Here is a 56,619-nt window from a genome sequence, read left to right as displayed (position 1 = left end):
GCGGCCGGTGTCCGGGTCGATCTCGGAGATGGTCGCAGCCACAGATGCGAACGGACCGGACAGGATGGTGACGGACTCGCCGACCTCATAGTCGATGGCGACGGCCTTCTTCTCCGCCTGCGGCGCCGCTGCGACAGCCAGCTCACCGTCGGCATTTGCAGCTTCTTCAGCGGCGTCCGCGGTGATGGTCTCCTTCGGCATGAGGAACTTAGCGACCTCGCGAATCTTGACCTTGGACGGCTGGCCCTCGCTACCGACGAAGGAAGTAACACCCGGGGTGTCGCGGACGACGGACCAGGACGGGTCATCCAGGCTCATACGAACCAGAACGTAGCCCGGCAGCAGCTTGCGCTTAACGATCTTCTTCTTGCCGTCGTCCTTGCGCTCTTCGACTTCCTCAACCGGAACGATGACCTCGTGGATCTGCTCATCGACACCCATGGTCTGGGCGCGCATTTCCAGGTTGGTCTTCACCTTGTTCTCGTAGCCGGAGTAGCACTGGATGATGTACCAGTCGCCCGGACGACGCTTGAGCTCACGCTGGAACTCGCGCAGGCGCTTACGGTACTCGGCATCTGCGTCAGCAGCTGCCTGTGCCTCAGCGTCAGCGGCAGTCTCCTCTGCCGGCGCTGCTTCTGCTGCAGCAGTGTCAGCTGCGGCTGCGTCGGCTGCGGCTGCACCCTCAGCCGGAGCTTCTACCTGAGCCGGTGCGCCCTGCGCATCCTGCTCAGTTGCGGCAGCATCCGCGGACTGGGCGTCGGAGAAAATATTCTGACCATCATTCATGTCGTGCTAACCCCTCTTGTATCTACATCAACGGTTCGCGACATTGGCATCTTCGCCTAAAGAGTCTTAAGAGCCAATATGCCATCCGCAATCACTTCGCACAGCCAGACACCAGCTGCGCTAACGAATAATCCCGCCGTCCGGAACTCGGAGGCGGGATGAAAAGCATCACTGCGAAACAGTATAACCGATTACTTGCCCAACACCGATCGGACACCCAGACCGGCCAGCGTGTCCACACCCCACACGAGAGCGATCATGGCAATCAGGAACAGAATCACGATGATGCTGTAGGTGACCATCTGGCGGCCGGTCGGCCAAATCACCTTGCGCAGCTCGTCAACAACCTGCTTGATGAAAACCAAAGGGTTACGAGTCGAAAGCTCGTTGGTCTCCTTCTCACGCGCAGGCTTCTTCGCCACGGTGGTCTGCGCGCCCGTCGCCTGGCGCTTACCGGACGGGCGAGCCGCCGCCTGGAAAGTCTGGTTTTCCTCAGACACGATGCTCCTTCGCTACTTCGTGCATATGAGACCTAAAGATACTGCACAGTGAAACTCAAACGTGAATTCTTCAAGGGCAGACTCCGGGAATGTTCTCCGGATCCAAGCCCCCACTGTGCAGAGCAAGTCTGGTTCAGTGCGTAAATTCTAGCCGATAATCCACACTATCGAAGAAATGCCCTTCGTGGGAACCGCAGGCTTCGAGATTCGATTCTGACAACCCCAAAGAGCCACGGGCTGCTCGCTCGGGGATGCGAACTTGGGGCTGCAAATGTGAAACTGTATGGGGTTATGACACTTTCAAGCCATTTTTCGGGCTGTTTTTGTCATAAACGCAGTCAGTAACTCGCATTGCCCCACCGCCACCGAACATAAACGAAAAACCCGCCACCCAGACGCATTTTCATACGCCCTGGATGACGGGTACTTGCAGGGGCGACAGGACTCGAACCTGCAACCTGCGGTTTTGGAGACCGCTGCTCTACCAATTGAGCCACGCCCCTTCACCACCAGCGAAAGAACTTTTCAGTCCTTAGCTGACAATGTCCCACCTTACTGCATTGCTGCATAATCAAGGCGGGGTTCGACGAACATCACTGTCCGTAGTAGCGATGGGGGGGATCGAACCCCCGACCTCACGATTATGAGTCGTGCGCTCTCACCATCTGAGCTACATCGCCCCTATTCTCTACCGGACATAAGTCCGTATAAAAGAACAGAGCCCCCTGACAGAATCGAACTGTCGACCTTTTCCTTACCATGGAAACGCTCTGCCGACTGAGCTAAGGGGGCATCAGCATCCGTTAAACCCAGCACGTAACTCTGTGGCCAATTGTTGACCGCTTCGTTTCGCTCTGTGCTCTCCGTGAAGCCTTGCAAAGATTAACCCGAAATCACCACTAAGCACAAATCAGCAGGTAGGCAGTGGTATTTCTTGTCACGTTTGCAGACATTTGGCGCGCACTTATGGATAATCTATTCACTTATCGATGAGCCCCAGCGGAACCATAAGTGAATAGCTCATCGATGAGTGGCTGACCTCTAACTCGAGCCTCTAACTCGAGCCCCTGCCCCGCTTAATCCAGAGCCCCTCACTCGAGCCCCTGCCCCGCATCCCCACCAACGGCCCCTACAAACAAAAAATCACCGCGAGAAAATTCTCGCGGTGATTTCACTGTGCCAGATGATGGATTCGAACCAACGAAGGCAATGCCGACGGATTTACAATCCGCTCCCTTTGGCCGCTCGGGCAATCTGGCGTGCACTCTTAAACGGTGCGAATGGAATGCTACCCACTACTCTGTCATTTACACAAATCGGCAGGTCGAGAGGATATTTTCCTACCCGGATTCACCCCTCAGCAGAGCTCAACCCAGAGCAGAGCTCACCTCAGAGCAGTGCTCGCCCCTAGGCCCATCTCGCCGATGGAGCTCAATCCACTACCCCACGCGCTCCACGGTGTAGCGAGCAACGTGACGCAGGGCCTCCTTGGCCGCGCAGTCAGGAAGGTCAGCGATGACGCGGTCGGACTCATCCAGCAGTTCATTGACCTTCTCCATCGCGCGAGCCACACCGTTGGTCTGAGCCAGGAGCTCGAGGGCCTCGTCGACAAGCGCGTCGTCGGAGACTGGGCCGACGAGAATCTGACGGAGGCGGTCAGCGGCTGGGGTGTCCTCCTGCAGCGCGTAGAGAACCGGCAGCGTGAAGACGCCCTCGCGCAAGTCAGTGCCCGGAGTCTTGCCGGACTGATCGGTATTGGAGGAGATGTCGATGATGTCGTCGACAATCTGGAAAACGATACCGATTAGTTCGCCATAGCGGCGCAGTGCGTTGGAAATCTCGGCGGACGCACCGGCGTGATAGGCGCCGAGATAACCGGCCGATGCGATGAGCACACCGGTCTTTTCGGCAATGACCTTCAGGTAGCGCTCGATGCGCTCTTCTATCGGCAGGTCCAAGTCGTTGAGGCACTCGCGCATCTGGCCTGTGACCAACACGCCGAAGGTCTCAGCGAAGTGAGCCACGCTCTCGGAGCCGAGCTCTGCCAGCAGGCGGGACGCAGCAGCGAAGAGGTAGTCACCGGCCAGAATGGCGACGGTGTTGTCCCAGCGCGAGTTTGCGGAGGGCACGCCGCGGCGCTTATCCGCTTCATCCATGACGTCGTCGTGGTAGAGCGTCGCCAGATGCGTCAGCTCCAACACCGTCGCGGCGGTGATGACCTTATCGCTCTCCGGGTTCTCCCCGAACTGCGCGGCCAGCATGGTAAACATCGGGCGGAAGCGCTTACCACCAGCGTGAGCTAGGTGGGAAACCCGTTCGACTAGGAAGTCCTCGCCGCGCCCCAGCTCGGTAATCAGGAGGTCCTCGCTCTTGCGCATTCCCTCGGTGATTGTTGCTTCCAGCGCCTCATCAACGAAGTGAGAACTAGTGGCGGTGTGCTCACCAGTGCCCTGAGCACTTCCGGAACTAAGCCCGGAGTAGTCTCCAGTACGCATTCGAGACCTGCCTAACTGACGATAAAAGATAAGAAACTGCTAAATAAACTACCTTACGAGCATAGTGGCTAGCAGACCAGTTCCCATATTTGTTTCAACGTCGTTATACGCTGGGGCAATGACCTCAAGCCCGATTTCGCGAGTTTCCCCCACGTTCGACGGCACCGTCGCTCTACCCAGCAGCACTGACGTGCTCATTGTTGGCGCAGGCCCCACCGGCTCCGCAGCTGCAATTCACGCCGCCCGCGCCGGTTTTTCGGTCACTGTGGTCGACTCCCAGCGCTTCCCGCGCGACAAAACTTGTGGCGACGGGCTCACTCCTCGTGCCATCGCTGAGCTACGTCGTCTAGGGCTTGACGACGAGCTCCTGCGCCGCAACCGCAACCGCGGACTCAAGCTGCACGGCTTCGGCGGCTCCATCACCGCACCTTGGCCAGATGATGCCTCCGGCACTTTTCCCGCTGTCGGATCCGCGATGTCGCGAGTTGAGCTCGACACTTTCTTGCTCAATGCCGCCGCTGATGCCGGTGCGCAGGTCTTTGATGGAGTCGCAGCGCGGAAGGTGGTTCTCGGAGCGCTGAACACTGGCGGCACGCGGGGTCATGGCGTGCGCGCGGTGGAGCTTTCCGACCACGAGGGCAAGCCACACACCATCTCGGCCCGCTGGTTGCTCGTGGCCGATGGGGTCCGCAGTACCGTCGGCAAGCAGCTGGGGCGTGCGTGGCATCGAGACAACGTCTTTGGCGTGGCCGCACGGTCGTATGTCAGCTTCGACAGCGCAGACGTAGCGGATGACTGGATTCACTCGCACCTGGAACTGCGCGACTCCGAAGGGCATACGCACCCGGGCTATGGCTGGATTTTCCCGCTGGGCGAGGGCCGGGCGAATGTGGGGTGTGGGGCGCTGGCGACGTCGGCACGCCCGGCGCGCACGAATGTGAAGAAGTTGCTGCGTGAGTACCACGGACAGGTGCGCGATCAGTGGCAGATGAGCGAGCCGGAGCACGTGACGTCGGCGCTGCTGCCGATGGGCGGTGCTGTATCGAATGTGGCGGGGCCGAACTGGGCGTTGCTCGGTGATGCTGCGTGCTTAGTCAACCCGCTCAACGGTGAGGGCATTGACTACGGCATGGAGTCGGCGCGACTGGCAGTGGAGCTGATTAGTTCGATTGGTGCGGGCCGCGATGGGCTGACGCACTCCTGGCCCGCCCTACTTCGCGAGCACTACGGCACCGGCTTCTCGCTGGCTCGCAAGTTGGCGCTGACGCTGACGTACCCGAGCTTCCTTCCCACGGTCGGCCCGCTGACCATCGGCGCCCCGTGGGGAAGCCAGCTCATGGGTGTTGCCGCACGCCTGATGGGAAACCTGGTCACGGAACACGACCGCGACGTAGTGGCGCGACTCTGGCGCGCTTCGGGGAGGACAGCGCTGGCCTCCGATAAGTGGTTCGGGCGCCAGCCCTGGCAGTAGGAATCGCTTTACGACGGGCCCTGCGACCCAGCCCGATTGCGAGCTAGCGAGCTACTCCACGGGCTTGGTTGCCGAGTGCAGCGCTGCGATACCGAAGGTGAGATTCTGCCAACCGGCATCCTCCCAGCCAGAGGCATTGATGTCGCGGGCAAGCTGCGGCTGGTTTGGCCAGGCGCGAATCGACTCCGCCAAGTACACGTAGGCCTCCGGGTTCGAGGAGACAACCTTGGCAATCTGCGGCAGTGCCCGCATCAGGTATTCCTTGTAGAAGGTGCTGAACACCGGCACCACAGGGGTGGAGAACTCACAGACTGTTAGCTGGCCTCCGGGCTTGGTCACGCGAGCTAGCTCAGCGAGGCCCGCCTTGTAGTCCACGATGTTGCGCAGACCGAAGCTGATGGTCACCGCGTCGAAGGTGTTGTCCGGGAATGGCAGCTTCATGCCGTCACCGCAGACCTTGGGAACATCGCGGTGTGCACCGGCCTTGAGCATGCCTCGGGAGAAATCACAGGCAACGACGTATGCGCCAGACTTTGCCAACTCCACTGATGAAACAGCCGTACCGGCGGCCAGGTCGAGGACTTTCTGGCCAGGCTGCAGGTTCAGGCGCTTTGCCGTGCGCACGCGCCAGTAGTGGTCAATGCCACCGGTGAGCACGGTATTAGTGATGTCGTAATTCTTCCCCACGCCGTCGAACATCGAGGCGACTTCGCTGGGATTTTTCGTTAAATCAGCCCTAGACACGATGTCCAGATTACGCGACCGACTTCTGACGCGTAGCAGCACCTGCACGGGAGGCATCAATCGCATCTGCTGCGACCTTGCTTGACGTCTCGGCCGCGGAAACCCCAGAAACCTCCTCGTAGTGGCGAACCAGGTCTGCACACAGTGCTTCCCAGGTGCGTTCGGTCACGGTGTCGCGGCAGCGGTTGCGCAGCTGCTTGCGTGCCAGCTCATCGTCGACGAGCAGTAGCTTGTCGACCGCCTCAGACAGATCGCGGGTGAAAGTCTTGGGTTCCAGCAGGTAGCCGTTGACGTCGTTGGTAATCAGGTCGCGCGGGCCGCCTGCGTTCGGAGCGATGGCCGGCACACCGGAGGCGTGGGCTTCCTGTACCGCCTGGCAGAAGGTTTCAAAGTCACCGGTGTGGACGAACACGTCCAGACTGGCGAATGCCGCTGCCAACTTATCGCCGGTGAGCTGTCCGGTAAAGACGGCATTCGGCATCTGCTTCTGCAGCTTCTGCAGCTCCGGGCCATTGCCGACAATGACCACCTGGATATCATCGCGGCCGTTCAGCGCTGCCAGCCGCTCCACAGACTTCTCCGCCGCGAGCCTGCCGACATAACCAACAATCGGCTTGCCCTCCGGGCTCCACTGCTTCCTGAGCTCTTCACTACGCTTTGTCGGAGTAAAGCGAACCGCATCAACACCGCGGCCCCAGCGGTAGACATCACGAATCTTGTGATCCTGCAGGTCCTCAATAGTCGGCGACGACGGCGCCAGCGTTCGGGCGCAGGAGTTGTGAATCACGCGCGTCCACAACCATGCGGCCGTGGAGAGCCCCGCCAACTTGTAGTTCTTGGCAAAACCCGCAACGTCCGTCTGATAGATGGCCACAGCCGGGATGCCCAGTGCCTTGGCAGTCAGCGCGCCCGCACCACCGAGCACAAATGGCGAAGCCAAGTGGACAACATCCGGCTTAAACTGCGTCAGCGCCGACGCTACCCGACGGTTCGGCACACCAATCGGTAGCGAATCAATCAACGGCACCATCACAGTGGGCACACGCTCAATGCGGTAGTCGCAGTAGAACTCTGCCTCTTCCTGCCAGTCCCGAGCACCCGGCGCAATCACCAGCGCCTCGTGTCCTTCACGGCGTAAGTGTTCCAACACCCGCAGCACGGAGTTTGTCACTCCATTGATGTTGGGCAAGAAGCTTTCAGCAATGATGGCAACGCGCATGGTGCTAGTTTTCCATCTCGTCGGAAAGCGAAAGTGACCCTCTGTTTACCTTTTGGGGATCTCTTTGTAAACGACGGGTTGCGCGCAACGACAACCACCACAACGGCGCGACGACGAGAAATGTAACCACAGCGATACTGGTCGCCGGGAGAAGTGACAGCGTCCATGTGCGCCCGGCGACGCGGACGACATTGGGATCAGTGCGGTCGTATTCGACGCGGACGCGCTGCCCCTCTTCCAGACCAACGGGATAGAGCAAACCGGTTGGTGGCGACTGAAAATCGCCATTCTCGTCGACGAAATCAACCGTGGTGCGAAGGAGCTCGACCGAGCGCACATTGGCTACGGACTGCCCCATGTTCGACTCGATATTGCGGTCATTAATGAAGCAGCCAACCACCATGGCCAGACACGACAACAGCAGGCAGATGATTACAAAAAGCAGTACCTGACGAAGGAGGCGCGGCCAATTGGCCAGGGCAGTTTTCCACTGCATGGCGGTCGCGACCTCCTATTTTTCTGTCCCTGATTGTTTCCAGCTCTGATTGGATGCTGCCGGCCGGCTAGTGCTTGTCCAGCACCCCAATCTCCGCATTGTATGCCAGCTTGTGGTGCAACTGCCGACGCGTCGCACGTGTGGTCGCCACCTCGATGACGCGGATGCCGTCGACATCGGTATCCGGGTGCAGCTGCGCGAGCAGATCTGGGAGGCGGTCGACACGCACGTGCTCGACTCCGTAAGCCTGGCAGATGCCCTCAAAGTCCACGTCCTGCGGCGTGCCGAAGATGCGCTCAAAGCTTCCCCGCAGAGCCGGGCTGCCCGCCTCCAGCGTCTCGAAAATACCGCCACCTGCATCATTGGCCACCACGATGGTGAGGTTTTCCGGCCTCGGCTCCAGCGGACCAATCGCCAACGCTGCGGAGTCGTGCTGGAACGTCAGGTCACCCATAAGTGCAATCGTCCGCGGCGGGCGGATCTCGTCGGCATGCTCGCGGTCGGACGCCAGCGCAATACCGATTGCCGTCGCCACCGTGCCGTCGATGCCCGCGGCACCTCGTCCCGCATACGTGTTCACACCCGGGAAAGGCAGGCCCGTGTACGACGCATCGCGCACCGGGTTCGACGCGCCCAGCACCACATTGTCACCCGTGCGCAGGCTGTCCGTCAGAGCCGCCGCCACATGAAATCCGGTCAGCGGTTCCTCCGCTTCAATCGACTCGGTAAGCGTCTCTCGCACGGACTTCACCGCCAACTCGCTGGCGGCCTCACAGATTTTCGTCCACTGCGGGTCCTGCTCCCCCACAGTCTGCACATGCCTAACGACGGCCCTTGCGTTCGCCGTCACATCCGGGAACTCCACCCCAAAACCGTGGTTTTCCGCTTCGGAGACAACGGTCAGCTCGATATCCGGATTGGCCAGCAGCTTAGAGATACCTCGGTGCAGCGTCGGCCTGCCGACCAACACAATCTGCTCCGGCGGAATCTGCGCGAAAGTGCCCGCCGCGAGCGGGTGCACCGGGTGCGCCGGCGCATATGCATTCGGCTCAGCGATGGTTGGCAAATCCTCCAGCGCCGGCAGGTGCGGGGCATTCGAACCCGCAATCACGAGTGTGCGGCGGCTGATGTCAATTGTGGCTGTGCTAGCCGCGTTGGCCGGGCCGGTTGCGGTGGCCGAGTTGGCTGCGATGGCGGCCGCGGCGACGTTGTTGCTGTTGGTAGGCGCAATCGTGGTCCAGGGGCCGCCATCGGCGCGGCCCTCGGGGATGTCGGCGACGGAGTCGTCGTCAGGCACGAGCGGTTCGACAAAACGGACGTTTAGGTGGCCGGCGCCGGATGCCATGGCGGCGACAACGCGATCAATGCGAGCGCGGATCTGCGCGGCGGTGGCCTTCATGACCGGGGCGGTGCCGTCCAGATCGAACTCGACGACGGAGGCATCAGCGAACAGGCGGTCCTGGACGATGGTCTGGTTCGCGCCAGTGCCTCGATAATGCGCGGGGCGGTCGGCGGTCAGTGCCAGCAGCGGAATGCCCGACGCGGTGGCTTCCACCATGGCGGGCACGAGGTTCGCCACTGCTGTGCCGGACGTTGTAATTACCGGGGTCACCTTGCGGGTGCGCGAGGCCAGGCCGAGGGCGAGGAAGGCCGCGGAGCGTTCATCGATGCGCACGTGTAGGCGAACCTTCGCCGCGTCAGCGGCCTGGACCAGAGCGCGGGCGAGTGGGGCGGACCGGGAACCCGGGCACACCACGGCATCGACCATGCCGAGACGCAGCAGCTCATCGACGATGAGGCCCGCTACCACTGCGGATGGGGCTTGTGTGGACTGGACGGCGTGAGTGGTTTCGGTCGCGCCGGTGTCCGGGTCTTGAGGGGTGTCCTGGTTATTGTTCACACTCAATAGGCTACTTGCCGGAAGTTACTGACTAGGTTTATGTCAGTTTGGAAGCCGTTTTTCGGGCTCAAAGTGTCATAAACCTAGTCACTTTCTTGGCGTTATAGATGGGCATACGCCGCGCGGAGGCGGTCAAACCACCAATCGCGGCGGGGGCCCGGCGCGGCGAGCTCGGTCAGGCGGGAAGGGTCGGGCGCGGGGTTGGTGACGGGCAGTCGGCCATCGATAAGTGGCCGGGGCTCGATGACGTCCTCGATAAACAGCGAGGACGTGGCCAAACCCGCCGCGTTCGGCTCCGGCTGCAGCTCGGTAGTAGGCAGGGCCGCCGCCGTGAACAAGCCGGCAGCCATGCCAATGCCGGTGTCCAACGCGCTGGCGACGGTCACCTTCATCGCCAGCTCCTCGGCCAACCGAAGCAAGCGGCGTGGCCCACCAAGTGGCGCGACCTTCATTACGCCCACGTCAGCCGCCTGTTCGCGCGCAACCAAATACGGATCCTCAGCCTTGCGGATTGACTCATCGGCCGCAACCGGGCAAAAGTCCCCCACTGCGTCGCGGACCTGCCGCAGCTCGGCGACAGTCGCAACGGGCTGTTCCATATACTCCAGCGGGTCCAACTCATGAGCGGCGCGGATGGCCTGCTCCACCGACCAGCCACGGTTCGCATCCACCCGCACCACAGGTTCATAGCCATAGGCTTCGGCCACCGCGGTGCGGACGGCGGCTACGCGCTCGATGTCGTCGTTAAGCGATTGGCCGCTCTCTGCGACCTTGACCTTGAACGTGCGGCACCCGGGGTAACGCCCCACGACCTCCGGCACCTGCTCGGGTGTGATGGCGGGGATGGTGGCGTTGACCTCGACAAACTCGCGCTTCGGGGTGGGCAGGCCAACGTATGCGCATTCGATGGCCGAGCGCAGCCACGCGGCAGCTTCGGGTGCCTCGTACTCCAGGAAGGGAGCGAACTCTCCCCAGGTGGCGGGGCCGTCGATGAGGAGCGCCTCGCGAGTGGTGACGCCACGGAATTTCACTGCCATGGGCAGAGCCACGACGTGGGCGCGGTCGAGGATGTCGTCGATTGGCGGAAGCTGGATGTTGGGCGCAGCGGACACACACATACCCCTCATGCTAGAGACCTTTATGCTGGAAGCCATGACTGATACCGCGAAGTACTCGACCGATAACCCCTTCCGCCCCGAGCAGTGGAAGACGGTTGATGGTTTTGAGGATTTGACCGACATCACCTACCACCGCCACGTCGGCGAGGGCCGCGAAAACGGCATTGTGCGTATTGCGTTTGATCGCCCGGAGGTTCGTAACGCATTCCGCCCGCATACCGTCGATGAGCTCTACCGCGCGCTCGACCACGCGCGTCGCACCCCGGATGTCGGCGTTGTGCTGCTGACCGGTAACGGCCCGAGCACCAAGGACGGTGGCTGGGCATTCTGTTCGGGTGGTGACCAGCGCATTCGCGGTCGTTCCGGCTACCAGTACGCCACATCCCACGAGCATGACGACGCTACCGCGGACGCATCCACCATCGATACCGCGCGTGCCAAGGTCGAGGGTGGCCGCCTGCACATCCTGGAGGTGCAGCGCCTGATTCGCACTATGCCGAAGGTTGTCATTGCCGTGGTCAATGGTTGGGCCGCAGGTGGCGGACACTCCCTGCACGTGGTGTGTGACCTGACACTGGCATCCCGCCAGGAGGCCCGCTTTAAGCAGACCGACGCTGACGTGGGATCTTTCGATGCCGGCTATGGCTCGGCCTACCTGGCGAAGCAGGTTGGTCAGAAGTTTGCCCGCGAGATTTTCTTCCTCGGCCGTTCCTACGACGCTGAGACCATGCACCGCATGGGCGCTGTCAACGAGGTCGCCGACCACGCTGAGCTGGAAGATGTCGCGGTGGAGTGGGGCCGCATGATCAACGGTAAGTCCCCAACGGCGCAGCGCATGCTGAAGTTCGCTTTCAACCTGACCGATGACGGACTGATGGGCCAGCAGGTCTTCGCGGGCGAGGCTACTCGCCTGGCGTACATGACCGACGAGGCCGTCGAGGGCAAGGAAGCGTTCCTGGAAAAGCGTGACCCGAACTGGGACGAGTTCCCGTTCTACTACTAGGGGCAGTTAGGGGGGGGCGCCGGCTGGGGCGCTCGTCGGGCCCTGCACTTTAGCGCTCATTCGTGGCTGTAGAACAGCCGAGAGCGTGCGCTACAGTCACGGGTCTGCGCTAGAGTGCCTCCGACGCTTCGACCGCCAGCCCGCCATTGCGAGTCGGGAGCACCGCACCTTCTACCTGATAAACCTCTCGCAGCATAGCTTCATTAATGACCTCTGCCGGAGGCCCTGCACTGCTGACCCGACCATCGGCTAGAACAACCACATGTTCGCAAAAGCGCGCCGCTTGCCCCAGGTCATGAAGTGTCATCACTACCGCGCAGGGCAATTCCCGCGCACACTTGCGTACCTGCCCGAGAAGCATCAATTGGTTACGCAGGTCGAGTGCGCTGGTGGGCTCGTCGAGAAGCAATACCCGAGGTCGTCGCACAACCGCCTGCGCAAAACTCACCAACTGCCGCTGTCCCCCAGACAACTCAGACATCAGCCGCGATGACAACGCAACCAACCCAAGTCGTTCAATGGTGGCCTGCACTTCTGCCCGCACTGTGGATCCGACACGCAGTGCGGAAAACCCAGAAAACGACTGTTGCCGGGCAAGCAGGACGCTTTCGTACACGGTCAATGAGCTCAGCGGCGGAGGGTCCTGTGGCAAATATAGAGATCTTTCAGCACGTACCTGCCCCGAGCAGTTTTCAAGGCCCGCCAAACACCTCAGCAGTGTCGATTTGCCAGCTCCGTTGGGACCGACCAACGCAGTCACGCTTCCCATCGGAAGAGGCCCAACGTCGACATTGTGCAGGACATGATGGCCGTCGTAAGCAAAAGACACTCCTCGCGCGCTAAGAGCGGACGATTCTGGAGGGGTTTCGCCGAGGGGTTTACCGTCAGGTTTACTGGGGCTGTCGTGATGACCATGTACAGCGTCGTTCCCGACAAAGCGACTTGCCTTTAGCCAACCCACATTTTCCTCCTCTGGCCAGCGATAATCGCGACAAATACGGGCACTCCTACAATTGCGGTAATAATGCCTACGGGAAGAATTACACCCGGTTGAATCACCTTCGACACTGCCGATGCCGCAACCAGAAGCAGCGCCCCTACCAAAGTCGAAGCAGTAAGAAAATAACGTTGATCTTCGCCTACCAATAAGCGCGCAACGTGTGGGCCGACGAGACCGATAAATCCAATCGTACCGGCCATCGACACAGCGGTTGCCGCCATAAAGGACACCACGATAAGGGTCAGCGCACGCAGTCGATCAACGTCTACGCCAAGGGCTTTTGCGCGGTCATCGCCCATCCGGAATGCAGTCAGCGACCAGGCATTGAGGTAAAAGAAGAGTAGCCCCATCACGAATATCACCGCGAGCAACGCAATCTGCGTCCAGTTCGAGCGGGTGAGACTGCCCATCGTCCAGAACACAACCTGTTCCAACTGCGTCTCCGAGGCCAGGTATTGCATCAGGGCCAGTAGAGCGTCGAAAAAGAATACAATCGCGATACCGAGGAGAATCATCCCCTCGACTCCTGGGCCACGAAATCGGGAAAAGAGCAGAATCGCAGCGCAGGCCAGCATCGCGAACACCCACGCAGTCCCGGCCATCCCCAGCACCGCACCGATTCCCTCAGAAGCGAAGCCGGTGACCACAGCCAGGGCAGCACCGAATCCGGCCGCCGCTGACACGCCCAGGGTGTACGGCTCGGCCAGGGGATTTCCCAGAATTGTCTGCATTTGTGAGCCCGCCGCTGCCAGCGTCGCTCCGACGAGCACTGCAGTCACGGTCATCGGAAGCCGAATGTCGAAAACAATCTGGTGGTCAATGGGTCGCGCACCAACCGGATGGGTCAATGTATGCAAAACTTCGCTGGCAGGCATGCTACCGCCACCGAGTAGAAAGTCAGCAAGCGATGTCAAAGCCAACACCACAGTAATCAGAGCGATTATCACCCACTTCTTCCGTGCTGCGCGCTGATACCAGTGAAAAGTTGACTGCACCATTACTCTATCAGGGCTGACTTCCTGCTCCCCGCGAACGGCGTCTCCGCTCCCCTGCGTTGTTGCCAGGTTTCCGTGCGAAACTTGCATGTTCGACATCACTCCAGCCCAGTCCAGAAGGTGCCCGAGGCCTCGATTGGCAGGAACTTATCGTGCAGGTCCTGTACCTCTCGTTCAGTGTCAATGTCGCCGAACAAGTCCGGGTGCATGGCCTTTGCAAACATCTCGACTGCCAGGAAGTTATATGGCGAATCGTAAAAATGATGCCATGCGACGAAAGTACGCTTACTTTTCACCGCGTCGACTTCACGCACAGCGGGTTGCTTACCGACGACATCGTGAAGGGCCTTTTGCGCCTCTTCCTTCGATTCCGAGTAACCCAGCGGTACGTAATTTCCTTCCTTGACCGGAGTCTTACCCTGATCCCAGTCTGCGCCTGTGGCAATGATGACTTCAGGATTCTTCCCGGCCAATGCCTCTGGCGATACCTGCCCTTGCTTCGCATCAATCATTTCGTCGCCAAGGTTTAGTCCACCGGCAAAATTGACAATCTGCGCCAGGTTGGACTTGGCGAAGGTTGAGCAGCAGTCAAAGTAACCGGGTGCTCGCCACAGGAATGTCGGTGTCGGTGCTGGTTTCTTCTCGGCAAGGCGGTCAGCGACCTTGTTGACCTTCTTCTCGTAGTAGTTGATAAAGTCTTCCGCCTGCTTTTCACGCCCCAGCAGTTGTCCCATCATTCGAATACTGGGCTCGGTGTTTTTCACTGGGTCAATGAAGTAGTCGACAGTCACCGTCGGCACGCCTGCCTTTTCTAATCCATCAACGATTCCAGCATCTTTAGCCGCGTCGAAGACACCCGCATTTACTACGAAGACATCGGGTCGGGACTCCAGAGCCTGTTCCAGCGACATAGTGTTGTTGTAAATCTCGCCTGTGGTCGGGATGTCCTTGATTTTGGGGAACTTCTCAACGTAGCGGTCGTAAGTGGCTTTGTCGTTTTCCTTCAGGTCCTCTGGCCAGGCAACGATCTTGTCAGTTGGATTGTCTGGGTTCAGAAGCGCCGTCGTGTAAAGCATCTTCTGCCCGCCCATCAGGATTCGCTCGACATTCTGCGGGACTTTAACTTCGCGTCCTAGCGCATCGACGACGGTACGCTTCTCACTGCTAGCGGATGCGTCTCCATTTCCATCTGAGCAAGCGGCGAGAAGGACGAGCGACATGCATAGGAGTACCGCGAAAAGCACCCTTGCGGGGAAGTCACGCAGTAGCACGCTTGGAGTAAGAGGAGAACTAACCTTCATTTTCTTCTTTCCGGAGCAGGCGGTCAGTCGACCGCATATTCAGCTCCTCGGATCCCCTTCGGTAGAGGGAAAACGTCATCTTTACGTGGATGGTTCAGACTATTTCTGGATGGGTGTTACGAAGCTTCGGCCGTCACACGGAACTAGTGGGTTGCAGGTGACGCTGCAGAGCGCGGTAAAGCAGAGCAGCGGTCGTGGAAAAGCCAAGGATGAGCCCAACCCAAACGCCATATCCTTCCCAACGAAGGCCAAGGCCAAGAATCAGGAGAGCTGGAACCCCCACCGCCCAGTAGCCCCAAAGGGTCGCACTGAGACCCGACTTCGTGTCGCGCAGCCCACGAAGGAGCCCCACCAGCACGTTCTGGGAGCCTTTAGCGAACTGCTGAAGCACGGCAAGGCACAACAAGATTGTCGCTATATGGCGTACATCGGGATTGGCACTAACGTTGGAATCAGTAAGGAACAGTCCAACGACGTACTTGCCCAGTAGCAACCAGAGCAAACCGACGACGGCAAGATAAATACCCACTGCGTGCAAAACCCGACGTGATACCTGTTTGACTGCCTCGGCACCATCCGCTAATGCACGGCTGACCAGTATAGATCCTCCGTGCGAGAAGCCGATACATACTTGGTAGACGATATAAGCGAGTTGGTTAACAACGGTGTGCGCTGCCAGCATGACTGGGCTAACCAGGCCCATCGCTAGACCTGCGATAGTAGTAATCGCAGCTTCAGAGCCGTAGGTAAGCGAAACTGGAATCCCAAGCCGAATAATGCGCCTCATGCATGCTGCGTCGCCGGGCCTCGGAATGACCGCGAAGAATTTCCGTAGCTGACGGTCTCTTTGCAGCAAGCCAGCAAAGGACAGCAGGGTAAAAACCTGGACGCAGGTGGTCGACAGACCGATGCCCACCAGTCCCCATGCAGTTCCCCATTCATTGACACTTGTTAGCCGGAGGAATCCAGCGTTGAGAGCAGCGTTGACAACGATGGAGATGAGCGTAACCACCAGCAGAGAGCCCGGCCGACGCATGCCGACTGCAAACTGCCGCAGGACATTGAGCCAAATCATCGGGATAAGGCCTGGTGCAAGCGCGACCGTCATCGAGAACGCTAGCTCGGCAACAGTGTCGTCGATGGGCAAGATGAGTGCAAGCGCACCAAATGAAATCACGATGAGGCCACCAATGATTGCAGTTGCGGTACCGACGGCCATGCAACTGCGTACCGCTTGGCGGATTCGCTCAGCCGCAACTTCCTCGCCTGTCTTTTCCCACTCCGACGCGGCCTCGGCTACTAGGTTGCCTCCGGCGGTGACCATACCGACACACATGGTGCGAATCTGGTTGTAGAACTGCATTGCGAGTCCGCCGCCGGCAATTGCCACTACACCGAGGGTCTGCAGCATCAGCACATCGGTCGTGGTTAGCGCAACCCCCGCTAGCTGAACGCCCGCGATGGGTAGCGCAAGCGAATAGACATCACGGTAGGACACGGTTTGCTGGCCAATTGCACGAGCTGGATTTATCACCCGGCCACCTCGAAGGAACTAGCAATGGCACGAGAATCACCATAGGCTCTGAGCATTCGCGAAACTTGACGCTCCATAACTTCTGAATACAAATGATTTTTCTGAAGCCAATCAGTATCAAAAATTGTGTCGAGATATTTCTCACCAGCATCACAAACAATGACGACCATTGTTGTTCCTGCCTGAAACTCGTGTAGATGACGCAAACCTTCGTAGATTGCAGCACCTGCTGTGCCTCCAACCATGAGCCCATGTTCCCTAGCCAACACTCGGGCCACAGCGAATGCCTTGACATCGCTAACTTTGACTCCATGGTCGATGAGGTCGTAGCGGGAGTTCGCGAGGCTCCAACTTTTTGGCAGTCCATTAGCGCGTATGGCATGCCGCTTTCATCGTCGTAGAGACTAATGGTGGTGTAGTACTTATCTGGGTTGTCGCTTCCGTGGCGATAAGAGGTCTTGTATCCAACGAGATCACGGTTGGCATCAAAACCGAGCATCGAAAAAGCAATCGAGTCCCGGCTCTCAACCGGTAAGTCAATCATCATTTTTGTCGGGCACTGCGAGGAACCTTCCGCGAATGCCAAGTATCCATCTTCTACTGCACGGATAACCAGCGAAGGTTCGAGTTCGATATCTTCCAAGTCCGATCGGGTCAAAAGTCGAAGCTTTGGAGTTTTTGAATCAATCAATAGAAGTCCTTCAAGCAAGTAACGATTGATAGCCAACCATTCAACCAACAAAAGGAGAGCCTACACTACCTGTCATAGGTATGGCTACCCTAATTCCTAAATTCTATCGGCAATCACAGGCAGTGAAGGTTCAATGACTCCAAGCTGGGCGCTAAGCAATATCGCTACTCTAAGGCGACGACGCCGTCGCACACGGCGGCGAGAAGCCTGTGTTCATGGCTAATCATGAGAACACCGCCGCCAGATACGGCGAAATCCCGGATGACCTCGACGATTGCCGCGGAGTTGGCGGCGTCGAGCATGGCGGTCATCTCGTCGCAGATGAGGTAGCGTGGACCGGCGGCCAGGGTGCGAGCGACTGCGGCACGCTGGAGCTGCCCGTCTGAGACCTGGCTAGGGAAGCGATCGAGAAGGTCCGGAGTCAGCCCAACGTTTCGGATGAGCTCGTCGATGTCCACACTTTTCCCGGTTCGCTGACCATCCCGCCGCCCTTGCCGCCCCTGTCGTGCGGCTGAGCGAATGGTGCGCCCCAAAGTCATCCGCGGGTCGCAGGACCTTCGGGGAGACTGAAACACCATCCCAATCTGGCCACGAACCCGCTGCCCGGCGCGGCTGCGCACAGCGCCGACCGGCACCCCGTCGCAGAAGCACTGCCCTAAATCGGGCACTTCCAGGCCTGCGAGGATACGGCCGAGCGTGGACTTGCCAGCCCCCGAAGGCCCACGAAGCCCGACGATCTGCCCTGGATCAACCCTGATGGAAACGTCCGATAAAACGACTCTCGCAGAGCCGTCCTTGGCGCCGAATGACTTCGACACGTTCTCGGCGACCAGCGCTTTGCCACTCGCCTGCGCGTCACAGCTCACCGAAGCCTGCTCACTCACCAACGCCTTACTCACCACAGCCTCCTCGTTCATTTCCCCGCCTCCTCGAGCCTGCGCGCGTAGCAATAGTCCTCGTCCAGGTTCGTCAAGCTCGGCACCACGCCGGGCATCGGCCGCATGCCGTTTTCGGGCAGCGCTGCGAGCAGATCGCGCATGTATTCGCTGGCTGGGGCCTCAATCACCTGTTTTGCCGATCCCGTCTCCTCAAGGCGCGATGCGTACATCACTGCAACTCGGTCGGCGATGCCGCTATCGCGCAGCTCGGAAATGTCGTGCGTAATTAGCATGACTCCCACACCACTGTCGGCGATTTGGCGAAGCATGCGCAGCAGGGCCATGGTCAGGTCGGGGTCGAGGGAGGCCGTCGGCTCGTCAGCAATCACCAGAGCAGGGTCGCCAGCCAGGGCGAATGCCACTGCTGCGCGCTGCGCCATACCCCCGGAAAGTTCGTGGGGATACAGCGCCGCGACCTCCGCATCCAGGCTGACTCGCCGCAGCATCTCCTCCACCGTGTGGTTGCGCCCCAGAACGGAAATTGTTTCTTTTAGCTGTGCCCCGACCGTGCGCACCGGTGTCAAAAACGTCGCCGCCGACTGCGGTACTAGCGCGATTTGCCGCCCCGCCAGCTCCTCGTCAGTGCGAGCAAGGCCCGCGCCGGTACGTCGCCGCGCCAGAATTTCGATGGGCTCGGCGTTCCTCTCCGCTTCTGCACCACTGTCAGCTGCCCCTTCGCGCGGATAGAAACGCACCTGCCCCTCTACTCTCGCGTGCGGCGGCAGCATGCCAACCACCGCCGAGGCAATAATCGACTTTCCGCAGCCCGACTCACCCACAACCGCGACGACCTCTCCCCTACCCACAGTCAGGGACACGCCCGTCGCGGCATGCACCACGTCACCACCGCGCAGGGGAATCCGCACTGTCAGTCTCTCAATGTCCAGCAGCTTCTCTCGCTTGCCGACGCCCTCCCGAGCACTCACACCAGCACCTCCTGTCCGGTCACCCGCTCCTTCAAATGCGTGCCGACGGCCGCAATACACAACGTTGTGGCGACGAGGAAAAACGAGGGAAACACCAAAATCCACCAATGGCCGAGAAGCAGGGCGCCCTCGGCGTCGGCAAGCAGAGTCCCGAGAGACGGCTTGTGCGGCGGCAGGCCCACCCCAAGGAAAGACAGCGTCGACTCGTGCCAGATTGCGTGCGGGATCAGCAAGATAAGGCCGACCAAGGACTGCCCCAGTGCCGCCGGAACAACGTGCCGAGCTAGCACGCGTGCGCGGCTCATTCCGGACAGGAGCGCGGCCTCGACGAACTCGGCGCCCCGCAGATGCAGCACGGACGCACGGACCGTTCGGGTGATGGTCACCCAGTGCGTCAGTACCAGGGAGATGATGATTGCGGGGACCGAGCCTCGGAAAAGGCTGACGATGAGCAGCCCCAGTAGCAGGTGCGGCAGCGCGTTGGTGACGTCGGCGCTGCGCATAATGACGCGGTCGACGCGCCCGCCGAGCATGCCTGCGGTAACGCCGAGGACGATACCGACGATCGCCGAGCACACTGCCGTGACCAGTGCAATGAAAAGGGAAATGCGCATTCCCGCAGCAACTCGAACGAAAACGTCGTGCCCCTTCGAATCGGTACCGAAGAAGTGCTCAGGCCCCGGGGCGACACCGGAATTGGCAAAGTCGGTGAGCACCAGGTCGGAGTCGTGAAACAGCGGAGTTAAAAAGGCGTAGGCAGCGATGAGGACCAGGCACGCCACGGCCACGACCGGGGCGACCGGCCTCTTTGTCGTTTTAAGCATCTGCATCCACCCGTGGGTCGAGGACGACGAAGGCGACGTCGGCAAGCAGATTTCCGAGCAGGACGATAGCCGTCGTCGCGATAGTGAGAATGCTCAGCAGCGGAAAGTCCAAGCTCTGAGCCGATTTGACCAGCGCGGTTCCGAGCCCAGGCCACGCGAAGACCGCCTCCACCAGTGTCGATCCGACGACCAGCTCAGACAGTCGCGCGCCGATGAGCGCGAGGAAAGGCGGCACTGCGGTCGGCAGGATATGGGAGAAAATAATCGTTCGGCGCGGAATGCCGCGGACCTGCGCTCCGGTGACCGCGCCGGAGTCCATGACCTCGACGATGGACTCACGCAACGACAGCACCAGCCACGGCACCTGCGTAATCGCAAGAACGACAGCTGGCAGCGTAAGGTGCGCCACCGTAGAGGAGAAAGTCACGGGCTCGCCCGGGTAGGTCAGGCCTCCGGTGGGAAATAGCTTCCAGGCCAACGCAAAAAGGCCGAGGCCGCCGAGTGCAACGACGAAGGGCGGGGTCGCCTGAATCACCGTCGAGATCGACAGGACTAGCCGGTCTAGCACTCCCCCGCGCCGCACCGCAGCCCACAGTGCCAGAACGAATGACAGCGCGATAGCTCCGGCAAGTCCGCAGGCGCCGAGCAGCATCGTCCACGGCAGACGCTCGGCGAGCACCTGCGTCACCGGCTGTGAGTAGGACCTCGAAATGCCAAGGTCGCCCACCGCCAGGCCCTGCAGCCACACCAACCACGACTCCCACCAGGGCCTATCCAGCCCCAACTGGTGAGAAATCGAGACTCTCTGCGCTTCGGTCAGGTTGCCCGCCTGACCTTTGAGATACGCATCCAAAGGGTCGAAGGGGCTCACCGCCGCCAGCGCGAACACTGCTGCCGTCACCGCCACAACGATGGGAACGGCTACCAGCACTCGCCTCACGACGATTCCTGCGACCTGCCGTTTCCGGCTCTTGAAACGGGGTTGATGCTCAGAGGGGTGTAGACGCGGGTGTGAGTGCGGGCGCGAGCGAGGGTGAGGACGTGGGTGTGGCTCGGCTTTTGTCATTTACTTGTGCCATGCCCCCAGGTTGAACCACGGGCCGAAGTTCAGGCCGTGGGCATGGGGCTCAAGGATGGCATCCGGGTGCGTGTAGCCACGGTCGCGCTCGACATAGACATGGTCAACGTAGACCAGCTGCAGCATGGCGGGCTTTTCGGCGTAGAGCTTCTGAATCTTACGGTAGAGCTCGTCTCGCTTGGCCTGGTCCGCTTCGACGCGCGCCTGGTCGAGCAGCTTGTCGATCTCCGGGTTGACGTAGTCGGAGCCGTTATCCCACTTGGCACCGGCACCCGGCTCAGCGTACTTGGAGTGCAAGATTGAGTAGATCTGGCCGTCGACGGAGTACGGGGTACCGCCTCCTCCCAGCATGACCGGGGTCTTGGCGTAGTCCTCGCGGGTGACAGACTTGGAATCACGGGCGACCGGATTGACCTCAATGCCGACCTTCTTCAGGTCGGAGGCTGCGGCCAACGTCAGGTCTGTGCGGGCGTGATCGCGGTTCGGGAAGTAGATGACATCGAACGCGGCGCGCTGGCCGTCCTTGACGCGGATGCCGTCCGAGCCCTTCTTCCACCCGGCGTCGTCGAGAAGCTTCTCGGCCTTCGCGGTGTCGTGCTTGATCTCGGCGGTCGGGTCGTAGGCGTCGCCGTAGAAGTCCGCGAGGAAGGTGGAGTTCGGCTTCGCGTGGCCCTTCATCACGTCTTTCGCCATGGCCTCACGGTTGACAGCCAGGTTGACCGCATTGCGGATTGCCTGGTCACCGGTGACCGGGTTGCCCGCTGGAAGGGTGATTCCGCGCCAGTCCGCCGAATGCGCCGACTCGACCTTGAATCCCTCCTGGCCTTCAAATTCCTGCGCCAACGCCGGCTCCATAATGGTTCCGTCGCCCTCGCCGCCGCGCAGCTGCTGAGCACGGGAGTTTTCGTCCTGATTGACTCGGTAAATGACTTTCTTCAGCTCAGGGGCCCCGCCGTGATAATCCTCGCGGGCCGTGAAGATGGCCTCGTCGGCACGCAAAGATTCGAGCTTGAACGGGCCAGTTCCCACGGGCTTGGTATTGAGATCTGAGTCCTCGGCGGGCTTCAAATCATCGAAGTTGAAGGCCTCCGACGGGGCGATGCCGTTGAGGAGCTGGTGATCGAATTCCGCGTACGGGATATTCAGCTCGAAGACGACCTTGTCTCCGTCGGCGTGCACCTCATCGAGCATTTCCCAGTTCGGAGCCTCAGAGGAGGCCGAGCGCTCGTCGAGGATGGCCTTGTAGGTCGCCACGACGTCCTCCGGCCCGAAGGTGGTCCCGTCGGAGAAGGTGATTCCGTCCTTGATTGGAACGGTCCACGTTTTGTTGCCATTGCTCGGCTCGGCGGGGCCGGAGGCTAGCAGAGGCTCAAAGTCGACGGGCTTCGTGGAGGTGTCACCCGACACCGGCTTGAGCCGGAAAAGGCCCTCGTAGACCGGGGAATCGCCGGACCTGCTGTAACCAGCAACCGGGTTGTATCCGCCGGTTTCGTTGTTATCCAGCAGGACCAGGGTCTGCTCGGCGCTGGCGCCGGAGTCCCCGGCGGCACCGGAGGCGGACTTATCATCGGGGTTCGAACAGGCGGTCAACCCGAGGCCACAAATCGCAAGTGCAGAGACCGAGACAGCCAGGGTTCGCCCCGTGCGGGTAGAAAACATTTACTCCCCTTTATTGAAGGATAGGCACAACTAAGTAGTAACCGTTTTCATTATCTACTCATTGGAAACTTTATTTCAATGGTTCAAAATCTTTTCTTCTTGTTGCGCAAATGTTTAGAACCCAGGTAAAAGGCAGAAAAATCCCGAAGACCTGGTACGACGATGGCGGCAACACATAAGTGCTGCCGCCATCGACTCCCCCCATATTCGCTTATAAAGCGCTACGCTACCTTCGTAACCTCAAAACGCTGCTCCGGGTGGACGTAGGCCTCCTGCGCACGAACGAGCTCCAGCTCGCCAGAGCCGGACTCGTGCGTGACCTTTAGCAGCTCAAAGATGCTGGCCGCGGTGTTGCCCAACGCGACCGACAGGTCACCGTCAATACCGCGACCGCGCAGCAGGTTGCCCGCAAACAGCGCAGCCGTGACATCGCCGGAGCCGTTGCGCTTTAGCGGCAAGTATGGCGTCGCCACCAGCCATGCGCCCGAGCCGTTGACGGCGAGCATCTCAATCTCGCCCTCCTTGCGCTCCGGACGCAGCACGCTGGTGACCAGCACGGCCTCCGGGCCCATCTCACGAGCAGCATGGGCTGCCGCAATGGTGGACTCCAGGTCGTTGACCTCGCGGCCCGTCAGGTATCCCAGCTCAAACTGGTTCGGCGTAATCACGTCTGCCACCGGCACAACCTTGTCGCGCAGCAGCGGCGGAATGTCATCCGAGACGTGGCAGCCGCTCTTGGCATTTCCCATCACCGGGTCACACGAGTAAATGGCCTTCGGGTTGCGCTGCTTGGCCATCGCCACGGCCTCGATGATGACATCCGCAATATCGCTACCGCCCTGGTAACCGGAGATAATCGCATCGACGTCGTCAAGCTTGCCCAGCTCATCGATACCCTTGATAACCTCGCGCACATCCGTGGCCGGAATCATCGGGCCGCGCCACTGGCCGTAGCCGGTGTGGTTGGAGAAATCGACGGTGTGGACCGGCCACACTTCAAAACCTGCGCGCTGCAGCGGGAAAACGGCAGCGGAGTTACCCACATGGCCGTAGCTCACATGCGACTGGATGGACAGGATCGAGGGCACGCGGTTGAACTCCGCGACGGCTTCAGCTGCCTTTTCGGTAGGGGCCTGATTTTCGCTCATACCGTCTATATTGCAACGGATGCGCGAAAATCCCATATTCCCCTAGTAGGCGCTGGGGCGACGTCGGCTGGCTTTGAGCTCGGATCTGCGCTGCTTCTGCGCTTTACGACGGGCAATCGAGGCCCGACTCGGTCGAGTCCGCCGGCGCTTCGGAGGCGGTGGCTGCACGGCTTCCCGGATGAGATCGGCAAGGCGACGCCGGGCTTCCGCGCGGTTGCGTACCTGGGAGCGCTGCGTGGTGACCGACACGGTGAGTGTCGTGCCGTCGAGGCGGTGGCTGAGGTTCTGGAGGGCGCGGCGGCGGTGGACGTCGGAAAGCACGCTGAGCTCGGCAATATCGACCGATAGCTGCACCTTGGAGTCGGTGGTGTTAACGCCCTGACCGCCCGGTCCGCCGGAGCGCGCGAAGCGTTCGGTGAGCTCCGCCACGGGGATGACGAGGCCCTTTGGGATGCCGGGACCTGGTGGGATGTTCAGGGGTTTCATGATGGCCAGTGTAGAGGGCGCGTTTGTAATCAGGGCGCGTTTCCTCTAATCCGCTGTTAAACAACAAATGCTCATCTAAGCTGACGAATAACATTTATCCACTTATAAAAACAGCAAGAAAAGGCAGGATTGAGACACCATGGATACTTGTGATTCCCCGTCCATTTTTATCTCCGGCGGCGCACAGGGCATTGGCCGCGCGGTGGCCGAGAAGTTCCTGGCTGCAGGCTGGACCGTAGGTGTCTACGACATCAACGAGGACGCCCTGGCGAAGCTCAAAGCTGAGCGCCCGGAGGTAATCGTCGGCAAGCTGGACGTGACGGACTTTAAGCAGTGGGAGGACGCGCTTGCGGACTTCACCTCCCACACCGGCGGCAAGCTGACAGTGCTGGACAATAACGCGGGCATCATCGGCGATGGCGATATCACCGACCAGTCGCCGGAGATTATTCGCGCGCAGGTGGACATCAACTGCACCGGCCTGACACTGGGCGCGAAGGCGGCGCACCCGTACCTGAAGCGCACCAAGGGATCTCACCTGGTCAACATGGGTTCGGCTTCGGGTATCTACGGTCAGCCGCACATCGCGCCGTACTCCGCGTCGAAGTTTTACGTCTCGGGTCTGACGCAGGCTCTGGATCTGGAATGGCGCAAGGACAAGATTCGCGTCGTCGCAATCATGCCGCTGTGGGCGAAGACCAAGCTGGCGGACGTTTCCGCTGGTTCGACCCGCCGTCTTGGCGTGCGCATCACACCGGACCAGGTCGCTGATGCCGTATGGAAGGCAACGCACCCGCAGAACTTCATCGAGCGCCAGCGCCACTTCTACTCGGTGTCAGCAGCGGACTTCATCCTGCGCTACCTGGGCAAGATTGGCCCGCAGTTCCTGTCCCGCCCGGTTAACGCAATCATCGCGGGTTAGCAGGCAAACTAGACCTATGCTCTTTGATCAACTCCCGCGCGACGATGCCCGCATCACGCCGGGAGTTGTTCATCTGCCGGGGTGGCTTCCACTGGACCGGCAGGCCGGCATCATCACGCAACTCCGCGACATCGCCCGCGACGTTGCCGGCACTCCCCTGGCTATGACTCGCCCGCGGCTCAAAAGTGGTCAGATGCAAGTCTTCATGCTGCACCTCGGCCGCATGTGGGCCACAAATCCGTACCGCTACGTCACGCACGCAGGCGGCGTTCGCGTCCCGCCTGTGCCTGACAATCTGCTACAGCTCGCCACCGAAGCACTTCGTGCCGCCGCGCTTTACGACGAATCCCTCAGCCAGTGGCCCGCCACTTTTCGGCCCGACATGGCGTTGGTCAACTACTACCCACCCGGGGCCACCATGGGGATGCACCAGGATCGCAACGAAAACTCCCCTGCCCCAATTGTGTCGCTCTCTATCGGCGACGAGGCCCTGTTCCGCATTGGCGGGACTGAAAACCGCAACAAGCCCTGGGATGACGTGACTCTCGCCAGCGGGGATGTGATCGTGTTTGGTGGCCCCAAGCGGCTTGCGTTTCACGGTGTGCCCAAGACTCGTCCGGGCACTCTGCCGGAGAGGTGCGGGCTTAAAGAGGGCCGCATCAATATCACTTTTCGACAAGTGGAAAACTCACACTAAACCACGCAAGTCACCGACCGCTAGCCTAGACACATGCAGCGCACCGCTTCCTCCATGCACGCACAGTCTGCAACCACGCAGACTCCTGCCCCACTCGACTGGCGCGGCCGGGTGCGTTTCTTTGTCGGCTCGTTCCCAGCTGCCGACCTCGCTATTGCGGCTACCTTCCTGCTGTGCTGCTGGTTGAGCATGACACCGCTACTTACTTATGGCCCGAGCTTCACTTATGTCACCAATGTGATTCTGTCCTCGATGATTGCCGGAGCCGCAGCGTTTCGTCGTAAAGCAGTGCGCGCATCGTTTGTGGTTACGTACAGTGCCCTAGCGGGCCTCGCCTTGCTAGTGTGGCTATCCCCGGTGAACCTTGGGCTAGACCCTATTATTGTTTCCGCCCCACTATCGTTATGGGCTGTGACCAGGTGGGAACAGAATCGCACCTGGGGCATAGTTGGGCTCTTTTTAGGGTTGATTGGCAGTTTCCTCAACCCAGCGGTTCCAGCCTTCGGTTTTACTCCGGAACGGCTGTTGGTCTTCGGTCTGCCCGCGGTGCTCATCACGGCGAGCGCGTACGCAGTGCCGCTGTGGCTCCGAATCAACGCCGAGGAACATGCCGCGGAGTTGGAAAACGTCGTGGCGCTCAACAAGCTGGAGTTGTCCAGGGAGCTTCACGACGTCGTGGGGCACGGACTCACCTCTATTAAAGTTCAGGCCCAAACCGCGCTGTACCTGGCGGAGATGAATGACTCACGAGCGGAACGCGCTGCTGAAAAGACCACGCTGGAAGGTATTGCCCAGACTGCAGCACGATCGTTGCGGGATGTGCATGCACTTGTTGATGCGCTACGTGAAGGCGGCGAGATTAGCGCTGACCCGAATGATATTCCGCGTCTGGTTGCGGCTACCTGTCCGCCGGGGCGCGATGTATCAGTGACTCTGCCGGAGTCTTATGCGGCGCTGACGGATTGGCCGCTTGCGAAGCGTTTGACTTTGGTGCGGGCCGTTGCGGAGTTGGCTGCGAATATGGCTAAGCACTCATCGAGTGCTGGTCAGTTCACGTTGACGATTGAGTCGCCTACTGAGTCGCCTATTGCCCCATCTGCCGATGCCGATATCAGCCCGGCGCGGGTTCATTTGATAACCGTAAACCGGGCTAAGAATGAGTTCGCGAAGCACGGAAAACGCACCGGCGCTGGGCTGATTGGCCTGAATGAGCGCGTGGCGGAGCTGGGTGGCGAAATGACTTATGGTGAAAGCGACGGCATGTTCCGCGTCAGCATTCAGCTATAAGTGGTTTGGCCAAAGCAGGTCTAACTATTGACACTGCATAGAAAGACGAGCAATGGGTGTAATTCGAGTTTTAGTCGCTGAAGATCAAGCGCTGATTCGGCAGTCTTTTGCGCAACTTATTGATGCCCACCCACAGATGAAAGTCATTGGTGCCGTGGGCGATGGTGCTGAGGCTGTACGTCTTGCCTCCGGCTCGGATGTGGTCGTCATGGACATTCGCATGCCTGTGATGGACGGTATCGAGACCACGCGGCAGATCGTGCGAGGGGAATCGTCCGGAGGCGCGACTCACGCATCCGCTCCGAAAGTCCTGGTACTGACCACTTTCCGCGAAGAACACCTGGTGCTCGGAGCTTTAGAGGCTGGTGCCGCAAGCTTTTTACTCAAAGACTCCGATCCCCGCGAGCTACTTTCAGCCATTATGCGCATCCACCGTGGTGAAGGAGTCATCGATCCGAAGGTGACACCGATGGTGTTGCGACACGTTTCACCGCGCACAACCCTTTTCGAGCAGCCAGCAAGCGCATCCTCGGCACATGGCGCTGGCTCAGACCCCACCGACGCAGGACCCCAGTTCACACCCCGCGAACAGGAGATTTTGGACCTCGTCTGCCAAGGGCTTTCCAATGATGAGATCGCTCGCAGGTTGGTGGTCGCCACGACGACCGTGAAAACCCATGTGAAAGCCCTGTTGACCAAGACGGGCTCACGCAGTCGTGTGAATCTTGTCATTTGGGCTGCGAAAAACGGGCTGCTGTAGCTTCTCCTCGCTATCGCCTCCTCCCTAGGGAGGATATTTCCGCCACCTCATCCTCAGGGAGGGCGCGAACCGTGCCAAACACTCCTATTACTTAAGGCATGAACGCACCAACCCCCACCTCAGGCCCTTCCGCAGACGCCGCCGCTCCCCTCCTCCAGCTGCGCGGCATCACTGTCTCCTACGGCAAGAACGAACCTGTCCTGAACGGCCTCGATATGAACGTCCGCGCCGGCGAGGTCTACGGACTATTGGGACTCAACGGCGCAGGTAAATCCACGTTGATGAGCACGGTGCTTGGGCTAATTCCCTACTCCGGTGAAATCAGCATCGCGGGACACCCGTGGTCCGTTGTCGACCTGGACCGCATCGGCGCCTCCATCAATGGCCCGGCGTTCTACCCACAGCTCTCAGCCACCGACAACCTCAAGGTTCACGCACATCTGACCGGCACGGGCAAGAGCCGTATCGCCGAAGTCCTCGACTTGGTCGGGCTTCATGCTGGTAACAAGCGTGCCCGCGCTTTCTCAACGGGCATGAAGGTTCGTCTTTCCCTGGCGATGGCTCTGCTCACCGACCCCGACATTGTGCTTCTCGACGAGCCCACCAACGGCCTCGACCCGGAAGCTATCGTGGGCCTGCGCACCTTGTTGCGACATCTTGCCGCTAGTGGCAAGGCCGTCGTGGTGTCCTCCCATCAACTCGGAGAAGTCGAAAAGAGCGTTGACCACCTTGGTGTCCTCGCCGGTGGCCGACTGGTCTACGAAGGCCCGCTGACTGACTTTGCGGCCTCTGGTCAATCCCTCGAGCAAGCTTTCTTCACCGCAGTAGGTGTTGCCCGATGAGCACTCAACCGCACACGCGCACTCTTAACACGCGCACCGTTCCTACTCGCCGCTACTTCCGCGCCGAGCTACTGCGGGCGAAGTGGTCGCTCACCATGTTTCTGCCCATCATCATGGTGGCAATCGCGCTGGTCAGCATGGTCTTCTCTACAGGTGTTGACGCCACCGCCATGGCGAGCGCCCACATCTACTCGCTTATCCTGCTTCCTCCCCTGGCTGCTGTTACGGCCGTCGTCGGCCAAAACCGTGAAGAAAAGCTCCGCCAAGGCGGCCTAATCTGGTGCAATATCTCGAGCACTCGAGTGCTCCTCGCGCGCGCCGCTACTGTCATCGCCTCCGCGGCCCTCGGCCACGCACTGATGGCCACTCTCCTTGCCCGGAGCGTGAGCACCGCATTGCAATTCACGATCTTCAACACTTTGTCATTCTTCGTGTTCTGGGCATTCGGCCTTGCCCTATGGCGCCTTGTGCCACGCGCAGCTCTCTTCTTTGCTCCACTGGCTGCCATCGCTTGGGCCATCGCAGGAACACTGGATGCCATGAGCCCAAACTGGCAAATTCTCCCGTGGACCTGGGCCATTCGTCCGACACTGCCCATCCACGGCGTACAGGCCAATTCCATCACGGCTCCCGCAAACAGCGAGATCTGGAACATCGCCATCCTGCCACCAGCGCTGCTGCACTTGCTCCTCGGACTGGGCTTCTTTGCCATCGCATTGCTGGCACACGGAAAGACCCTCAGCTTGCCGACGGGCCGGGAGCGCAGCGCTTCGTCGTTAAGCCATGGCATGAGCGCGACCTTGCCCTGGCGCACCTGGTGGAGCCTCGCAGCGCTAATGCTTGCCGGCCTTGCGGTCGTGCGTGTGGTGTGGAACCCGGAGTATGCGCTGGGACTACTGAGTTTCATCTGCGTGCCGACGGCCGCAACCGTGGTCGCCATCATGACATGGACCTCGCAAGCTGATGCCTGGCCAGCGCTGATGTATCGGCGGGCGCGACGGAGCATTACACTTCGCTTGTTTGCCTTGGATATGGCATTTCTCGCGCCAGTGCTCGTGATTGCGGTAATCATCAGTAGCGCAGGCGACGAGACCAATAGCCAGACCGGCACTAACCCCTGGCCGTACCAGGCGGTAATCGCGTCTCTTGTGGCCGCGATGATTGTGGCCGTGACCGGCTTAATTGCGCGTCGAAGTGTGGCGGCCGCAATCTTTGTCTCGGTCGCGCTCGGCGGTTGGGCGGTGATGGTTGGCGGTGATGTCCTCAGCGCCTCACCGTTGTGGTGGACCTCAGAATGGGGATGGACTTGGGTAGTCCGTGATTACCCCGATCGGTGGCCAGTGATGGTTCTCGTGTCCGCCATTGTGATGGCGGCGTTCGTGGCTTGGGCTCGGGCGACATCATTGAAAGCGATCCGATCCCAAGACTGACGGCGGCGCTACGAGCAGCCCACCTACTCCTCGATCGCCTCGCGGACCTCTTCGACACTGAGGTTGGAGTCTTCAATCTCCTCGCGGGCCTCCTTGTTCCGGCCACGGCGGACCAGGCGGAAGATGCGCTTGCGGCGGGAAGTCTCTTCACTGATGCGCTCGCGGCCGCGCAACCAGGCAACAAGCATGACAGTAATGAGCAGCAGACCGATGTAGCCCAGGATTGGGTAGACCCAACCGATTAGGTTCTGGAAGCCCATGAAGCTCAAGGCGAAACCGAGCAAGACCAGCGCGACGTAGACAATCTTGAATTTTTCCGGGTGATTTGCGGTGACGCGACGCCCCAGTGCGTAGAACATGCCAAGTGCCGTGTTGAAGATCATGCCAAGGATTACCACGGCCATGGCCTGGCCCAGCCACGGGTGCAGTCGATTAATGACGGTGAGCATTGGCACGGCATCGGTGGCGACAGTACCAACAGTGTGGAACAGCGTGATGGTGGTAATCAGCAGCATCGCGGAGTAAATCAAACCACCGGTAAACCCACCGGCTCCAGCGGCGCGGGGATTGAACAGGCTACCGCCAATAACAATCGCCATGGAAACCGCAACCATCAGGTTAAAACCAACATAGTTCACTGCGGCGACAACCCAGTTCGGCAGGGTAGTCGGGACTTCCGCAACGGCAGCTGCCTGCTCCGCGGCTGGGGTGGCCTCGGTGAACGCCAGCGTATAAACACTGGCCAGCAGGATAAAGCCGACGATAAACGGCGTGATGGAACCGATCACTGTGGTCACTCGGTCAACATCGAGGAAACCGGCTGCGATGGTCACCAGCACCATGATTACGGCACCGATCCACACGGGGATACCCCACTGCTGCTCCATGTTGGCACCGGCACCGGCGAACATGACGAACCCGGTGGCGAAGAGCGTGATAATCACGCCAATGTCCAGTACTCGCGAGAAGATGGGGTGCGATACGCGTCGGAAAACTTCGCCGTGCTCGCTGGCCTGAAAATAGCTTCCCAGCTGCAAAATGATCATCGCCATCAGGCTCATGATTACCGCTGAGAGAACGGCACCCCAGACACCATTGATGCCAAAGGCGACGAAGTATTGCATGATTTCCTGACCCGTCGCAAAGCCCGCGCCGACGACCACGCCGACGAAGGCAAATGCAACGCGCAGTACTTGCTTCACCACAAGGGTTCACTCCTATTCGACTATCGGATTAATATAACCACCTTACTTTTCTCAGTGAGTTTTACTAATCGCAATTAAGCGTTCTACGAAGTTTCGCCTTTAAATTCCGCAGGCCACGCCGGTCGAATGCACTGGGCAGTAGCCGTTCGGATTCTTAAACAAGTACTGCTGATGCTCATCCTCAGCCCGGTAGTACTCCCCTGCCGGGGTCTCCGCGAGTGGCTTAATCTCCGTGGTGATGGCCCCCAGGCCAGCGTCGGCAAGCTTCGGCGCGTAGGCATCGGCGATCTCCTGTGCCCGGCGCGCTTGCTCGGGCGTCGTCGTGTAGATCGCGGAACGGTACTGCGTGCCGACATCATTACCCTGGCGGTAGCCCTGCGTGGGATCGTGGGCCTCGAAGGCCTTGGCGATCAGCTGGTCGAAGCTAATCTGCTCCGGGTCGTAGACGACCTCCACAATCTCGGTGTGGTTGGTGCGTCCGGTGCAGGACTCGCGGTAGGTGGGATTCGGCGTCATGCCCCCGGCGAACCCGACCGATGTGCTGAGCACGCCCGGTGTTTCCCAAAACAGCTTCTCAGCACCCCAGTAACAGCCAATCCCGATGTAGACGACCTCCTGGCCTTCCTCCCATGGGCCGGTGATCGGCGTGCCGAGCACCGCATGCGGCTTCGGATTTTCCAACACCGGGTGCGAGCCGCCCTTTAGCGCCTCATCTTCCGGCACCAGCTCCGCTGATCTACCAAAAATCCAACCCATCTTCGACGCCTTTCTATCTATGACTGTCTTTGGTCTGCGCAACGCGCCCGAGGCCACGATTGTTCCGACCTCGCCACCAGAAACTACGGCACAACACGGGCTATGGTTTGGGTTGTGCGTACGCTCAGCCTGCTTTCCGTCAATCCCCACGACCCGACCGCCATCCTGCCCGACCTCCGCGCCGCGCTGGACGGTGAGGTCTCTCTTCTTCCCGTTCCGCTTCACGACGGCACGCGCGCCTCAATCTTGCGGAACTCGCAACGCGCAGGTGAGCCGATTGATGAGTCCATCGCGCTTGTTGTCGGCACTTCCGGTTCCACCGGCACACCGAAGGGTGCACAGCTGACGGTGGATAACTTGGTCTCCTCTGCTACCGCTACACATCAGTGGCTCGGCGGTGAAGGACAGTGGATGCTGGCGATGCCGGCCTACCATATCGCTGGCCTGCAGGTTCTCATTCGTTCGCTGCTCGCTGGCACGGATCCGGTGTGTGTGGATGTGACCGACGGTTTTGATGTTGCCGCATTCGCCGACGGCGCCGAGGCCCTCACAGGCGCTGGCGCCGGCCACCGCGCCTACACCTCGCTGGCTCCGATGCAGCTGGCCAAGGCCATGGAAGAACCCTTTGGTGCGGCAGCCCTGCGCCTGTTTGATGCCGTACTTGTCGGCGGCGCAGCTTTGAACCCGCAGGTGGCAGCACGCGCTGAAGAGCTGGGCATCAACGTCGTGGCCACCTATGGTTCCTCCGAGACAGCCGGCGGCTGCGTCTATGACGGCCAGCCCATCGAGGGTGCACAGGTCGCCATCGAAAATGGTCGCGTTTGGCTGGGCGGACCGATGATCGCGCACGGTTACCGCAATGCGCCCGGTCACGAGGCTTTCCATAAACCAGGTTGGTTCGCCACCTCCGATGCGGGCGAGATCCGCGATGGCCGACTAGTCATTACGGGACGCCTGGACACCATCATCGACTCCGGCGGGTTGAAGCTGCACCCCGAAGTCCTCGAACGTGAACTGCTCGCCATCGATGGAGTTACGGGAGCCTGCGTGGTCGGTGTGCCACACCCACGGCTCGGCCACGCTATCGTCGCAGCGTATGAAGGCACCGCTGAGCTCGGCGATGTCATGGACGGGCTCGGCGATGCTGAAGACGCCGGGCGAATCAATCACTGGATGATTCCGAAGGACCTGCGTCGTGTGGAGGCTCTGCCACTGATTGGTCCGGGCAAGGTCGACCGGAAGAAAGTCGCGGCGCTCTTTTAGCTCATTCAGACACGCATTAGTTCAAGGCATTTGGTGTCACGTCCTATTATTAATTCATGTCTGAAGCACCAAAGAGTCCTGCAACGGCGTCGTTAAGCGATTGGCTGGAAGGCGCGCGCCCCCATACCTGGGCGAATGCGTTTGCGCCGGTCATCGTCGGTGTCGGAGCGGCATCGACGCACGCGCCGATTATCTGGGGACGTGCGGTGCTCGCGCTGGTTGTCGCGTGGGCGTTGATTGTGGGCGTGAACTTCGCCAACGACTACTCCGATGGCATCCGCGGCACTGACGATGACCGCTCGGGCCCGCTGCGCCTGACGGGTTCTGGTCTGGTCGAGCCGAAGGTTGTGAAGTACGCGGCGTTCGGTTCCTTTGGTGTCGCCGGTCTTGCCGGTGTGGCGCTGTCCCTGATGAGCGCGTGGTGGCTCATTCTGGTCGGTGCACTGTGCATCGCGGCTGCGTGGTTCTACACCGGCGGTAAAAATCCCTACGGTTATCGCGGACTTGGCGAGGTCTCGGTCTTCGTCTTCTTCGGTCTCGTCGCGGTGCTCGGCACGGAATTCACCCAGACGGGCTCGCTGTCTTGGGTCGGCCTGGCCTGCGCAATCGGTATTGGTTCGGTGTCTTCTGCCGTGAACCTGGCGAACAACTTGCGCGACATCCCCACCGACGCCGCCACCGGCAAGATCACGTTGGCAGTTCGCCTGGGCGACTTCCGCACCCGCATCGTCTGGCAGATTCTCTCACTCATGCCCGCGCTGGCCAGCATCTTTATCGCTTTCTGGCGCCCATGGGCGCTGGTGGGTCTGCTCATCGTGCCGCTGTGGGTGAAGGCCTCCGAGCCAATTCGCATGCATCAGAAGGGCAAGGAGCTCATCCCGGTACTGGGGCTTACCGGCAAGATGATGCTTGTCTGGTCCGTCATCACGGCACTCGCGCTCGCTCTCAGCTAAGGGGCACCGATGGATTTCCGCACACTGATGCACAAGGCGCTTGACGACGTCCAGGAGGCCGCAACCCGAGTTGGCGACACAGCAGCCAAGGCTCCAGCTTTCGCCCGCAGCGCTGCTCTGCGTTTGACCAAATCGGGACGCCGCCGACTGGCGCTGGAGCACGGTGCGCTGCATTCGCAGACCCGTGAACCGGGACTCACCGATCTCACGTCAACCGGCGTGGTGCATATCAAGACCGCACCGGTCACGGCCGAGATTGCGGCCAAGGACGACGAGCGGAAGGCCAGCGACAAGCCGGATGCTGTCACCACCGATATTCCGGTGCACTGGTACGAGGTTGAACCTAGCGAACCCGCCAAAGAACCCGTGACCATCGTCTTCGTCCACGGCTTCACCCTGGCTGGTGAGTCCTGGTACCGGCAGTTCAACGCGCTGCGCAAGTCGCACCCGGAAGCACGCCTGTTGACTATGGATCTGCGCGGCCACGGCCAGACCGGAGCGGTTCCGGCTTCACTCTGCACGGTCGAAGGTGCTGCGGCCGATGCGCTGGCCGTGATCGCCGAGCGTGCCGCGACCGGAAAACTCATCGTGGTTGGGCATTCGCTAGGCGGTTTGATTGCACTGCACATGGTGCGGGCTGCCGAGGAAAGCATTCGCCGTCGGATAGCAGGCGTAGTGTTGATTTCCACGTCTATCGACAAGCTGGCCGCCCAGGGTGTGCCGCAGATTCTGGCGTCCCCGGTGGCGGATGCGGCGCGCAATGCAATTGAGTCCTCGCCGAAGGAGATTCGCAAGTTCCGCGAGGCAATCGCGTCACTGATGGCGCCGTCGTTGGCGGTGGCGGTGTTCGCCCGGCGCACGGACTACGAGATCATCGAGTTCCACGCGGCCATGATTAATGAAACACCGCTGGAAACTTTCGTGGGATATCTCGACGACCTGCAGGATCACGACGAGTTCGCATCCGGGCCTTACTTGGAGGGCTTGCCAGGAGCGGTACTGGTGGGCACGAAGGACGATGTCACTCCGCGCAAGCAAGCAGACCTAATTATGGAAAAGTGGCCGGACGCCGAACTGGTTGAAGTCGACGGGGCCGGCCACATGTTGCCGCTCGAGGCTCCGGAAGCGGTGAACCGGGCTATCGAGCGGGCCCTGGAGAAGGTGCGCTAGTTTTCCTCGCGGTCCTTAATCTGCTGCGCAATGTATTCCTTGTGCGCGCGGCGGTTCTCCGACCACACTGCAACAGACTCATTGGCCTGGACGCGCAGCTTCGGGAACACAAAAACCGACAGCGGCATCGCAATAATCAGTGCGAACACAGCCGTAATTGCAGCCGGAATCTGCACATTAACGAGGTAGATAATCACGAGCAGAATGAAGAACAGCACTAGGAATAGCAGCAGACGAGCAAGGCCGTACCAGAACAGCCCCTTCATGGCATTGCCGCGACCAGCATTCTTGGTCACCGGAGCTGCTGGCATCTGAGCCTCAGAAGCCAACTTGTCCTGCTCTGCTGGATTGGTCATTAAACCCTCACCTCTACGTGTTACGCCTGTGCTGTGCCCGGGCGTTGCTAGCGTCCATGGCTGTTCGTGTCCAACGTTCCTTTGTACCCTAACGAACTCTGTACGCCGTACCGCATGCAGTGCGATACCCCTCGTGGGCACTACGGGACTCGTTGCGTATTCTAGTCGGTAAATCCAGGAGGTTAGCTATTACATGGGTCGGCTCATTCTGCTGCTGTTCATCATCCTTGTCGTAGTCATGCTGTGGAAGGCATTTGGCCCCGGCAGTCGCGGCAACGGCATGCGACGTATTTCCGCTCCGCAACCGGAACCCCGTCCGCTCGCTCCCGACGATGATCCGGAGTTTCTCTGGAAGCTCAAGAAGGCCGAATTCGATCGCCGTAAACGTGAGCAGGAGCTGCAGGAGCGGCGCGAACGGGAGCAGGACGACAACCCCGATAATCCCGGCGAAACTGACTAAACGTCCTTGCCACGCAGCAACAACTGCTGTAGATATTCCCCGTAGCCACTGGCGCTGAGGGCGTCGGCACGCGCGCTAAGCGCAGCATCGTCAATGAATCCCATGCGCCACGCCACCTCTTCCGGCGAGCCAATCTTTAGCCCCTGCCGCTGCTCAATCGTGCGCACGAAATCACCCGCGGCCATCAGATTGTCCACCGTGCCCGTGTCCAGCCATGCCGTGCCGCGCGGCAGCACCTCTACCTGCAGTTTCCCGCGCTCCAAGTAGGCGCGGTTAACATCCGTGATTTCCAATTCGCCGCGTGACGACGGTTGCAGCGAGCGAGCTATCTCAACAACCTCGGCATCATAGAAGTACAAACCAGGCACCGCGAAATGGCTGCGTGGTTTCTTCGGTTTCTCCTGGATCGCCACGGCTTTGCCGCTTTGGTCGAAGTCCACGACTCCATAGGCTGTGGGATCTGCGACCCAGTAGGCGAAGATCGCTCCGCCATCGACGTTATGGAAGCGGCGCAGCTGCGTGCCCAAGCCAGCACCGTAAAAGATGTTGTCGCCGAGGATGAGGGCAACGGAGTCATCGCCGATGTGGTCCGCACCGATGATGAACGCTTCAGCGAGACCACGGGGCTCGTCTTGGGTGGCAAAGGTGAGGGTGAGGCCCCACTGCGAGCCGTCGCCAAGCAAGCGTTCAAACTGCGGGGCATCATGTGGCGTGGTGATGACGAGGATGTCCCTGATTCCCGCTAGCATCAGCGTGCTCAGCGGGTAGTAGATCATCGGCTTGTCATAGACGGGAACCAGCTGCTTGCTTACGCCAAGTGTGATGGGAAACAGCCGAGAGCCCGTACCACCTGCGAGGATGATGCCCTTCATAGTGCTCGCGCCTTTCTGCCTTACTGCCCGGCCGCTTCGTTGGCGATTGCCCACTCGTCGCGAGCCATGTTCTCAAGATCCTTGCAGTCAAACTCACTGGGGAGCTTATTGCCCTCGGCCTCGAACTGCTCGATAGTCGGAGCCTTCTGATCGCGCTCGGAGAGAATCATGTCCGCGTCGGTGAGACCACCCTTGGCCAGCAGCGCAGCCAGGTCAATTCCGAGAGTCGGGTCCTGGATGCTAACAGCACGCTCTGCCTCCGGGTTGTAACCGGTGGAAGTGAGGTAAGTGAGCACAGAGTCGTCGGCAAGCGAGACGAAGCCATGTCCGATGCCGTTGGGCAGATAGACCACTCGGCGGGTCTTGCTGTCGAGCTCGAAAACCTCGACCTTGCCGAAGGTATCGGAGCCGCGACGCAGGTCAACCGCAATGTCGAGGATGTGGCCCGCGGGACAAGTAACCAGCTTCGCCTGGCCGGGGTGGCCATCTGGCGCGGTGCTGACGTCAGCGAAGTGCAGGCCACGGACAACGCCTGCGGCGGAGACACTCATGTTGGCCTGCTCCGGGAAGAACGGGTAGCCCGTGGCCTCGGCGAATGCGTCGAGGCGATACCACTCGTGGAAACTACCGCGGCTGTCGCCGTGGATGACCGGTTCGAAGGTGAAAACGCCGTCGATAGAAGTGGGCTGGAATGTGCTCTTAGGGCTCATGGGTAACAAGTGTAGACGGGGCGCCCGGGCTGAGGCTGTGGCACGCGTTGAGTGTGCACTGAGTGTGCGTTGAGGGTTCGCTAGGCATGCCCCAGCAGCGAACTACAACTCCTGCTCGCGCTCCGCGTAGCCAGCCTCAGCGGCATCGTAGGCCGCCGCCCACCAGGACTCGTTGGCGCGATACCAGTCGATGGTCTCGGCGAGCCCCGCGGAAAAGTCTTGGTAGCGCGGCTGCCAGCCAAGGCTGCGGATGGATGCGGGGTCAATCGCATAACGACGGTCATGCCCCGGGCGGTCAGTGACATGGACAAAGTCGGACCGCTCACGACCGAAGCCCTCCAGGATGTCTCCGACCACGTCGAGGTTGGAACGCTCGCCATCGGCACCAATCAGGTAGGTCTCCCCCACCTCGCCAGAATCCAAGATTGCCCAGACCGCGTCGTTGTGGTCATCGACGTGAATCCAGTCCCGAACATTCTCGCCAGTGCCGTACACGCGAGGGCTACGACCGCGCAACAGACCACAGATCTGGCGGGGAATCAGCTTCTCCGGATGCTGCCTCGGCCCGTAGTTGTTCGAGCAGTTACTAATCGTCGCAACCAACCCGAAGCTGCGCACCCACGCCCGGACAAAGTGATCCGCTGAAGCCTTGGAGGCCGAGTAGGGGCTGGAGGGTTTGTACGCGGTGGCCGTCGTAAAGCGTGCTGGATCGTCGAGAGCGAGATCGCCGAAGACCTCGTCGGTGGAGATGTGGTGAAGGCGGACGTCGTGGGTGGCGCAAGCCTTGGCCAGATTCACGGTGCCCATGACATTAGTGGTGACGAAGGGATCGGCATCCACCAGCGAATTGTCGTTATGGCTCTCTGCGGCGAAGTGGACGACCACGTCGAAGCGGGGCACGAGGCGATCGATCAGCTCCGCGTCACGAACATCGCCGCGGATGATTTCACAGTCCGCGCCATCCAAGCTCGCAGGGTTCGCGGCATAGGTGAAAGCGTCCAGCACCGTGACATTCACATCGGGCCGTGTAGCCAGAGTGCGGAGAACGAAGTTGGAACCAATAAAGCCGGCACCACCGGTGACGAGAACGCGCATGGAAGCGATTCTAGTTCACCCGGCGATGCCGGCTTTGTACAAGTGTGAAGACTTAGTTCAGACCAGCGTAGGAGTGCAGGCCCGAAACCACCTGGTTGATGAAGAAGAGGTTGAACACCATGGTGGCAAAACCGAAGATGTTGATCCACGCGGCCTTGGTATTACGCCAACCCGAAGTCGCGCGAGCGTGCAGGTACAGGGCGTAGATAATCCAGGTAATCAGCGCCGTGGTCTCCTTCGGGTCCCAGCCCCAGTAACGACCCCATGCGGACTCGGCCCAGATAGCGCCCAGCACAATGCCCAGACCGAACAGTGGGAAGGACCAAATAGCGGTGCGGTAAGCAATCGCATCCAGCTTTTGAGCATCCGGCAGCGGCGCGACCAGTTTGCCCAGGAAGCCCTTTTCCTTGCCCTCGCGGTTGTACATCCGCAGCATGTAGAGAATCGAGGCAACACCGGAAATCAGTGCGATACTGCACCCGATAGAAATAATCGAGACGTGAACCGGAATCCAAATCGACTGCAGTGCCGGCACCACCGGAGCAGCCTCAACATATAGGTTCTTACCACCGTAAAACATCAGCGCCAGAATCGGAGCCAACAGCCACGGCCAGAACACACGCATGGTTTCACGATGCAGTACGCCAGCTGCAATTGCCATAGCAAAGAGGATTGAAACTGATACGTACTCGTAGAGGTTGCCCCACGGGAAACGCTGCACGGCCAGGCCACGCAGCAGCACCGATGCAAAGTGCACGGCCACCCCGACGTAAATCAGCATTTCCGTCACAACGCCGAGTCGGTTCGTCAGCACCTGGTTCTTAGGCTCGCTTGCCGACGACTTCGTCGCCGACTCCCCCGAGTCAGCAACACTAGCGGTGGTAGCTCCCTCACCCGCACCGGCGGCTACCAGCTCGCGTTCCGCAACCTGGCTTTTCGCTTCAGCGGCCGCGATACGACGACTGTAGTAGGCAATGGAAATAACAAAGGCCACAAGATAAAAGGCGAAGGCCGTGAAGTACGACCAGTCCGAAAACTGCGCCAGTGTCTTATTGACGAGCATGTACTTGGCTCCAAAGTGTGGAATTAGCGGAATACTTCTTCAAACCCTAGTACTAAAGCAGGACTAAGCAAAAGGGGACCGGGGACACGGGGGACGCAAAAATGCGCGGAGGCGCAATTCTCGCCCCCGCGCATTCACCCTGCAGTAATGATGGACCAGACTTAGTGGTCAGTTAGCTTTTGTCCTTGTCGTCCGCGCTCTCGTCGGTCGCAGCATTGTTGTCAGCAGCATCCTCGTCATCACTGTCACGTTCCAGGATGTCATCTACGATGTACTGGAACTCCTCGCCCCAACCTGCCTTGTCGGTGCGGGCAAGGCCACCGAACTCAACGCGAGTGCGGCCATCTTCCAGCGGGAACATGCGCACCCAAACACGTCGGCGCTTAATGCCCAACGAAAGAACCATGCCCGCCAGTGCGGCCACAGTTGCCACCAGCACCCAGAACTGCGTGGGATCGTGCGAAACCTGCAAGTTGACGAATTCCTTCGCACCGAGGAATTCAATCTTGGTGCCGTCGGCAAGCTCGGTGGATTCGCCCTGCTTGAGGTTGACGCGGGCTTCCTTAGCCAGCTGACCCGAGTGCATCAGATCGCGGTCGAGGGAAAACAGCCCCTGCGAACGACCGGTGTCCAAGCCCGCGTCGCCGCGGTAGATGTCGACAGCCACGGCCGGGTCTTGCATCGCCGGGTAAGAGGACTGCAGCAGAGCACCCTTTTCACCAGTAAACTCCGCGGTCGGAGCGAACAGTCCCTCGATTGCAATCTGGTTCTGGCGGCGCTCGAACAAGTCCGGGTACATGCCTGCTGGTGGGTCGAAGCGCAGCGCACCAGAGGACAGGAAGAAGGTCGGATCATCCGGACGGAACTGGACAATCGACGTACGCGACTCGCCATTCGGCCAGGTCACCTTAAAGGCCGGGGCAAAGCCGTGCCCCTGCAGGTACACACGGTCACCGGCGACGCGCAGCGGATGGTTGACCTGCAGCGTGGTCTTTTCCCACTCATCGACCGGCTTGCGCATATCCTCTTCTTCTGCGAATCGGATATGAGAGGTAAACATCTTGGCCTGACCGTTCGGCAGGTAATCGGCGAAGAAGTCATCGACCTGAATACAGAACGGGTTCAGAGTTGTACCGTCGAAGGTGTTGCCAGCACGCAGCGAGTCATAGTTCGCAGCAGCGGTGTTACAGAACGGAACGCCCACCGCGCTATTGACGTTGTCGTCAGAAATCTCGGTGCCGGTGTTGGTCAGCAAAATGACCTGACCCTCGTAATAGATCATGCGGCCCAAGCCGACGATGATAATCAGCAGCGCAATGCCCAGGTGGAACACCAGGTTGCCAAACTCACGCAGGTATCCCTTCTCCGCGGAAAAGGATCGTGCCCCAGCGCGATCTTCATCTGCTGGAGTCTCGGTCAACGCCCACTTGTTCAGGCGCTCACGCACCCGCTTAGAAACTTCATCCGCAGAGGCATCGACCACGGCTTCGTCGTGAAGCGGAAGACGCGCCAACCGTTTCGGCGCCTTGGCCGGTGGCGTCTTCATGGCCTTGTAGTGGTCGATGGTGCGCGGAATAATGCAGCCAACCAGGGAAATCAGCAGCAATGCCACGATGGCGACGAACCAGACGGACGAGAAGACATCGAAAAGCTGCAGCTTATCCATGATCTCGGCGGTCTTGCCGTTGGCGGCTAGATACTGGTCGACCTTGTCCTTATTCAGCGAGCGCTGTGGCAACAGGGCGCCCGGAACCGCTGCGAAAGCGAGGATGAACAGCAGAATCAGCGCTGTGCGCATGCTGGTCAACCAGTTCCAGACCTGCTGGAAGGGCTGTCGTACCTTATTCCAATTCACCGACATCGAAAAATCTTTCACTAAATTGGCGTTACCGTATCAGTAATAAAAGCGGCCTGAACCCAGGCAACAAAAACATCCCACAGTCCCGTGACCAGGGCAATTCCGACCAGCACCAGCGCCACACCACCGATGAGCTGAATAGTTCGCGAGTGCTTACGCAGGAAGTCCACTCCACGCATCGCGCGTGCCGACCCCAGCGCCACCAAAATGAACGGCAGCCCCAGCCCCAGGCAGTAAGCGATAATCAGCGCCACTCCCCTGGCCGCGGTCATACCCTGCGTGCCCGCGGACACCGAAATAATTGCAGTCAGCGTCGGGCCCAGACACGGCGTCCACCCCAGCGCGAACACCGCGCCAAGCAGTGGCGCTCCCAGCCACGTGGTCCAGCGCTTCGGCGCCATGCGGGTGTCCTTCTGCAGCGCCGGCACCATGCCCATGAAGGCGAGTCCCATCACGATGGTCACCACGCCACCGACAATCGTCAGCGTGCGCGCCTGCAGACGCAGCGTGGACACGAGCCCGAAAATTGAGGCCGACCCCAGCACGAAAATGACAGTGAAGCCCAGCACGAACAGCAACGCAGCCAGGCCGACGCGGGCAGTTGCGGAACGCTTGCCACGCCCTCCATCGCCGTCACGCTTATCGACGGCGGTTGCGTCCGCAGTGCCCGTCGTCAAGCCCTGGCCCTGCGCCCCCGATGCTCCGGAAATACCGGTGAGATACGAGACGTAACCGGGCACGAGCGGAATGACGCACGGGCTGGCAAACGAGACGAGACCAGCCAGCGCAGCAGCGAGCAGGCCTAATAGGATGGGACCGCCGGTGGCGGCGTCGGCGAACTGCTGGCCGATGCCATCGGCAAGATAAATCGTGTCCATGGCAAGAGTTCCCATGCTGGGGCCTAGCCCTCCGCCTTCACTTCATTAACAGCCTTCATCAGCATGGTGTGATCGACCTCGCGGAGGAAGACCTTGGCCGGGCGGTGCTGCTTGTCCAGAATGATGGTTGTCGGAATCACCGAAGCCGGGATGCCGCCGAGTGCGCTGGCGTTGACGAAGGCCGGGTCATAGATGGACGGGTAGGTGATGCCGTTGTCCTTCACAAAGTCGATGGGAGCCTGGCGGACATTGTCGCGGACGTTGATGCCGAGAACGGTGCCGATACCTTGCTCTTCCATCTGTTCCTGGACATACTGCAGGTCATCCGATTCGGATCGGCACGGTGCGCACCACTGCCCCCAGGCGTTTAGGACCACAATCTGGTCCTTGAAGTCATCGAGGGAGATTTTCTTGTCGTCGTCCTCTAGAGAAGGACCGAACACCTTGCCGACCGGTTTGCGCTCCTCGGGTGCGTAGTCAATGATCTGCTGACCCCCTGGAGAAACAAACTCGAACTGACCGCCGACGGCAACGGCATCGTGTCCCACTGAATCTCCGGGGTTACATGCTGCGAGCGACAGAGACAGAGTTGCTGCCGCTAGCGTTGCTGCAATTCGGGACGATGAGACCTTGGCCACTTGGGGTGCCACCTTCCGGGGGTCAGTGAAACTTCAACAAAACTATTTATTCACCTTACAGGTGACCGGCCGGTTCACTGTAGCGCACGTCGACAATGGTGTCGCCGACGAAGACCAAGGAGGTCACGCTGGCCAGATCGCACTGCCTAGTTGCCGGGTTGTGGGCGAGCTTCAAGTACCGCGCACGACGCTGAGCTGCAATGATGCACAGCTGGTGCGTCACCAGCACCGCTTCCGCTCCTTCGGCGGCCTCGCGGGCTCGCTCGATGGCGTGGAACATACGGTCCGCGATCTCCTCGTAGGGCTCGCCCCAACTGGGCACGCTCGGACGACGCAGCCGTGGCCAGTACTTCGGATTCCACAGTGCGGAGTCAATGCCCTTGATGTGTAAACCCTCAAAGGAGTTGCCAGCCTCCAGCAAATCTTCATCCAGGGTCGGCTTCATGCCGATTATCTCGGTGAAGGGCCGTGAGGTTTCCTGCGTGCGCTGTAGCGGGGAACAGGCGAAGTAGCGGATGTCGTGGCCTTCGAAGGACGAGGCCGTGGCCGCTGCCTGACGCTGACCGCGCTCAGACAAGTGCCAGCCGGGCAGGCGACCGTAGAGAATCTTATCCGGGTTATAAACCTCGCCGTGGCGGACGAGATGTACGACCGTGGTCTTGGCGTGCTTTGTTGCACGCTTAGACGCCTGGTTTTCCGGCTGTGTCGGCTGCGATTCCTGCTGTGCTGCCTGCGAATTGGTCTTGTTCGGCACGTGTCACCTACTCCGGCTTGGCGGTTGCCGCCGCCTCGGCCGCGCGGGCTGCTGCACGCTCGATAATCTCGAAGTCGGCGTCGGTCAGCGCAGCGGAGACGAACCAGGTCTCGTAGCAAGAAGCCGGCGGGTAGACACCATTGGCCAGTAGGGCGTGGAAGAAAGCCGGGTAGCGGAAAGTATCCGCTGCCTGCATCTGCTCAAAGTTATGGCCCTCGCCCTCGGCGAAGCGTGGCGAGAGCATCGTGCCCGCACGCTGAATGTGGTGGGCCACGCCCTGCTTGGTCAGGGCGTCGGACAGAATCGTGGCCAGGCGATCTGCATTGGCCGCAACGGTGTCATAGACATCCTTCGTGGCATTTTCCAGGTTGGCCAGGCCAGCTGCCATAGCGACCGGGTTACCGGAGAGTGTGCCTGCCTGGTACACCGGACCGTTCGGAGCCAAGTACTCCATGACGTCGCGGCGACCACCAAAGGCAGCTGCCGGCAAACCACCGGAGACGACCTTGCCGAAGGTGGTCAGGTCACCGGCCACACCATCAATGCCGTACCAGCCGTTGTAGGAAGCGCGGAAGCCAGTCATGACCTCATCGAGAATCAGCAGTGCGCCGTCTGCATGGCAGACTTCCTTCAACTTCGCGTTGAAGTTGTCCTGCGGTGCGACGGTACCCATGTTGCCCGCTGCCGCCTCAGTGATGACACAGGCAATCTCGCCCGGGTTCTCAGCGAATGCGGCCTTGACGGCCTCAATGTCGTTATAAGGAACAACAATGGTGTCGGCAGCCGATGCACCGGTGACACCCGGCGAATCCGGCAGACCAAAAGTAGCGACACCGGAACCGGCCGATGCCAGCAGCGCGTCCACGTGACCGTGGTAGCAGCCGGCGAACTTGATGATCTTGGAACGACCAGTGAAACCGCGAGCCAGGCGAACTGCGGACATGGTGGCCTCAGTGCCGGAATTGACCAGACGCACCTCATCTACCGACGTGCGCTCAACGATGTGACGAGCCAGGTCGGTCTCAGCCGTCGTCGGAGCGCCGAAAGACAAACCGCGAGTGGCGGCGCTCTGAACGGCCTCCACCACTGCCGGGTGCGCGTGGCCCAGAATCATTGGACCCCACGAGCAGACCAAGTCCACATATTCGTTGCCATCAACATCCACGAGACGAGAGCCCGCGGCGTGGTCAATGAAACGTGGGGTGCCACCGACGGAACCGAAGGCGCGGACCGGCGAGTTCACGCCACCCGGCGTCACTGCCTGAGCCTGCGTAAAGAACTCTGCCGAACGATCGGTGAGCTCAACGTTTTCTGGGACATGAGGAGCATTAATGTCTTGAGTCACGGTGACCATCGTAGACGGCCACTCGGATGAAGGGCTACCCTGCCCTACCAACGTCCCAGCTTCACCCTGAATAGATGCTTGCGGCGAGAGGACACTCGACGGGATCGCCAGTCGATCCACAAGCTGGAGAAAATCATCAAAAGCGATGCCAGCAGCGGGTGAATCATACCGGTCATACCCAGCAGGATGACCGCAACGTTGTAGAACCACGCAAAGTAGATGTTGGAGTCCATCATCCGCACCACAGCACGTGCGATTTCAATGGCCTCCGGAATCGACAACACGTTGTTACGCAGTGCCACGACATCGGCGTAATCAACATCAAGATTCTGATTGCCTTCGGTGTTGTCCATCAAAACACCCACGTCAGCGGCACGCAGAGAGTCCCGGATGTCCTTGTCGCCAACCATCACGACAGTCTCGCCGTCACTGTGGACCGAACGCACCGCAATGGCCTTGCGGGAGGCAATGATGCCCGCGAATACTCGTGAGATATTCAGCCGGTCAGCAAAACGACGGGCTACTGGATACGGATCTCGCGTGATCATCATGGTGTCCACGCCCATATCCTCAAGCTGGTCAATGCTCTCGACCGCATCGGGCTTAATGTCCTCACCAATGGTGATGACACCACGGACCTTGCCACGCCACGACACCACCATCGGAGTACCGCCACTGAGCGCAGCCACGGCCATTTTCTCGCTGAGTGCAGTGAGATCACGCGGACGCCAAACACGCCCCTCAACAAAGCGCATCTCCAACTTGTCGTCCGAGTCCTTCACCGGGATCTCTACCTGGCCAACGAACGCACCGTCTTCCGCAATTGCGACGTGTACAGTCTCAATCCAGTGCGGCACCTCGCCACCGCCGGAACCGGCGTCGCGGGATACACGGCACGCGCGCACGATTGCCGCTGATGCCGGGTGGTTGCTCTCCATCATGAGAGCGCCCGCCACACGCAGAACCAGATCCGGATTTTCATTGCGCTCAGCGGCGACACCGAGCACGTGGGTGTCACCCTCGGTCAGCGTTCCAACTCGGTTAAAAATCACCACATCGGCAGCGGCCAGCTTTCGGAAAGTCTCATTGCCACGAATCAAGATTCCGTTACTAGCACCGGCCAGAATCCCGATGCGCTGCACGGTCGACGTAGACATTGCCAATGCCACCGGCGCGATGCCCGAGAGCATAGCCAGCGCCACCGCGAGGGCACCGCTCATCGTGCCAGTCGCCAGCCACCAGCCGCAAAAAGCCACGCCCGCCAACGACAGCGTCCATGGCACCAGCTCTGATGCCGAGTGCACTGCGGTCTGGTGCATCACCGTTTCTTCTCGAACCGCTTGACGAAGCCAGCGCGCTATCGATGACGCCCGGGTCTTGAAACCGGTGCGTTCCACGCGCACCTTGAGCTCCGAATCCAGGTTGATTGCACCGGCCCAAACCTTGGAATTGACCTTGACCTTCTGCGGTTCAACGCCGATACCGAGTAGCTGCGCATCCATCGTGGACGCACCACCGATGACTGAGCCATCAACCGGAATCACCGAGTGCGGTGGAACCACGATGTCATCACCGATATTGAGCTCCGCGACCGTCACCTCCACCCGTTTCGGCTCCGCGGATTTAGCGCTCTTGCGCACGACTGTCACGTTTCGCTCAGCTGGAATGCGCAGGTTGCGCAAGATTTGTCCAGTACGCACCTTGTTGTAGCGCGTAAACATGCGACCTGTTAGCAACAGCACAGTCAGGCCGCACGCAACGTCGAAAAACACCTCTGCCGAGGCGCTTTCCCGGTAGTTGAAAGCAAACCAAGTGGGCGCAGTGGTATATCCAATCTGTCCCGCGGGACCAAAGATAAGCTGCGCTAGCGACCACAGCCACGCCAGCAGGATGGCAATGGAGCTCGCCCCATCCAGCGCCGACATCCGCCGACGCAGGGACGCCGCCATTGCCCGGTGGAACGGCCAACCACCCCACCACACCACAATCGTGGTCAGCACAAGACACATCCACTGCCAACCCGGGAACTGCCAGTTGACGTTCAACGACGTCACCAGCACCGGAATCGATAGGAACAGGCTTCCCCAAAAGCGTTGCTTGGTCACCAGTTCACGCGCCGTGAACAGTACTTCCGCGCCACCGCCGCTTCGGCGCAAGGCCGCTTCACGACGGCGAATGCGCTCCTCCTCATTCTGTTGAGCGGCAGCCGGAACAGCGGGACGGCGATGTTGTGACACATCCAGCCGAGTTGCACGACGCCGAAGCGTGCTGCGCGTGAGGTACGACTCGACCCCAATTTCGCGGAGAGCTTCGATGAACTGATTCGGATCGATGGTATCGGGCGCGGTAATCCACGCGCGTCCGGGCTTGTAGACCACAGAGGCGGTCACATCTGGAAAGGATTCCAAAACATGCTCAGCACGCTCAGCGCTCTCGGCGTTTTCCAAGTTTTCCAGGATGAGTGCGAAAGCTGTGTTGGACTGGCCTCTGCGGTGTGCAAGCCGCTGATGGGCACTTTCTTCGTCGATGTCCTGACGGCTTCGTGGCAATGCCTTACGAGCAGCGACCTTGGCATCCACAATCGCTTGTTCAACGCGATTGTCCAGAGAGAAATCAAACTCACCGGTGTCACTCATGGCCTTTGAAACTTTCCGTCTAATCCTGTGGCTGGTTGGCGCGCGTGAGCGCTAATTCACGATAGAGCAACAGTAGTCCACACGCCATCGCCAGGCTGGGCGCGATAACCCATACAGTCAGCGCTCCAGCCATAATGGCAAAGAACATGGCGAGAGCCGTGATAATCACCATGATGAGCAGGCAGTTCCGGGAGAGTTTGAACTCAGTGGCCGTCGGCAAGCAGCCGCTACCAATAAGCGAGCAGACCAGCGTCACACCGGCGACGATGTAGATATCGCGGCCAACGGCGGCGGGAGCCTGCGAATAGTCGCCGGTGACCAGTATCAAGCTCAGGACAATCTGGGCGATGAGCGCGACGAAGAGCACCCACTGCCAGGGCCGACTCGGCAGGGACATCATCGCTTGGACTCCTCAGGCTGCTTGGATTGCTTGGGCTGTGACTGGCCCAGCTGCTGTTGCCGCTTTGGATCAGCGCCATGCTTCGACGCTCTCGGCAGATGCGATTCCGGAGCGGACGGGGTCCACGGTTTCGACGGGCGCTGATGATCGAAGTAGTCCTTGGATTCCTTCGAAGCGGCGAGCACTAGACCCGCTACCGCGGCAGTGGCCGAGGCGATTCGCACAATTCCGCTGATAAGAACGAGGGATGCCGGCACTCCCGATTCTGAAGCCGTAGAAGAGAAGAAGGACATCAGCGCCGACAGTGCCAGGTAAAGCGAGCCGATAACCAGCACGGTGCGAGCACCTTCGCTCCCCTTGCGCATTCGCTCGATAATGGCGAAGAACGCGATGCAAAGCCCCACTGCGAAAAAGAACGCGATAACGATAGTCGCCTTCATGGCAGCATCAATCTGGCCCTCGCTGAAACCCGGGAAATTCTCCTTAGCGGTTGAGGGGCTCATCAGCATTTCCGGATGCAGCCAGTAGGTCACCGTAGCTACCGCAGCGACGAGCAGCTGCAACACGGCCGTAACCCGCCACGCCTGCCTAGCTCCCTCGACCTGCTCGGGAATTGCGGGCTTCTTCTCTTCTTTAGTCATCCGTCCACTTCTCGATATTTGCTACTGCACGTTCACCCGAGCGAATTAGAACTGGGCGCGCAGCTTCTTCGCCAAGTCCACCGCTGCGTACGTCAAAATCTGCTCCGCACCGGCACGGCGAATGCTCAGCACTGCTTCCATCATCGCAGCATCCAGGTCAATCCACCCGTTGGCGGCAGCGGCGTGAATCATCGCGTACTCACCAGAGACCTGGTAGGCGGCAACCGGCACCGGCGACATATCCGCGACCTCGCGCAGAATATCCAGGTAGCTCATGGCCGGCTTGACCATCACCATGTCCGCACCTTCGTCAACGTCGAGCTGCACTTCAAGCAGGGACTCACGACGGTTTGCAGGATCCTGCTGGTAGGTACGGCGATCACCCTGTAGCGAGCTGCCCACAGCTTCACGGAATGGACCGTAGAAGGCGGAGGCGTACTTTGCCGAGTACGCCATGATGGAGACATCCTCATGGCCAGCGGCATCCAGGCCCTCGCGAATTGCGGCAATCTGGCCGTCCATCATGCCCGAAGGGGACACGATATGGGCACCGGCGTCGGCCTGCGCAACGGCCATCTTGATGTAGTTAATCAGCGTGCGGTCATTCTCAACGACCGTGTTGCCGAAGCGATCCGTGCCCAGCACACCACAGTGGCCGTGGTCAGTGAACTCATCCAGGCAGGTGTCGGCCATGATCAAAATGTCATTCCCGAACTCGTCGCGGAGACGACGCAGGGCACGGTTGAGTACGCCCTCCGGATTCCAGGACTCAGAGCCCTCGCCGTCCTTGTCCGCATCCAGCGGGACACCGAAGAGGTCAACTGCCGAGATACCTGCCTCAACAGCCTCGCGCACAGCTTCTACCAGGGAGTCCTCGGTATGCTGCACTACCCCGGGCAGGGAGCTGATGGGCTTCGGCTCATCAATACCATCTGCAACAAACATGGGCAGGATGAGATTCTTCGGAGTCAGTGTCGTCTCCGCCGTCATCGCACGCATCACCGGGTTGGTGCGCAGCCTGCGTGGGCGACGAATCGGGAGAGGAAATCCAAACTGTTCGAGATCGATTTCGCGGGATGATTCAGAAGCTCCAGATGTAGTCATAAAGACAACCTTAATCAAAACGCGAACTCGCTCCGGTACGCCCCTGCTCAGTCCTTGGTTTTACGCGAACGACGACGCTTCTTGCGCGGTGGTGGCAGCTGCCCTGCCGCCCGCAGTTGCGCAACATGCTCTGCCAGCGCATCCACCAGCTCCGGGATGCTTGCGCGCTCCGGCACGACATCTACCCGCAGGCCGTACTCGCGAGCCGTGGCTGCGGCCATCGGCCCGATGCAGGCAATGATGGTGCGAGCATGCGGCTTACCCGCGATGCCGACCAGGTTCTTCACCGTCGACCCCGAGGTAAAGCACACTGCGTCGAAGCCACCGGACTTAATCATGTCGCGGATATCCGCACTCGGTGGCGCTGCCCGCACGGTACGGTAAGCGACCACATCATCAACTTCCCAGCCCAGGTCAATCAGACCGTCGACAAGCACATCGGTGCCGATATCGGCGCGCGGCAGCAGCACGCGGTTGACCGGATCGAGATCCTCGATGTACTCCGGGAACACGTCGACAATGCCCGCGGCATTTTGACGAGTGTCATCCGGAAGCAGCTCCGGAGTGATGCCGAGATCGCGGATGGCAGCGGCGGTGCGATGGCCGACTGCTGCGATGCGGACCCCGGCGAAGGAGCGCGCGTCCAAGCCGAATTCCTGGAACTTCTCCCACACTGCGGTGACGGCGTTGACGGAAGTGAAGACAACCCACTGGTAACGGCCGTCGACAAGCCCCTTGATGGCGCGTTCCATCTGCGCCGGGCTGCGCGGTGGCTCGATTGAGATGGTCGGGACCTCAATCGGGATGGCGCCGTGCGCAACGAGACGGGCACTCATCGGCCCTGCCTGCGCCTTGGCACGTGGGACCAGCACCTTCCATCCGTAGAGAGCGCGGTTTTCCCACCATGAGTACTTCGAACGATTGTCCACACCCTTGCCAAGCGTGACCACCAGCGGACCGGTCAGGTCACCCGAGAGCTGCGCCAAGGTGCCCAGCGTGACGTCGTAGGTGCGCTGCAGACGAGTCGTACCGTTGACAGTCACCGACACCGGCAACGACGACGGCAGGCCGCGTTCGCCGAGCTCAGTTGCAATGGCGGACAGGTCGTCCTGCACGGCCTGCAGTACCAGCGGCTGTGGTGCCTGGGCCAGCTCGTCCCAGTCCACATCGGCGCGACCGAGATCGGTCTCCGTGTACGTCGAGCCCAACGCGATACCGGCAAATGCCGGGACGGTGGAGGGCACGGACATGCCAGGGACAATCTGGAACTCAACATCGGCGTGCGAGACCTCGTTGATTTCGGCCAGCAGCGAATCGTTGGTCAGCGGATTGCCTGCCACCAAACGCACCACGTCATTGCCTTTAGCGGCTTCTTCGACCAGCAGGTTGGCCATCTTCTTGGGATCGTCGATAGGCGTGCGCAGATCTGCGGCGGTCGGTGGTGCCGGACGCGGCGGCTTACGACGAGATCCCTTGGCCTTGGCTGCGGCGCACATGCGCTCGTACTCTTCCTCGGCTTCCTTCAGCAGCTCGGGAGGAACAGGCACATCGGTTGCGACGAGCTCTCGAACCCCCGGCATGACATCGGCGTCGACGTAGGCGATAGCGGTGTCTGCGAGAATCTCACGGGCGCGAAGCGTCAGCAGGTCGGGATTTCCAGGACCAGCGCCGACGAACAGGATGCGTCCCGTTGCTGAGGGGAGGGAGGTGTTCATCGTTGCGGAGTGATTTCTTTTCTATTGGTTGTTCACTTTTCGTGCCGATGAGTCTCTAAGGAAGAAAGCGGACATGCGCCAACGCATGTGAGGGGCAGGTAGATACCTGAATCTCACATGCGAGCGCACGAAGGAAACCCTTATCCCAACGGCATGCATACAGGCCTATTAGCATAAAGGGTTTGAGCCAAATTAACTAACCGGTTACTTTTGAGATTCCCGCAGGGTATCGCCCATTACCTCATGAGCACCCCGTTCAAGCAGGGCCGCCGCAACCTTCCGGCCAAGCTCATCGGCCTTATCCACGTTTGCGGTAGCGGTCTCGAGCAACTGACGCGAACCGTCGAGTGCGAACACCCCCGCCTGCAGGGTGAGTTCACCACTGTCGCTCACGGTTGAGTAGGCCGCGACCGGAGCGGTGCAGCCCGCTTCCAGCTCATTGAGTACCGCGCGCTCAGCGACAGCGCGGGCATGGGACACCGGGTGGTCAATCTTGCGCAGAATATCCACAATTTCGCGGTCAGCAGTGCGGCACTCCAGCGCCAGGGCGCCCTGAGCCGGGGCCGGCATGAGGACGTCCACGTCCAGGGATTCCGCAATCTCTCCGAGGCGACCCGTGCGCTCCAGTCCGGCGCGAGCCAGAATGACAGCGTCCAAGTCCTCAGAGACGCGCCCCATGCGGGTTTCGATGTTTCCACGCAGTGGTACAAGTTCCAGGTCGGAGCGCAGCGCACGCAACTGAGAGACACGACGCGGCGCGGAGGTACCCACTCGAGCACCCTCAGGCAGGTCCATCAGCGGCGTAGCATCACGGGAAATCAGCGCTTCTCGCGGATCGACGCGCTCCGGCACGGCTGCGACCATCATGTCGTCTTCCGGCAACGTCGGCAAGTCCTTAAACGAGTGCACGATAATATCGCACACCCCCTCGCGGAGTGCATGACGCAGCGCCTGGGTGAAGACACCGATGCCAATCTTTTCCACCGGGTCGTGGCGGTTATGGTCACCGGCGGTCTTCACAATCACCAGCTCTGCAGGCTGCCCCAGCTCAATCAGTGCATCACGGACGTGACCGGCCTGTGTCGTGGCCAGTTCCGAGCCCCTGGTACCGATACGAATAGTCGCTGGGTCAGGCATGTTTCCCTCCGGGTGTTAATTCTTGGTGGTTTCAGCAACGCCTTCAATGATGGCACTATTGTCAAGACCATACTGCTCAAATCCCTGCATCCGCCCAATTCGGCCCTCTACCATGAGATCTGCGGGGATATCGGTGTCAGCATACAGGCCAGAGGGGGTGGATAGGGGCAGGTCGAAGAGCTTCTGCAGGGCAAGCGCGTAGTTGCCACCACCCTGCTGGCTAGAAAGCTTCTTGACCTGCACCGTTGGCGCGTGCAAGAGCTTATCGACGACGCGGCGAACCGTGGACTCGACCTCGCGACGTTCCTTTTGAGTAAGACCCGGTGTCTTCGCCTCCAGGCGAGCGAGCTCAGCCGCCGCCACATCCGCCGCGCGCTCACGCAGAGCGCGAACAGTCGGTGCTACCTCGCTTGCGCGCTGCGCCGTGAGGTAGGACTCCAACTCTTCGGCCACAATGTCGCGCGCTGCAGCCTCATCATCACGGCCCGGGACCTCCGTGCGGGTCATCTGCAGCAATTCGATGTTGAATAGTGCAATCCCCTCAAGCCCGGAGACATCCTCCGCAACGTCGCGAGGCATAGACAGGTCGACGATGGCGAGCGGGCCGTGGTCGATGACATCAGCAGCTGAAACGACGGGAGTCATGGCCCCAGTGGCGCTGACGAGAATGTCCACATCATCGAGGACATCGGCGAAATCATGTAACGCAATAGCAGTAGCGGGGATGCCCGCTTCGATGGAGTGGTTGGCCAGGTTCTGCGCCCTGTCAACGGTGCGGTTGGCAATAATCAGACGGTCAATACCGCAGCGCCCCAGGTAGCTAGCGGCCAGCGAACTCATCGCACCGGCGCCGAGGATAAGAGCCGAACGTCCGGCCAGGATATCGGTACCCTCAGCGACGTCAACACCAGAGTTGAATCCGGGTTGCAGTGCAGCAACTGCCTCGTCGATGGCCACGGAGACCATCGAAGCACCAGCGTTATCAATCAGAGTTTCACTGTGCACGCGCTTACCCGTGTGCAGCGCCTTCTGTGCCAAGTCATGCAACATGCGACCGACTGTGCCGGCTTCGTCCGCTTCCTGGTAGGCATTGCGAATCTGACCGATAATCTGCTGTTCGCCCAGCACCATCGAGTCGAGACCAGCACACACCGAAAAAGCATGCTCCGCCGCAGCCTGTGCATACCGGACATAGAGGTGCGGCGTCAGTTCATCGAGTTCGAGCCCAGTACGACCGACAATTTCACGGACCACAGCCGATAGCCCAGAGTGGAAGCCGTTGGCCACCACGTAGTACTCAACGCGGTTACAGGTCGACAACAGCATCGCTTCACTGATTGCTTCATCCGCGATCAGACGGGCCAAAATGGCCTCTCGCTCAGTTTCACCGACAGAGACCTTTTCAAGAAGGGTCACCGGTGCAGACCGGTACGACATTCCGACGAGAAGCACACTCACCGCTCAATCACCGCTCTATTGCTCCTTCACAGTCCCCGCTACGGGCTTTTTCACACAGCTATGACTGTTAACGCTAGACAACTCTGCCATCTCGCCACAACAAAGGCATACTTTACTTAGCCTCTACCTCGATGTTCGCAGCGCTCTACTGCTTCTTTGCCGCTACTCCACATTCTGCCATGTTCCCGCAGCTCCTAGCAGTTCGGCAGAGCTGTCTCGGGAACTTATTCGACCTCCGCTATCGCTTCCAGGAGTTCATCATCATCGATTTCCCAGCAAGCGATTTCCTCATCATTGACCAAAATCACCGGCACGCGATCGCCAAATTCCATGGCCAAGTTCGGATCGGTATCGACATCTTCCACCTGGAACTGCGCATTTTGGTCCAGAACTAGCGGCTCAATCTGCGCAATCACGCGAGCGCACGAACCGCAGGTCTTCCTACTCATCACCGTCACAGTCACCATAACGGCCAGTCTAAAGGTCGACTGTTTCGCTCTACGACGTCCCCCTCCCCACACTTCCCCTGCAAAAGTGACTCTTCTTATCCTTGCCCCATCCGCTCCTTGAATCTCAGCGCGCAGCTTTGCCTAAAGAGCGGATACTATTCAACAAGAGCTTCCGATAACGGATGTCGGTTGCATACACCGTGGAAAGAGATTTTCGTGCCGTGAGTGAGTTCAGTGCCGACAACCGCTCCCCCTTCCCCATCGACATGCTGGGCGACCTTGCGTCCTCGCAGGGTAACGTCCGCAACTTCCTCGAGCAGGTAGTTCTCGCTCCGCTCAATGACGAAGCACAGGAGGAAGCTGGTGCTGCAGCGGCTGCCAATGCACTGGAAGCTCTCGGCGAGGTCTACGACGTCGGCGGCGAAGAACTGGCTACAGGATTTCGCAGTGTAGCTGGTGCCGAAGATGCCGCTGGCGGTGCACGTGTGCTCTCGCAGCCCATTCCAGGTGTCGAACGCGATCAAGGCGCAGCCGCTTTCTTCGATGTGGACAACACGCTTGTCCAGGGCGCATCAATCTTCCTCTTTGCCATGGGGTTGGTCGAGCGCGGGTTCATCAAGAAGCGCGATTTGGCCGGGATGATTTGGAAACAGCTTAAATTCCGAATCTCGGGCGCGGAAAACGCCGCCGACGTAGCTAAGGCCCGCGAACAGGCCTTGGAGTTTTTCGCCGGCCACGATGTGGATGAAATGGTCAAACTCGGCGAAGAGATCTTTGAAGAAAAGATCAGCGACCGCGTTTACCAGGGCACCCGCGATCTGGCGGAACTGCATATCCAGGCTGGCCAAGAGGTCTGGCTGGTCACCGCCACCCCGGTGCAGCTGGCCCAGGTTATCGCTAAGCACATCGGGCTGACCGGCGCCCTCGGCACAGTCGCCGAGGTCAAAGATGGAAAGTTCACCGGCCGCCTGGTGGGCGATATCCTCCACGGCCCGGGTAAGAAGCACGCGGTAGCGGCTCTGGCGGCCTCCTCCGGGTTGGACATGTCTCGCTGCACGGCATACTCAGATTCCGCCAACGACATTCCCATGCTGTCCATGGTGGGCACCGCCGTGGCCATCAACCCGGATCGCAAATTGCGGAATTACGCCCAGAAGATGGGTTGGACTATCTACGACTACCGTCACTTCCGCTCCGTAACCTTCGCCACGATGCGGTGGCTCTCGATCGGAGCACTACTGGCAGGAGTTGTTGGGGGCGCGGGACTCGTCGGCAAGCGACTGTGGGACGCGAACAAGGAAAGCTAAGCGCTGCTAGGAGTACTCGAGGGTAGTGACCGCGTTTATGACAAAAATGGCTCGAAAAATGGCCTGAAAGTGCCATAAAATCGCACAGTTTCACATTTGCAGCCCGCGATCTTTTGCTACTTAATCCGTACTCAGCAGCTCTCCCC

At 60.1% G+C, this 56,619-nt stretch carries 54 protein-coding genes and 4 tRNA genes (1 of these 58 only partly in view); 14 read left to right on the top strand and 44 right to left on the bottom strand.

Annotated elements, in window-relative coordinates; all coding sequences use genetic code 11:
• The 7 genes from nusG to ADB02_RS08435 all read right to left on the bottom strand — a co-directional run.
• Positions 1-786 carry the 5' portion of a transcription termination/antitermination protein NusG gene (gene nusG, locus ADB02_RS08465; RefSeq protein WP_049190597.1) on the bottom strand. Its footprint begins 78 nt before the window's first position, so the window shows 786 of its 864 coding nt (coding positions 1-786); the start codon lies at positions 784-786; the stop codon falls past the left edge of the window.
• A 191-nt stretch (positions 787-977) separates the two neighbouring features.
• On the bottom strand, positions 978-1,286 hold the full coding sequence (gene secE, locus ADB02_RS08460) for a preprotein translocase subunit SecE (protein WP_016422041.1): 309 nt from the start codon (positions 1,284-1,286) through the stop codon (positions 978-980).
• 430 nt (positions 1,287-1,716) lie between these two features.
• Positions 1,717-1,789, bottom strand: a tRNA-Trp gene (locus tag ADB02_RS08455).
• Positions 1,790-1,892: 103 nt separating this feature from the next.
• Positions 1,893-1,966, bottom strand: a tRNA-Met gene (locus ADB02_RS08450).
• A gap of 39 nt (positions 1,967-2,005) precedes the next feature.
• A tRNA-Thr gene (locus ADB02_RS08445) sits at positions 2,006-2,078 on the bottom strand.
• 385 nt (positions 2,079-2,463) lie between these two features.
• Positions 2,464-2,545, bottom strand: a tRNA-Tyr gene (locus tag ADB02_RS08440).
• Positions 2,546-2,725: 180 nt separating this feature from the next.
• Positions 2,726-3,781 carry a polyprenyl synthetase family protein gene (locus ADB02_RS08435; RefSeq protein ID WP_049190596.1) on the bottom strand — a complete coding sequence of 352 codons (1,056 nt, stop codon included), beginning with the start codon at positions 3,779-3,781 and terminating at the stop codon, positions 2,726-2,728.
• A 118-nt stretch (positions 3,782-3,899) separates the two neighbouring features.
• On the opposite strand from ADB02_RS08435, the gene ADB02_RS08430 reads away from it, so the two are divergent.
• Positions 3,900-5,252 carry a geranylgeranyl reductase family protein gene (locus tag ADB02_RS08430; protein ID WP_165994872.1) on the top strand — a complete coding sequence of 451 codons (1,353 nt, stop codon included), beginning with the start codon at positions 3,900-3,902 and terminating at the stop codon, positions 5,250-5,252.
• A gap of 51 nt (positions 5,253-5,303) precedes the next feature.
• Here the strand turns inward: ADB02_RS08430 and ADB02_RS08425 are convergent, their stop codons facing one another.
• The 5 genes from ADB02_RS08425 to ADB02_RS08405 all read right to left on the bottom strand — a co-directional run bounded on the left by ADB02_RS08425 (position 5,304) and on the right by ADB02_RS08405 (position 10,738).
• Complete coding sequence (locus ADB02_RS08425; protein WP_049190594.1) at positions 5,304-5,996, bottom strand: demethylmenaquinone methyltransferase; 693 nt, start codon at positions 5,994-5,996, stop codon at positions 5,304-5,306.
• 10 nt (positions 5,997-6,006) lie between these two features.
• Positions 6,007-7,215 (bottom strand): glycosyltransferase family 4 protein, encoded by a 1,209-nt coding sequence (locus tag ADB02_RS08420; protein ID WP_049190593.1) that lies wholly within the window; start codon positions 7,213-7,215, stop codon positions 6,007-6,009.
• A 4-nt stretch (positions 7,216-7,219) separates the two neighbouring features.
• Positions 7,220-7,711, bottom strand: coding sequence for a DUF3592 domain-containing protein (locus ADB02_RS08415; protein ID WP_049190590.1), 492 nt, complete (start codon positions 7,709-7,711; stop codon positions 7,220-7,222).
• 67 nt (positions 7,712-7,778) lie between these two features.
• Entirely contained in the window at positions 7,779-9,611 is a 1,833-nt protein-coding gene (gene menD, locus ADB02_RS08410) for a 2-succinyl-5-enolpyruvyl-6-hydroxy-3-cyclohexene-1-carboxylic-acid synthase (RefSeq protein ID WP_049190588.1), read from the bottom strand.
• A gap of 101 nt (positions 9,612-9,712) precedes the next feature.
• Positions 9,713-10,738, bottom strand: coding sequence for an o-succinylbenzoate synthase (locus ADB02_RS08405; RefSeq protein ID WP_049190586.1), 1,026 nt, complete (start codon positions 10,736-10,738; stop codon positions 9,713-9,715).
• 13 nt (positions 10,739-10,751) lie between these two features.
• Between ADB02_RS08405 and ADB02_RS08400 the strand changes: the two genes are divergently transcribed.
• Positions 10,752-11,732: a 1,4-dihydroxy-2-naphthoyl-CoA synthase gene (locus ADB02_RS08400; protein ID WP_016422029.1), complete on the top strand. Its 981-nt coding sequence runs from the start codon at positions 10,752-10,754 to the stop codon at positions 11,730-11,732.
• Positions 11,733-11,841: 109 nt separating this feature from the next.
• On the opposite strand, the gene ADB02_RS08395 is transcribed toward ADB02_RS08400, so the two are convergent.
• The 5 genes from ADB02_RS08395 to ADB02_RS11355 form a co-directional block, all read right to left on the bottom strand.
• Positions 11,842-12,501, bottom strand: a complete 660-nt coding sequence (locus tag ADB02_RS08395; protein WP_080969612.1) for an ABC transporter ATP-binding protein — start codon at positions 12,499-12,501, stop codon at positions 11,842-11,844.
• Between the two features lie 179 nt (positions 12,502-12,680).
• Positions 12,681-13,730 carry a FecCD family ABC transporter permease gene (locus ADB02_RS08390; protein WP_042389120.1) on the bottom strand — a complete coding sequence of 350 codons (1,050 nt, stop codon included), beginning with the start codon at positions 13,728-13,730 and terminating at the stop codon, positions 12,681-12,683.
• 95 nt (positions 13,731-13,825) lie between these two features.
• Entirely contained in the window at positions 13,826-14,947 is a 1,122-nt protein-coding gene (locus ADB02_RS08385; protein ID WP_224783767.1) for an ABC transporter substrate-binding protein, read from the bottom strand.
• 214 nt (positions 14,948-15,161) lie between these two features.
• Positions 15,162-16,562: an MATE family efflux transporter gene (locus ADB02_RS08380; protein ID WP_065421727.1), complete on the bottom strand. Its 1,401-nt coding sequence runs from the start codon at positions 16,560-16,562 to the stop codon at positions 15,162-15,164.
• A complete protein-coding gene (locus ADB02_RS11355) occupies positions 16,559-16,807 on the bottom strand; it encodes a hypothetical protein (protein WP_241482443.1) in 249 nt (82 codons plus the stop codon). Before ADB02_RS11355 ends, ADB02_RS08380 begins: the two co-directional genes overlap by 4 nt.
• 6 nt (positions 16,808-16,813) lie before the next feature.
• Between ADB02_RS11355 and ADB02_RS11790 the strand changes: the two genes are divergently transcribed.
• Complete coding sequence (locus tag ADB02_RS11790; protein WP_241482441.1) at positions 16,814-16,963, top strand: hypothetical protein; 150 nt, start codon at positions 16,814-16,816, stop codon at positions 16,961-16,963.
• Positions 16,964-17,417: 454 nt separating this feature from the next.
• Here ADB02_RS11790 and ADB02_RS08370 read toward each other — a convergent pair whose 3' ends face one another.
• The 7 genes from ADB02_RS08370 to arfB all read right to left on the bottom strand — a co-directional run bounded on the left by ADB02_RS08370 (position 17,418) and on the right by arfB (position 24,312).
• Positions 17,418-18,170: an ABC transporter ATP-binding protein gene (locus ADB02_RS08370; protein ID WP_016422021.1), complete on the bottom strand. Its 753-nt coding sequence runs from the start codon at positions 18,168-18,170 to the stop codon at positions 17,418-17,420.
• Positions 18,167-19,117: an ABC transporter ATP-binding protein gene (locus ADB02_RS08365; protein ID WP_053087287.1), complete on the bottom strand. Its 951-nt coding sequence runs from the start codon at positions 19,115-19,117 to the stop codon at positions 18,167-18,169. Before ADB02_RS08365 ends, ADB02_RS08370 begins: the two co-directional genes overlap by 4 nt.
• Positions 19,114-19,941, bottom strand: coding sequence for an ABC transporter permease (locus ADB02_RS08360; protein WP_016422019.1), 828 nt, complete (start codon positions 19,939-19,941; stop codon positions 19,114-19,116). The genes ADB02_RS08365 and ADB02_RS08360 overlap by 4 nt, the downstream gene beginning before the upstream one ends.
• The gene (locus tag ADB02_RS08355) at positions 19,934-20,881 is read right to left on the bottom strand and encodes an ABC transporter permease (RefSeq protein WP_016422018.1); all 948 of its coding nucleotides are present in this window, start codon (positions 20,879-20,881) and stop codon (positions 19,934-19,936) included. The genes ADB02_RS08360 and ADB02_RS08355 overlap by 8 nt, the downstream gene beginning before the upstream one ends.
• A 126-nt stretch (positions 20,882-21,007) precedes the next feature.
• Entirely contained in the window at positions 21,008-22,678 is a 1,671-nt protein-coding gene (locus tag ADB02_RS08350; RefSeq protein ID WP_016422017.1) for an ABC transporter substrate-binding protein, read from the bottom strand.
• Positions 22,679-22,899: 221 nt separating this feature from the next.
• Entirely contained in the window at positions 22,900-23,826 is a 927-nt protein-coding gene (pdxY, locus tag ADB02_RS08345; RefSeq protein ID WP_241482440.1) for a pyridoxal kinase PdxY, read from the bottom strand.
• A 42-nt stretch (positions 23,827-23,868) separates the two neighbouring features.
• The gene (gene arfB, locus ADB02_RS08340; RefSeq protein ID WP_049190581.1) at positions 23,869-24,312 is read right to left on the bottom strand and encodes an alternative ribosome rescue aminoacyl-tRNA hydrolase ArfB; all 444 of its coding nucleotides are present in this window, start codon (positions 24,310-24,312) and stop codon (positions 23,869-23,871) included.
• A 139-nt stretch (positions 24,313-24,451) separates the two neighbouring features.
• On the opposite strand from arfB, the gene ADB02_RS08335 reads away from it, so the two are divergent.
• From ADB02_RS08335 to ADB02_RS08310, 6 genes are all read left to right on the top strand, one after another.
• Positions 24,452-25,234, top strand: a complete 783-nt coding sequence (locus tag ADB02_RS08335) for an SDR family oxidoreductase (protein WP_049190577.1) — start codon at positions 24,452-24,454, stop codon at positions 25,232-25,234.
• Between the two features lie 16 nt (positions 25,235-25,250).
• The gene (locus tag ADB02_RS08330) at positions 25,251-25,931 is read left to right on the top strand and encodes an alpha-ketoglutarate-dependent dioxygenase AlkB family protein (protein WP_048759276.1); all 681 of its coding nucleotides are present in this window, start codon (positions 25,251-25,253) and stop codon (positions 25,929-25,931) included.
• Between the two features lie 33 nt (positions 25,932-25,964).
• Positions 25,965-27,218 (top strand): sensor histidine kinase, encoded by a 1,254-nt coding sequence (locus tag ADB02_RS08325; protein ID WP_049190573.1) that lies wholly within the window; start codon positions 25,965-25,967, stop codon positions 27,216-27,218.
• Positions 27,219-27,270: 52 nt separating this feature from the next.
• Positions 27,271-27,978, top strand: coding sequence for a response regulator (locus ADB02_RS08320; protein ID WP_049190570.1), 708 nt, complete (start codon positions 27,271-27,273; stop codon positions 27,976-27,978).
• A gap of 98 nt (positions 27,979-28,076) precedes the next feature.
• Entirely contained in the window at positions 28,077-28,820 is a 744-nt protein-coding gene (locus ADB02_RS08315; RefSeq protein ID WP_049190568.1) for an ABC transporter ATP-binding protein, read from the top strand.
• Positions 28,817-30,250 carry a hypothetical protein gene (locus tag ADB02_RS08310; protein ID WP_049190565.1) on the top strand — a complete coding sequence of 478 codons (1,434 nt, stop codon included), beginning with the start codon at positions 28,817-28,819 and terminating at the stop codon, positions 30,248-30,250. The genes ADB02_RS08315 and ADB02_RS08310 overlap by 4 nt, the downstream gene beginning before the upstream one ends.
• Positions 30,251-30,273: 23 nt before the next feature.
• Here the strand turns inward: ADB02_RS08310 and ADB02_RS08305 are convergent, their stop codons facing one another.
• Positions 30,274-31,455 (bottom strand): membrane protein, encoded by a 1,182-nt coding sequence (locus ADB02_RS08305; RefSeq protein ID WP_049190563.1) that lies wholly within the window; start codon positions 31,453-31,455, stop codon positions 30,274-30,276.
• A 99-nt stretch (positions 31,456-31,554) separates the two neighbouring features.
• On the bottom strand, positions 31,555-32,211 hold the full coding sequence (gene msrA, locus ADB02_RS08300) for a peptide-methionine (S)-S-oxide reductase MsrA (RefSeq protein WP_048732380.1): 657 nt from the start codon (positions 32,209-32,211) through the stop codon (positions 31,555-31,557).
• Positions 32,212-32,313: 102 nt separating this feature from the next.
• Between msrA and menE the strand changes: the two genes are divergently transcribed.
• Genes menE through ADB02_RS08285 form a run of 3 tightly spaced genes read left to right on the top strand, consistent with a single transcriptional unit; the run spans position 32,314 to position 35,597 of the window.
• Positions 32,314-33,474 carry an o-succinylbenzoate--CoA ligase gene (gene menE, locus ADB02_RS08295; RefSeq protein ID WP_049190560.1) on the top strand — a complete coding sequence of 387 codons (1,161 nt, stop codon included), beginning with the start codon at positions 32,314-32,316 and terminating at the stop codon, positions 33,472-33,474.
• Between the two features lie 56 nt (positions 33,475-33,530).
• Entirely contained in the window at positions 33,531-34,427 is an 897-nt protein-coding gene (locus tag ADB02_RS08290) for a 1,4-dihydroxy-2-naphthoate polyprenyltransferase (protein ID WP_049190557.1), read from the top strand.
• Between the two features lie 9 nt (positions 34,428-34,436).
• Positions 34,437-35,597 (top strand): alpha/beta fold hydrolase, encoded by a 1,161-nt coding sequence (locus ADB02_RS08285; protein WP_049190555.1) that lies wholly within the window; start codon positions 34,437-34,439, stop codon positions 35,595-35,597.
• On the opposite strand, the gene ADB02_RS08280 is transcribed toward ADB02_RS08285, so the two are convergent.
• Entirely contained in the window at positions 35,594-35,953 is a 360-nt protein-coding gene (locus ADB02_RS08280; protein WP_016422003.1) for a DUF4229 domain-containing protein, read from the bottom strand. The two genes, ADB02_RS08285 and ADB02_RS08280, sit on opposite strands and share 4 nt — an antisense overlap.
• Before the next feature lie 193 nt (positions 35,954-36,146).
• Between ADB02_RS08280 and ADB02_RS08275 the strand changes: the two genes are divergently transcribed.
• On the top strand, positions 36,147-36,413 hold the full coding sequence (locus tag ADB02_RS08275) for a hypothetical protein (RefSeq protein WP_016422002.1): 267 nt from the start codon (positions 36,147-36,149) through the stop codon (positions 36,411-36,413).
• Here the strand turns inward: ADB02_RS08275 and rfbA are convergent.
• The 17 genes from rfbA to ADB02_RS08190 all read right to left on the bottom strand — a co-directional run bounded on the left by rfbA (position 36,410) and on the right by ADB02_RS08190 (position 55,184).
• The gene (gene rfbA, locus ADB02_RS08270) at positions 36,410-37,285 is read right to left on the bottom strand and encodes a glucose-1-phosphate thymidylyltransferase RfbA (RefSeq protein WP_016422001.1); all 876 of its coding nucleotides are present in this window, start codon (positions 37,283-37,285) and stop codon (positions 36,410-36,412) included. The genes ADB02_RS08275 and rfbA overlap by 4 nt on opposite strands.
• A gap of 20 nt (positions 37,286-37,305) precedes the next feature.
• Positions 37,306-37,995 carry a dTDP-4-dehydrorhamnose 3,5-epimerase family protein gene (locus ADB02_RS08265; RefSeq protein ID WP_016422000.1) on the bottom strand — a complete coding sequence of 230 codons (690 nt, stop codon included), beginning with the start codon at positions 37,993-37,995 and terminating at the stop codon, positions 37,306-37,308.
• A 102-nt stretch (positions 37,996-38,097) separates the two neighbouring features.
• Positions 38,098-39,090 carry a dTDP-glucose 4,6-dehydratase gene (rfbB, locus tag ADB02_RS08260; RefSeq protein WP_016421999.1) on the bottom strand — a complete coding sequence of 331 codons (993 nt, stop codon included), beginning with the start codon at positions 39,088-39,090 and terminating at the stop codon, positions 38,098-38,100.
• 52 nt (positions 39,091-39,142) lie between these two features.
• Positions 39,143-40,153 carry a c-type cytochrome biogenesis protein CcsB gene (gene ccsB / locus ADB02_RS08255; RefSeq protein ID WP_016421998.1) on the bottom strand — a complete coding sequence of 337 codons (1,011 nt, stop codon included), beginning with the start codon at positions 40,151-40,153 and terminating at the stop codon, positions 39,143-39,145.
• A 172-nt stretch (positions 40,154-40,325) separates the two neighbouring features.
• Positions 40,326-42,014, bottom strand: coding sequence for a cytochrome c biogenesis protein ResB (gene resB, locus ADB02_RS08250; RefSeq protein ID WP_016421997.1), 1,689 nt, complete (start codon positions 42,012-42,014; stop codon positions 40,326-40,328).
• Between the two features lie 14 nt (positions 42,015-42,028).
• A complete protein-coding gene (locus tag ADB02_RS08245) occupies positions 42,029-42,889 on the bottom strand; it encodes a cytochrome c biogenesis CcdA family protein (protein WP_042389096.1) in 861 nt (286 codons plus the stop codon).
• 23 nt (positions 42,890-42,912) lie between these two features.
• The gene (locus tag ADB02_RS08240; RefSeq protein WP_016421995.1) at positions 42,913-43,527 is read right to left on the bottom strand and encodes a TlpA disulfide reductase family protein; all 615 of its coding nucleotides are present in this window, start codon (positions 43,525-43,527) and stop codon (positions 42,913-42,915) included.
• Positions 43,528-43,582: 55 nt separating this feature from the next.
• Positions 43,583-44,281: a histidine phosphatase family protein gene (locus ADB02_RS08235; RefSeq protein ID WP_076772585.1), complete on the bottom strand. Its 699-nt coding sequence runs from the start codon at positions 44,279-44,281 to the stop codon at positions 43,583-43,585.
• A gap of 7 nt (positions 44,282-44,288) precedes the next feature.
• Complete coding sequence (gene hemL, locus ADB02_RS08230) at positions 44,289-45,635, bottom strand: glutamate-1-semialdehyde 2,1-aminomutase (RefSeq protein ID WP_049190552.1); 1,347 nt, start codon at positions 45,633-45,635, stop codon at positions 44,289-44,291.
• Positions 45,636-45,670: 35 nt separating this feature from the next.
• Positions 45,671-48,262, bottom strand: coding sequence for a heavy metal translocating P-type ATPase (locus tag ADB02_RS08225; RefSeq protein WP_016421992.1), 2,592 nt, complete (start codon positions 48,260-48,262; stop codon positions 45,671-45,673).
• A 19-nt stretch (positions 48,263-48,281) separates the two neighbouring features.
• Entirely contained in the window at positions 48,282-48,662 is a 381-nt protein-coding gene (locus tag ADB02_RS08220) for a hypothetical protein (protein WP_016421991.1), read from the bottom strand.
• Positions 48,659-49,303 (bottom strand): hypothetical protein, encoded by a 645-nt coding sequence (locus ADB02_RS08215; protein WP_016421990.1) that lies wholly within the window; start codon positions 49,301-49,303, stop codon positions 48,659-48,661. The genes ADB02_RS08220 and ADB02_RS08215 overlap by 4 nt, the downstream gene beginning before the upstream one ends.
• Before the next feature lie 45 nt (positions 49,304-49,348).
• Positions 49,349-50,407, bottom strand: coding sequence for a porphobilinogen synthase (hemB, locus tag ADB02_RS08210; protein ID WP_016421989.1), 1,059 nt, complete (start codon positions 50,405-50,407; stop codon positions 49,349-49,351).
• A 47-nt stretch (positions 50,408-50,454) separates the two neighbouring features.
• Positions 50,455-52,122, bottom strand: a complete 1,668-nt coding sequence (locus tag ADB02_RS08205; RefSeq protein WP_049190550.1) for a uroporphyrinogen-III synthase — start codon at positions 52,120-52,122, stop codon at positions 50,455-50,457.
• 204 nt (positions 52,123-52,326) lie between these two features.
• The gene (gene hemC / locus ADB02_RS08200; protein ID WP_049190547.1) at positions 52,327-53,259 is read right to left on the bottom strand and encodes a hydroxymethylbilane synthase; all 933 of its coding nucleotides are present in this window, start codon (positions 53,257-53,259) and stop codon (positions 52,327-52,329) included.
• A 15-nt stretch (positions 53,260-53,274) separates the two neighbouring features.
• Positions 53,275-54,717, bottom strand: coding sequence for a glutamyl-tRNA reductase (locus ADB02_RS08195; protein ID WP_049190544.1), 1,443 nt, complete (start codon positions 54,715-54,717; stop codon positions 53,275-53,277).
• Between the two features lie 224 nt (positions 54,718-54,941).
• Positions 54,942-55,184, bottom strand: a complete 243-nt coding sequence (locus tag ADB02_RS08190) for a glutaredoxin family protein (RefSeq protein ID WP_049190541.1) — start codon at positions 55,182-55,184, stop codon at positions 54,942-54,944.
• 164 nt (positions 55,185-55,348) lie between these two features.
• Here ADB02_RS08190 and ADB02_RS08185 point away from each other — a divergent pair, with 164 nt between their 5' ends.
• Positions 55,349-56,473 (top strand): HAD family hydrolase, encoded by a 1,125-nt coding sequence (locus ADB02_RS08185; RefSeq protein WP_049190539.1) that lies wholly within the window; start codon positions 55,349-55,351, stop codon positions 56,471-56,473.
• Positions 56,474-56,619 lie beyond the last annotated feature (146 nt).

It is taken from the genome of Corynebacterium sp. 212_CJEI (genome assembly GCF_001055915.1).
Classification (GTDB): Bacteria; Actinomycetota; Actinomycetes; order Mycobacteriales; family Mycobacteriaceae; genus Corynebacterium; species Corynebacterium jeikeium_D.
Note: the sequence above shows the minus strand (reverse complement) of the source record. Positions and strands in the feature narration are given on the sequence as shown.

What these genes read in the sequence shown, in the direction of transcription:
- ADB02_RS08435 (WP_049190596.1), bottom strand. Translation starts at nt 3,781, where the DNA reads ATGCGTACTGGAGACTACTCCGGGCTTAGTTCCGGAAGTGCTCAGGGC.
- ADB02_RS08430 (WP_165994872.1), top strand. Translation starts at nt 3,900, where the DNA reads ATGACCTCAAGCCCGATTTCGCGAGTTTCCCCCACGTTCGACGGCACC.
- ADB02_RS08420 (WP_049190593.1), bottom strand. Translation starts at nt 7,215, where the DNA reads ATGCGCGTTGCCATCATTGCTGAAAGCTTCTTGCCCAACATCAATGGA.
- ADB02_RS08415 (WP_049190590.1), bottom strand. Translation starts at nt 7,711, where the DNA reads ATGCAGTGGAAAACTGCCCTGGCCAATTGGCCGCGCCTCCTTCGTCAG.
- ADB02_RS08405 (WP_049190586.1), bottom strand. Translation starts at nt 10,738, where the DNA reads ATGAGGGGTATGTGTGTGTCCGCTGCGCCCAACATCCAGCTTCCGCCA.
- ADB02_RS08400 (WP_016422029.1), top strand. Translation starts at nt 10,752, where the DNA reads ATGCTGGAAGCCATGACTGATACCGCGAAGTACTCGACCGATAACCCC.
- ADB02_RS08395 (WP_080969612.1), bottom strand. Translation starts at nt 12,501, where the DNA reads ATGGGAAGCGTGACTGCGTTGGTCGGTCCCAACGGAGCTGGCAAATCG.
- ADB02_RS08390 (WP_042389120.1), bottom strand. Translation starts at nt 13,730, where the DNA reads ATGGTGCAGTCAACTTTTCACTGGTATCAGCGCGCAGCACGGAAGAAG.
- ADB02_RS08385 (WP_224783767.1), bottom strand. Translation starts at nt 14,947, where the DNA reads ATGTCGCTCGTCCTTCTCGCCGCTTGCTCAGATGGAAATGGAGACGCA.
- ADB02_RS11355 (WP_241482443.1), bottom strand. Translation starts at nt 16,807, where the DNA reads ATGGTTGGAGGCACAGCAGGTGCTGCAATCTACGAAGGTTTGCGTCAT.
- ADB02_RS11790 (WP_241482441.1), top strand. Translation starts at nt 16,814, where the DNA reads ATGTTCCCTAGCCAACACTCGGGCCACAGCGAATGCCTTGACATCGCT.
- ADB02_RS08370 (WP_016422021.1), bottom strand. Translation starts at nt 18,170, where the DNA reads ATGAACGAGGAGGCTGTGGTGAGTAAGGCGTTGGTGAGTGAGCAGGCT.
- ADB02_RS08360 (WP_016422019.1), bottom strand. Translation starts at nt 19,941, where the DNA reads ATGCTTAAAACGACAAAGAGGCCGGTCGCCCCGGTCGTGGCCGTGGCG.
- ADB02_RS08350 (WP_016422017.1), bottom strand. Translation starts at nt 22,678, where the DNA reads ATGTTTTCTACCCGCACGGGGCGAACCCTGGCTGTCTCGGTCTCTGCA.
- pdxY (WP_241482440.1), bottom strand. Translation starts at nt 23,826, where the DNA reads ATGAGCGAAAATCAGGCCCCTACCGAAAAGGCAGCTGAAGCCGTCGCG.
- arfB (WP_049190581.1), bottom strand. Translation starts at nt 24,312, where the DNA reads ATGAAACCCCTGAACATCCCACCAGGTCCCGGCATCCCAAAGGGCCTC.
- ADB02_RS08335 (WP_049190577.1), top strand. Translation starts at nt 24,452, where the DNA reads ATGGATACTTGTGATTCCCCGTCCATTTTTATCTCCGGCGGCGCACAG.
- ADB02_RS08330 (WP_048759276.1), top strand. Translation starts at nt 25,251, where the DNA reads ATGCTCTTTGATCAACTCCCGCGCGACGATGCCCGCATCACGCCGGGA.
- ADB02_RS08325 (WP_049190573.1), top strand. Translation starts at nt 25,965, where the DNA reads ATGCAGCGCACCGCTTCCTCCATGCACGCACAGTCTGCAACCACGCAG.
- ADB02_RS08320 (WP_049190570.1), top strand. Translation starts at nt 27,271, where the DNA reads ATGGGTGTAATTCGAGTTTTAGTCGCTGAAGATCAAGCGCTGATTCGG.
- ADB02_RS08315 (WP_049190568.1), top strand. Translation starts at nt 28,077, where the DNA reads ATGAACGCACCAACCCCCACCTCAGGCCCTTCCGCAGACGCCGCCGCT.
- ADB02_RS08310 (WP_049190565.1), top strand. Translation starts at nt 28,817, where the DNA reads ATGAGCACTCAACCGCACACGCGCACTCTTAACACGCGCACCGTTCCT.
- msrA (WP_048732380.1), bottom strand. Translation starts at nt 32,211, where the DNA reads ATGGGTTGGATTTTTGGTAGATCAGCGGAGCTGGTGCCGGAAGATGAG.
- menE (WP_049190560.1), top strand. Translation starts at nt 32,314, where the DNA reads ATGGTTTGGGTTGTGCGTACGCTCAGCCTGCTTTCCGTCAATCCCCAC.
- ADB02_RS08290 (WP_049190557.1), top strand. Translation starts at nt 33,531, where the DNA reads ATGTCTGAAGCACCAAAGAGTCCTGCAACGGCGTCGTTAAGCGATTGG.
- ADB02_RS08285 (WP_049190555.1), top strand. Translation starts at nt 34,437, where the DNA reads ATGGATTTCCGCACACTGATGCACAAGGCGCTTGACGACGTCCAGGAG.
- ADB02_RS08280 (WP_016422003.1), bottom strand. Translation starts at nt 35,953, where the DNA reads ATGACCAATCCAGCAGAGCAGGACAAGTTGGCTTCTGAGGCTCAGATG.
- ADB02_RS08275 (WP_016422002.1), top strand. Translation starts at nt 36,147, where the DNA reads ATGGGTCGGCTCATTCTGCTGCTGTTCATCATCCTTGTCGTAGTCATG.
- rfbA (WP_016422001.1), bottom strand. Translation starts at nt 37,285, where the DNA reads ATGAAGGGCATCATCCTCGCAGGTGGTACGGGCTCTCGGCTGTTTCCC.
- ADB02_RS08265 (WP_016422000.1), bottom strand. Translation starts at nt 37,995, where the DNA reads ATGAGCCCTAAGAGCACATTCCAGCCCACTTCTATCGACGGCGTTTTC.
- rfbB (WP_016421999.1), bottom strand. Translation starts at nt 39,090, where the DNA reads ATGCGCGTTCTCGTCACCGGTGGTGCCGGCTTTATTGGTTCCAACTTC.
- ccsB (WP_016421998.1), bottom strand. Translation starts at nt 40,153, where the DNA reads ATGCTCGTCAATAAGACACTGGCGCAGTTTTCGGACTGGTCGTACTTC.
- resB (WP_016421997.1), bottom strand. Translation starts at nt 42,014, where the DNA reads ATGTCGGTGAATTGGAATAAGGTACGACAGCCCTTCCAGCAGGTCTGG.
- ADB02_RS08245 (WP_042389096.1), bottom strand. Translation starts at nt 42,889, where the DNA reads ATGGACACGATTTATCTTGCCGATGGCATCGGCCAGCAGTTCGCCGAC.
- hemL (WP_049190552.1), bottom strand. Translation starts at nt 45,635, where the DNA reads ATGGTCACCGTGACTCAAGACATTAATGCTCCTCATGTCCCAGAAAAC.
- ADB02_RS08225 (WP_016421992.1), bottom strand. Translation starts at nt 48,262, where the DNA reads ATGAGTGACACCGGTGAGTTTGATTTCTCTCTGGACAATCGCGTTGAA.
- ADB02_RS08220 (WP_016421991.1), bottom strand. Translation starts at nt 48,662, where the DNA reads ATGATGTCCCTGCCGAGTCGGCCCTGGCAGTGGGTGCTCTTCGTCGCG.
- ADB02_RS08215 (WP_016421990.1), bottom strand. Translation starts at nt 49,303, where the DNA reads ATGACTAAAGAAGAGAAGAAGCCCGCAATTCCCGAGCAGGTCGAGGGA.
- hemB (WP_016421989.1), bottom strand. Translation starts at nt 50,407, where the DNA reads ATGACTACATCTGGAGCTTCTGAATCATCCCGCGAAATCGATCTCGAA.
- ADB02_RS08205 (WP_049190550.1), bottom strand. Translation starts at nt 52,122, where the DNA reads ATGAACACCTCCCTCCCCTCAGCAACGGGACGCATCCTGTTCGTCGGC.
- hemC (WP_049190547.1), bottom strand. Translation starts at nt 53,259, where the DNA reads ATGCCTGACCCAGCGACTATTCGTATCGGTACCAGGGGCTCGGAACTG.
- ADB02_RS08190 (WP_049190541.1), bottom strand. Translation starts at nt 55,184, where the DNA reads ATGGTGACTGTGACGGTGATGAGTAGGAAGACCTGCGGTTCGTGCGCT.
- ADB02_RS08185 (WP_049190539.1), top strand. Translation starts at nt 55,349, where the DNA reads ATGTCGGTTGCATACACCGTGGAAAGAGATTTTCGTGCCGTGAGTGAG.